The 56,550-nt window shown below is 58.6% G+C and carries 53 protein-coding genes and 4 pseudogenes (2 of these 57 running past the window's edge); 24 read left to right on the forward strand and 33 right to left on the reverse strand.

All coding sequences use genetic code 11. From position 1 onward, the window contains the following. Window positions 1-507 carry the 3' portion of an ABC transporter permease gene (locus tag C8J33_RS12670; RefSeq protein WP_132664578.1) on the forward strand. The gene continues 294 nt to the left of window position 1, outside the view, so 507 of the gene's 801 nt are visible here — the last part of the coding sequence; its start codon lies off the left edge, out of view; the stop codon is at window positions 505-507. Here the strand turns inward: C8J33_RS12670 and C8J33_RS12675 are convergent. Then, window positions 414-746, reverse strand: a complete 333-nt coding sequence (locus C8J33_RS12675) for a GNAT family N-acetyltransferase (protein WP_132664579.1) — start codon at window positions 744-746, stop codon at window positions 414-416. The genes C8J33_RS12670 and C8J33_RS12675 overlap by 94 nt on opposite strands. Before the next feature lie 91 nt (window positions 747-837). Here C8J33_RS12675 and C8J33_RS12680 point away from each other — a divergent pair, with 91 nt between their 5' ends. The 5 genes from C8J33_RS12680 (at window position 838) to C8J33_RS12700 (ending at window position 5,887) form a co-directional block, all read left to right on the forward strand. Further along, complete coding sequence (locus C8J33_RS12680) at window positions 838-1,854, forward strand: MFS transporter (protein ID WP_422038151.1); 1,017 nt, start codon at window positions 838-840, stop codon at window positions 1,852-1,854. Window positions 1,855-2,166: 312 nt separating this feature from the next. Further along, the gene (locus C8J33_RS12685; RefSeq protein ID WP_132664580.1) at window positions 2,167-3,087 is read left to right on the forward strand and encodes an iron-siderophore ABC transporter substrate-binding protein; all 921 of its coding nucleotides are present in this window, start codon (window positions 2,167-2,169) and stop codon (window positions 3,085-3,087) included. Window position 3,088: 1 nt separating this feature from the next. After that, window positions 3,089-4,111: a FecCD family ABC transporter permease gene (locus tag C8J33_RS12690; RefSeq protein WP_132664581.1), complete on the forward strand. Its 1,023-nt coding sequence runs from the start codon at window positions 3,089-3,091 to the stop codon at window positions 4,109-4,111. Further along, window positions 4,111-5,088: a FecCD family ABC transporter permease gene (locus C8J33_RS12695; RefSeq protein ID WP_132664582.1), complete on the forward strand. Its 978-nt coding sequence runs from the start codon at window positions 4,111-4,113 to the stop codon at window positions 5,086-5,088. Before C8J33_RS12690 ends, C8J33_RS12695 begins: the two co-directional genes overlap by 1 nt. Continuing rightward, on the forward strand, window positions 5,081-5,887 hold the full coding sequence (locus C8J33_RS12700) for an ABC transporter ATP-binding protein (RefSeq protein WP_132664583.1): 807 nt from the start codon (window positions 5,081-5,083) through the stop codon (window positions 5,885-5,887). Before C8J33_RS12695 ends, C8J33_RS12700 begins: the two co-directional genes overlap by 8 nt. A 66-nt stretch (window positions 5,888-5,953) precedes the next feature. On the opposite strand, the gene C8J33_RS12705 is transcribed toward C8J33_RS12700, so the two are convergent. Together C8J33_RS12705 and C8J33_RS12710 are read right to left on the reverse strand one after the other, a co-directional pair. Continuing rightward, window positions 5,954-8,092, reverse strand: a complete 2,139-nt coding sequence (locus tag C8J33_RS12705; protein ID WP_132664584.1) for a TonB-dependent receptor — start codon at window positions 8,090-8,092, stop codon at window positions 5,954-5,956. Between the two features lie 131 nt (window positions 8,093-8,223). Continuing rightward, complete coding sequence (locus C8J33_RS12710) at window positions 8,224-9,234, reverse strand: siderophore-interacting protein (protein ID WP_132664585.1); 1,011 nt, start codon at window positions 9,232-9,234, stop codon at window positions 8,224-8,226. A gap of 797 nt (window positions 9,235-10,031) precedes the next feature. Between C8J33_RS12710 and C8J33_RS12715 the strand changes: the two genes are divergently transcribed. Next, window positions 10,032-11,015: an ATP-binding protein gene (locus C8J33_RS12715; RefSeq protein WP_110802819.1), complete on the forward strand. Its 984-nt coding sequence runs from the start codon at window positions 10,032-10,034 to the stop codon at window positions 11,013-11,015. A 20-nt stretch (window positions 11,016-11,035) separates the two neighbouring features. Next, a complete protein-coding gene (locus C8J33_RS12720) occupies window positions 11,036-13,501 on the forward strand; it encodes a S8 family peptidase (protein WP_132664586.1) in 2,466 nt (821 codons plus the stop codon). Between the two features lie 150 nt (window positions 13,502-13,651). On the opposite strand, the gene C8J33_RS12725 is transcribed toward C8J33_RS12720, so the two are convergent. Continuing rightward, window positions 13,652-14,410, reverse strand: coding sequence for a response regulator (locus tag C8J33_RS12725; RefSeq protein WP_110802760.1), 759 nt, complete (start codon window positions 14,408-14,410; stop codon window positions 13,652-13,654). Between the two features lie 26 nt (window positions 14,411-14,436). Continuing rightward, the gene (locus tag C8J33_RS12730; RefSeq protein WP_132664587.1) at window positions 14,437-15,921 is read right to left on the reverse strand and encodes a sensor histidine kinase; all 1,485 of its coding nucleotides are present in this window, start codon (window positions 15,919-15,921) and stop codon (window positions 14,437-14,439) included. Here C8J33_RS12730 and C8J33_RS12735 point away from each other — a divergent pair. Beyond that, entirely contained in the window at window positions 15,899-16,384 is a 486-nt protein-coding gene (locus C8J33_RS12735) for a hypothetical protein (RefSeq protein ID WP_132664588.1), read from the forward strand. The genes C8J33_RS12730 and C8J33_RS12735 overlap by 23 nt on opposite strands. Window positions 16,385-17,202: 818 nt before the next feature. Here C8J33_RS12735 and C8J33_RS12740 read toward each other — a convergent pair. Together C8J33_RS12740 and C8J33_RS27050 are read right to left on the reverse strand one after the other, a co-directional pair. After that, the gene (locus C8J33_RS12740) at window positions 17,203-17,820 is read right to left on the reverse strand and encodes an outer membrane protein (protein ID WP_110808028.1); all 618 of its coding nucleotides are present in this window, start codon (window positions 17,818-17,820) and stop codon (window positions 17,203-17,205) included. 64 nt (window positions 17,821-17,884) lie between these two features. Continuing rightward, the gene (locus tag C8J33_RS27050; protein WP_165910809.1) at window positions 17,885-18,037 is read right to left on the reverse strand and encodes a hypothetical protein; all 153 of its coding nucleotides are present in this window, start codon (window positions 18,035-18,037) and stop codon (window positions 17,885-17,887) included. A 521-nt stretch (window positions 18,038-18,558) separates the two neighbouring features. Here C8J33_RS27050 and C8J33_RS27915 point away from each other — a divergent pair. Then, the gene (locus tag C8J33_RS27915; RefSeq protein ID WP_165929804.1) at window positions 18,559-18,768 is read left to right on the forward strand and encodes a siderophore-interacting protein; all 210 of its coding nucleotides are present in this window, start codon (window positions 18,559-18,561) and stop codon (window positions 18,766-18,768) included. A 300-nt stretch (window positions 18,769-19,068) separates the two neighbouring features. Here C8J33_RS27915 and C8J33_RS12750 read toward each other — a convergent pair whose 3' ends face one another. The 7 genes and pseudogenes from C8J33_RS12750 to C8J33_RS12780 form a co-directional block, all read right to left on the reverse strand. Further along, window positions 19,069-20,880: a glycoside hydrolase family 15 protein gene (locus C8J33_RS12750; protein ID WP_110802754.1), complete on the reverse strand. Its 1,812-nt coding sequence runs from the start codon at window positions 20,878-20,880 to the stop codon at window positions 19,069-19,071. Beyond that, on the reverse strand, window positions 20,873-21,685 hold the full coding sequence (locus tag C8J33_RS12755; RefSeq protein WP_245420212.1) for an SDR family oxidoreductase: 813 nt from the start codon (window positions 21,683-21,685) through the stop codon (window positions 20,873-20,875). Before C8J33_RS12755 ends, C8J33_RS12750 begins: the two co-directional genes overlap by 8 nt. 220 nt (window positions 21,686-21,905) lie before the next feature. After that, window positions 21,906-22,034, reverse strand: a pseudogene (locus tag C8J33_RS27520) (oxidoreductase); the annotation flags it as partial. A gap of 212 nt (window positions 22,035-22,246) precedes the next feature. Next, window positions 22,247-22,864, reverse strand: coding sequence for a hypothetical protein (locus C8J33_RS12765; protein ID WP_132664589.1), 618 nt, complete (start codon window positions 22,862-22,864; stop codon window positions 22,247-22,249). A 99-nt stretch (window positions 22,865-22,963) separates the two neighbouring features. Next, entirely contained in the window at window positions 22,964-23,740 is a 777-nt protein-coding gene (locus C8J33_RS12770; RefSeq protein ID WP_132664590.1) for a molybdopterin-binding protein, read from the reverse strand. Next, entirely contained in the window at window positions 23,737-24,600 is an 864-nt protein-coding gene (locus C8J33_RS12775) for a cytochrome b/b6 domain-containing protein (protein ID WP_110802751.1), read from the reverse strand. The genes C8J33_RS12770 and C8J33_RS12775 overlap by 4 nt, the downstream gene beginning before the upstream one ends. A gap of 146 nt (window positions 24,601-24,746) precedes the next feature. Beyond that, a complete protein-coding gene (locus C8J33_RS12780) occupies window positions 24,747-24,998 on the reverse strand; it encodes a pentapeptide MXKDX repeat protein (RefSeq protein ID WP_110729561.1) in 252 nt (83 codons plus the stop codon). 182 nt (window positions 24,999-25,180) lie between these two features. On the opposite strand from C8J33_RS12780, the gene C8J33_RS12785 reads away from it, so the two are divergent. Both C8J33_RS12785 and C8J33_RS12790 read left to right on the forward strand, forming a co-directional pair. Continuing rightward, complete coding sequence (locus C8J33_RS12785; protein ID WP_110802750.1) at window positions 25,181-25,738, forward strand: sigma-70 family RNA polymerase sigma factor; 558 nt, start codon at window positions 25,181-25,183, stop codon at window positions 25,736-25,738. Continuing rightward, window positions 25,722-26,369 carry a DUF1109 domain-containing protein gene (locus C8J33_RS12790; RefSeq protein ID WP_132664591.1) on the forward strand — a complete coding sequence of 216 codons (648 nt, stop codon included), beginning with the start codon at window positions 25,722-25,724 and terminating at the stop codon, window positions 26,367-26,369. Before C8J33_RS12785 ends, C8J33_RS12790 begins: the two co-directional genes overlap by 17 nt. 113 nt (window positions 26,370-26,482) lie before the next feature. On the opposite strand, the gene C8J33_RS12795 is transcribed toward C8J33_RS12790, so the two are convergent. The 5 genes from C8J33_RS12795 to C8J33_RS12815 form a co-directional block, all read right to left on the reverse strand. Further along, window positions 26,483-27,127: a phosphoribosyltransferase family protein gene (locus C8J33_RS12795; protein WP_110802748.1), complete on the reverse strand. Its 645-nt coding sequence runs from the start codon at window positions 27,125-27,127 to the stop codon at window positions 26,483-26,485. Further along, window positions 27,117-27,797: an energy-coupling factor transporter transmembrane component T family protein gene (locus C8J33_RS12800; RefSeq protein ID WP_110802747.1), complete on the reverse strand. Its 681-nt coding sequence runs from the start codon at window positions 27,795-27,797 to the stop codon at window positions 27,117-27,119. The genes C8J33_RS12795 and C8J33_RS12800 overlap by 11 nt, the downstream gene beginning before the upstream one ends. Then, a complete protein-coding gene (locus C8J33_RS12805) occupies window positions 27,794-29,317 on the reverse strand; it encodes an ATP-binding cassette domain-containing protein (RefSeq protein WP_110808036.1) in 1,524 nt (507 codons plus the stop codon). Before C8J33_RS12805 ends, C8J33_RS12800 begins: the two co-directional genes overlap by 4 nt. Window positions 29,318-29,336: 19 nt before the next feature. Then, window positions 29,337-29,909: an aminotriazole resistance protein gene (locus tag C8J33_RS12810; RefSeq protein WP_132664592.1), complete on the reverse strand. Its 573-nt coding sequence runs from the start codon at window positions 29,907-29,909 to the stop codon at window positions 29,337-29,339. Between the two features lie 229 nt (window positions 29,910-30,138). Continuing rightward, window positions 30,139-30,828 carry a phosphoribosyltransferase family protein gene (locus tag C8J33_RS12815; protein ID WP_132664593.1) on the reverse strand — a complete coding sequence of 230 codons (690 nt, stop codon included), beginning with the start codon at window positions 30,826-30,828 and terminating at the stop codon, window positions 30,139-30,141. Between the two features lie 111 nt (window positions 30,829-30,939). Here C8J33_RS12815 and C8J33_RS12820 point away from each other — a divergent pair, with 111 nt between their 5' ends. Beyond that, complete coding sequence (locus C8J33_RS12820; protein WP_132664594.1) at window positions 30,940-31,860, forward strand: LysR family transcriptional regulator; 921 nt, start codon at window positions 30,940-30,942, stop codon at window positions 31,858-31,860. A 306-nt stretch (window positions 31,861-32,166) separates the two neighbouring features. Here C8J33_RS12820 and C8J33_RS12825 read toward each other — a convergent pair whose 3' ends face one another. Both C8J33_RS12825 and C8J33_RS12830 read right to left on the reverse strand, forming a co-directional pair. Further along, complete coding sequence (locus tag C8J33_RS12825) at window positions 32,167-33,420, reverse strand: hypothetical protein (protein WP_245507168.1); 1,254 nt, start codon at window positions 33,418-33,420, stop codon at window positions 32,167-32,169. 183 nt (window positions 33,421-33,603) lie between these two features. After that, window positions 33,604-35,142 (reverse strand): hypothetical protein, encoded by a 1,539-nt coding sequence (locus tag C8J33_RS12830; protein WP_207904034.1) that lies wholly within the window; start codon window positions 35,140-35,142, stop codon window positions 33,604-33,606. Window positions 35,143-35,344: 202 nt separating this feature from the next. Between C8J33_RS12830 and C8J33_RS12835 the strand changes: the two genes are divergently transcribed. Continuing rightward, window positions 35,345-36,658 (forward strand): hypothetical protein, encoded by a 1,314-nt coding sequence (locus C8J33_RS12835; protein WP_110802741.1) that lies wholly within the window; start codon window positions 35,345-35,347, stop codon window positions 36,656-36,658. A 170-nt stretch (window positions 36,659-36,828) separates the two neighbouring features. Here C8J33_RS12835 and C8J33_RS27800 read toward each other — a convergent pair whose 3' ends face one another. From C8J33_RS27800 to C8J33_RS12850, 3 genes are read right to left on the reverse strand one after another with little or no spacing between them, the layout of a single operon-like run. Further along, on the reverse strand, window positions 36,829-37,065 hold the full coding sequence (locus C8J33_RS27800; protein ID WP_110802740.1) for an RES domain-containing protein: 237 nt from the start codon (window positions 37,063-37,065) through the stop codon (window positions 36,829-36,831). Continuing rightward, complete coding sequence (locus tag C8J33_RS27525; RefSeq protein ID WP_281015778.1) at window positions 36,966-37,445, reverse strand: RES domain-containing protein; 480 nt, start codon at window positions 37,443-37,445, stop codon at window positions 36,966-36,968. Before C8J33_RS27525 ends, C8J33_RS27800 begins: the two co-directional genes overlap by 100 nt. Next, on the reverse strand, window positions 37,446-38,108 hold the full coding sequence (locus C8J33_RS12850; RefSeq protein WP_132664595.1) for an XRE family transcriptional regulator: 663 nt from the start codon (window positions 38,106-38,108) through the stop codon (window positions 37,446-37,448). 483 nt (window positions 38,109-38,591) lie between these two features. On the opposite strand from C8J33_RS12850, the gene C8J33_RS12855 reads away from it, so the two are divergent. The 3 genes and pseudogenes from C8J33_RS12855 to C8J33_RS27530 form a co-directional block, all read left to right on the forward strand. Then, a complete protein-coding gene (locus tag C8J33_RS12855) occupies window positions 38,592-39,503 on the forward strand; it encodes a PhnA-like protein (protein ID WP_132664596.1) in 912 nt (303 codons plus the stop codon). Between the two features lie 51 nt (window positions 39,504-39,554). After that, on the forward strand, window positions 39,555-40,049 hold the full coding sequence (locus C8J33_RS12860; protein ID WP_110802815.1) for a ferritin-like domain-containing protein: 495 nt from the start codon (window positions 39,555-39,557) through the stop codon (window positions 40,047-40,049). Between the two features lie 263 nt (window positions 40,050-40,312). Further along, window positions 40,313-40,853: pseudogene (locus C8J33_RS27530) on the forward strand (mechanosensitive ion channel family protein); the annotation flags it as partial. A 201-nt stretch (window positions 40,854-41,054) separates the two neighbouring features. Here the strand turns inward: C8J33_RS27530 and C8J33_RS12870 are convergent. Next, window positions 41,055-42,434, reverse strand: coding sequence for a PLP-dependent aminotransferase family protein (locus C8J33_RS12870; RefSeq protein WP_110802735.1), 1,380 nt, complete (start codon window positions 42,432-42,434; stop codon window positions 41,055-41,057). Window positions 42,435-42,732: 298 nt separating this feature from the next. Here C8J33_RS12870 and C8J33_RS12875 point away from each other — a divergent pair, with 298 nt between their 5' ends. The 3 genes from C8J33_RS12875 (at window position 42,733) to C8J33_RS12885 (ending at window position 44,029) form a co-directional block, all read left to right on the forward strand. Continuing rightward, a complete protein-coding gene (locus tag C8J33_RS12875) occupies window positions 42,733-43,152 on the forward strand; it encodes a DUF983 domain-containing protein (RefSeq protein ID WP_110802734.1) in 420 nt (139 codons plus the stop codon). A gap of 58 nt (window positions 43,153-43,210) precedes the next feature. Next, entirely contained in the window at window positions 43,211-43,627 is a 417-nt protein-coding gene (locus tag C8J33_RS12880; protein ID WP_110802733.1) for a DUF983 domain-containing protein, read from the forward strand. Window positions 43,628-43,798: 171 nt separating this feature from the next. Then, window positions 43,799-44,029 carry a hypothetical protein gene (locus tag C8J33_RS12885; RefSeq protein WP_110802732.1) on the forward strand — a complete coding sequence of 77 codons (231 nt, stop codon included), beginning with the start codon at window positions 43,799-43,801 and terminating at the stop codon, window positions 44,027-44,029. Between the two features lie 28 nt (window positions 44,030-44,057). On the opposite strand, the gene C8J33_RS27920 is transcribed toward C8J33_RS12885, so the two are convergent. The 4 genes from C8J33_RS27920 to C8J33_RS12905 form a co-directional block, all read right to left on the reverse strand. Beyond that, on the reverse strand, window positions 44,058-44,435 hold the full coding sequence (locus C8J33_RS27920; RefSeq protein ID WP_132664665.1) for a LysR substrate-binding domain-containing protein: 378 nt from the start codon (window positions 44,433-44,435) through the stop codon (window positions 44,058-44,060). Between the two features lie 245 nt (window positions 44,436-44,680). Next, the gene (locus C8J33_RS12895) at window positions 44,681-45,367 is read right to left on the reverse strand and encodes a D-lyxose/D-mannose family sugar isomerase (RefSeq protein WP_132664666.1); all 687 of its coding nucleotides are present in this window, start codon (window positions 45,365-45,367) and stop codon (window positions 44,681-44,683) included. 35 nt (window positions 45,368-45,402) lie between these two features. Beyond that, window positions 45,403-46,188, reverse strand: coding sequence for an SDR family NAD(P)-dependent oxidoreductase (locus C8J33_RS12900; protein WP_110808055.1), 786 nt, complete (start codon window positions 46,186-46,188; stop codon window positions 45,403-45,405). A gap of 13 nt (window positions 46,189-46,201) precedes the next feature. Next, window positions 46,202-46,912 carry a FadR/GntR family transcriptional regulator gene (locus C8J33_RS12905; RefSeq protein ID WP_132664598.1) on the reverse strand — a complete coding sequence of 237 codons (711 nt, stop codon included), beginning with the start codon at window positions 46,910-46,912 and terminating at the stop codon, window positions 46,202-46,204. Between the two features lie 127 nt (window positions 46,913-47,039). On the opposite strand from C8J33_RS12905, the gene uxuA reads away from it, so the two are divergent. After that, complete coding sequence (uxuA, locus tag C8J33_RS12910; protein ID WP_132664599.1) at window positions 47,040-48,230, forward strand: mannonate dehydratase; 1,191 nt, start codon at window positions 47,040-47,042, stop codon at window positions 48,228-48,230. Window positions 48,231-48,318: 88 nt separating this feature from the next. Continuing rightward, a pseudogene (locus C8J33_RS12915) lies at window positions 48,319-49,074 on the forward strand (IS5 family transposase). 162 nt (window positions 49,075-49,236) lie between these two features. Here C8J33_RS12915 and C8J33_RS12920 read toward each other — a convergent pair. After that, window positions 49,237-49,571: pseudogene (locus C8J33_RS12920) on the reverse strand (transposase); the annotation flags it as partial. Between the two features lie 124 nt (window positions 49,572-49,695). After that, window positions 49,696-50,448, reverse strand: a complete 753-nt coding sequence (locus C8J33_RS12925; protein ID WP_132664600.1) for a Crp/Fnr family transcriptional regulator — start codon at window positions 50,446-50,448, stop codon at window positions 49,696-49,698. A gap of 287 nt (window positions 50,449-50,735) precedes the next feature. Between C8J33_RS12925 and C8J33_RS12930 the strand changes: the two genes are divergently transcribed. Next, window positions 50,736-53,156 carry a methyl-accepting chemotaxis protein gene (locus tag C8J33_RS12930; protein ID WP_132664601.1) on the forward strand — a complete coding sequence of 807 codons (2,421 nt, stop codon included), beginning with the start codon at window positions 50,736-50,738 and terminating at the stop codon, window positions 53,154-53,156. A gap of 129 nt (window positions 53,157-53,285) precedes the next feature. Further along, window positions 53,286-54,239 carry an HD-GYP domain-containing protein gene (locus tag C8J33_RS12935; protein ID WP_132664602.1) on the forward strand — a complete coding sequence of 318 codons (954 nt, stop codon included), beginning with the start codon at window positions 53,286-53,288 and terminating at the stop codon, window positions 54,237-54,239. A 159-nt stretch (window positions 54,240-54,398) separates the two neighbouring features. On the opposite strand, the gene C8J33_RS12940 is transcribed toward C8J33_RS12935, so the two are convergent. Beyond that, window positions 54,399-55,889 (reverse strand): acetyl-CoA hydrolase/transferase family protein, encoded by a 1,491-nt coding sequence (locus tag C8J33_RS12940; protein ID WP_132664603.1) that lies wholly within the window; start codon window positions 55,887-55,889, stop codon window positions 54,399-54,401. A gap of 148 nt (window positions 55,890-56,037) precedes the next feature. Further along, a protein-coding gene (locus C8J33_RS12945; protein WP_132664604.1) for an NAD-dependent succinate-semialdehyde dehydrogenase crosses the window boundary here: on the reverse strand, window positions 56,038-56,550 show its 3' end. It continues 879 nt past the right edge of the window; the window shows 513 of its 1,392 coding nt (coding positions 880-1,392); the start codon falls outside the window, past its right edge; the stop codon is at window positions 56,038-56,040.

Below are 56,550 nucleotides of genomic sequence, written 5' to 3' on the forward strand. Positions count from 1 at the left end.
GGGCGAACCACGTGGATTCTCGCGGTCCTCCTGCCCATGTTCGTGCCCGGCGTGGTCCAGGGGCTGGCGCTCTCCGCCGTTTTTACCCGGATCGGCGTGAAGGCTTCGATGATGACGGTCATTTCAGGCCACCTGCTCTGGGCGATGCCGTTCGCCTTCATCGTCATTCTCACAAGCTTTGCGGCCGTGCGGCAGAACGTTCTGCTGGCGGCAGCCGATCTCGGCGCCGGCCGGTGGCGGCAGTTCGTCGATATCACGCTGCCGCTCATCCGCCCGGGCCTTGTCAGCGCCTTCATCTTCTCGTTCCTGCTGTCGCTGAACGAGTTCACGCGCGCCTTCTATCTCGCCGGACGTCAGAATACCCTTCCCGTCGTTCTCTTCAGCAAGATGAACTCCGGCGCCTCCCCCGTGATCTACGCCATGTCCGGCGCCATCTTCATCATCTCTGTTCTGATGGTCGCCGCACTGGCAATGTATAATCTTGTGAGAGAAAAGCGTATGAACTGACCTAGACGAAGCCGATGCATGTGGTGTTCCCGGCCAGTTGATGATGTCCGAAGAACGTCCTGCCATTCCGGATGATGTTCAATCCGAGCTTTGGAAAACGGGCAGAGGGAAATGACCGTGCCCTCACGCCGGGCATCATCGACCGCCTGGCCCACGAGGCGCTCACCGATCTTTCGGCCCCCACCCTCCCGGATCTGCGGCGGGTCGCCGTGGTTTGCCAGTCGCGTGGCGTTCCGCATATCAGTATTTCGCCGGGCATCAACGAGATGGGTCCTGAAGTCGCTGCCTATATCCACGGCCCGAATACCGCGTCGGTCGTGCTGGGCACAGATGGCTTGTCGGGGCAACGACGGTCCCGACTGCTGGTTCTCTTCATCGCCGGCAACATCATCACGGCGGTGGGGCCATCCTATCCGATCGCTCTCGTCGGTCGCGTTATCACCTCACACACATGGGCGCTTTTTTGGCATAGGTTCGATCATGGCGGCCGATCTGTTCGCCCCCAATCGTCGCACGAGTGCCATAGCCTTCATGTTCACGGGACTGACCCTTGCCACGCTGATCGGAGCACCGGCAGGGACCTGGCTGGCACAGACCGTATCGTGGCGTGCGACATTTTTCGCGATAACGGTGATCGGTATTATCGCCATCGCAGGGGTGCTGCTGCTGGTGCCTCGCGGCGAGCGCCACGAACCGCCGCGCTTGCGCAGAGAGCTGGCGGCTTTCACCGATATTCGTGTCTACTTGCCATGGGATCACGATCCTCGGTCCCGCGGCATTTTTCACCTCCATCACCTATTTAGCCCGTATGATGACAGAGGTCGCCGGCTATACCGAGGGCGCAATCACATGGCTTTTGTCGCTGTTCGGACTAGGGCTGTTCGTCGGCGATATTCTCGGGGACGCTTCGCAGACCGGGCGCTGATGCTGCTGCTCTATGTAACGCTCGCCACGCAGGCCATCGTTCTGCTGACCTTCTCTTATATCGCCGACAGCCAGATCGCCTCGGCCATCTGTATCTTCCTGATGGCGACCTTCGGCTTCGCCACCGTCGCGCCGATCCAGAAGCTGGTCACGGACAATGCACGGGCAGCCGGCGCACCGAATCTTGCTTCGGCGGTCAACATCGGTCTGCTCAACCTCGGCAACGCCATAGGCGCGTGGGCTGGTGGTGCCGTGATAGCCGGCGGCTTTGGATACGCCACGCCCGACTGGGCTGGCGCCTTCCTGTCGGCAGCGGCACTGGTGCTCGCACTCGTGTCTGGCGTTATCGGCCGAAACGACAAGCAATTGCCCGTACCGGCATCCGCAGCGGCGACATACTCCGAGATCCGGCGGCAGTGTTAAATGGGCACTTCCTTGCTGGATAGGCTGATCAGCCTTTCGCCACATCATTTGTAGCGCAATGTATCGACGCCGCGGCGCTGGCCGGCTGACGCGCCTACGGGCGCAACAGTGTTGCCCTGCCTTTCCGATGACTATGAGGATAGAACTTCAGCACCTTGGATTCCTTCGCCTCTCCTGAGGACGATGACGGATCTTAACCTCCAAGGTAGCAAAAGCTGGGATAAGCGAAAGGCCGCAAACGTCTCTCAGCATTGCGCGGATCGGCTCGCCAAGCTAGTTTAACATGAACAAGAATGTCATCTTTGGATTTTCATGCGCGTTGTTGTGTTGGTTTTCATAAGCATGCTGCTGTCTTCTCCCGTCTTCGCTCAATGTGACGGTCGGCTCATCGAGGACGGCGCGTTTCTTCACCCGCCGCTCTGCGCTCCCAAGGAGCCGAAGAGGATCGTCGCCCTCGTCCCGACGTTCAGCCTTGGCATAGCGCTGGAGCTTGGCCTGCCTGTCGTCGGCGCTCCGCTTTTCGGGATGAGTGATGAGGATCTGAAATCCAGAGCTGAGGCTGCTGGTGTCGTGGATCTCGGTTCCTTCATGGAGCCCAGCATCGAGAAGATTGTCGCGCTTCAGCCCGATCTCATCATCGGCAGCGACTTTCTGGGCGAGGAAGCGTACCAGATGGCATCGCGATTGGCTCCCACCGCACTGCTCACCGGAGCGAACTGGAAAGAATTTTATCGCACGCTGGCAAATATCACTGGCGTCGCGGATGGAATGGAAGGTCGCTTCACCGAATACGAAAAGCGGGTTGCATCCGTTCGCGAGCGGGTTCCCAAGGATGTGCGCGTGTCCGTCGTCCGAATCACGCCTTGGGAGTTCCAGGTTTACCTTGATGAACCCGATGCATGGGCGCCGTTCGATGTGCTGCGTAAGGCGGGTGTCAGTCGTACGGATTTCGAAACATCCGAAACGAAGGTCGGCACGAAACGGCTCGATTTCGAGGGGCTGGCCGGCCTGGATGGGGATATCCTGCTCTACATCGTCGGCGGATCCAACGATTCAGCCACCAGCGGCAGGCATGAGGCGGTGCTGGCGAACCCATTGTGGAAAATGCTGCCGGCCGTGAAAGCAGGCCGCGCTTATCGAGTGGACGCAGCCACCTGGATGGAGTTCAGCGGTCTAGCGTCCGCCAATAAGGTTCTCGATGACATCGAGACCTACATCATTTCGAGGCCGTGAAATGGCGATCGTCACGTCGACGAGGCGCAACAGCCCTGCGATGCGGATCTTTGCTTTTGGCCTGCTTGCACTTCTCCTTGCTTTTCTGAGCCTGTGGTCGCTGACAATCGGTACGACAGCGATACCGCTGGGTGACGCGCTGCATGCCATCATATCGGAGGGAACCACACATCAAGACCTAGTGATTTCCACGATCAGGCTGCCGCGCATTCTCACGGCCATCATCGTAGGCTCCACATTAGGCGTTGCCGGAGCCTTGATGCAGGCGGTCACAAACAATCCGCTGGCTTCACCCGATCTGCTGGGCATCAGCGCCGGGGCGGCTTTTGCGGTCGTCATATCCATCGTCTTCTTCGACGCGCAATCTCCGCTGGTGTTCCTATGGTTCGCCTTCGGTGGTGCTTCAGTAGCAGGAGTCATCGTCTATCTGATCGCGTCAGCCGGCATATCCGGTGTGACACCTGTTAAGCTCGCTCTGTCAGGCGCGGTGCTGAGCGTTTTCCTCGGTTCGGTGTCCGCTTCGCTTCTGATCTTCGACATGAAAGCCATCGACACGATCAGAATGTGGTCGGTTGGTTCATTGACGGGAAAAGAAATGGCTGCCGTCGCAGCCGTGGTACCCTTTGCCCTGGCTGGAGTTGCTGCCACTCTGTTGCTTGCAAGAGAGGTGACGACGCTCAGTCTGGGGGCGGATGTCGCGCAGGCTGTCGGTCAGAATGTCCTGTTATGGAGACTTCTTTCGGGAGCCCTGGTGGTCCTGATGGCTGGAAGTTCGGTTGCGCTCGCAGGCCCTATCGGATTTATTGGACTGGTGGTGCCACACATCGTCCGCTTGAGCCTCGGCGTCGACTACCGCTGGATTTTACCTTTCTGCGCGTTATCGGGAGCTTTACTGGTCGTCACGGCAGACGGGCTGCAAAGAAGCCTGACAGGGATCGACATTCCGGTCGGCGTGACGCTTGCCTTGGTTGGCGCGCCTTTCTTCATCTGGCTGGCGCGATCGCGCGCTGGCGGGATTGGTTGATGCGGAGTGTTCTTGTTCTATTGGGCATGACGGCCGTCATGCTGTTCGTGGCACTGGCGATCGGCGACCACCCAGTCGCGTTGGCGCAAATTATTGCGGTGCTCACCGACAGCCCGGTGGCGGACTTGCAGTCCATACAGATTGTCCGCGATATTCGCCTTCCAAGGGTTATCATGGGTTTCCTGGTCGGTGCATCGCTTGCAATTGCCGGCATGATCGCACAGTCGGTGCTTCGCAATCCGCTGGCAGAGCCGGGCCTGATCGGTGTCAATGCCGGCGCGGCACTCGCTGCGGTTATCGTCATCGTCAAATTCGAGGTGCCTCCCACACACCTCCTTTCGTGGCTGGCATTCGCCGGAGCGCTCACAATGTCCCTTGCGATCTATGCGTTGTCATGGAACAGCGGCAGCTCGTCGCTGCGCATCATTCTCATTGGCATCGGCCTCAGTTCGCTGGCCTGGGCCGGAGCCAATTTCATTTCTGCCTTCGGAGACCCCCAAGCCGTGCAGCGAGCGATGATCTGGCTCTCCGGCAGCGTCTACAACAGCACTTGGGAGAAAATCCGTACACTTGTCATATGGCTGGCGATAGGAATGGCCGGTAGTGGACTGATTGCGCGGGAAATGGACCTTCTTGCCCTTGGGGACGAGACGGCAAGAGCACGGGGGCAACCGGTAGAACTGCTCCGTGCCGTCATGTTCGTCCTTTGCGCGGTTCTGTCTGGCGCCGCCGTCGCTGCGGCAGGTCTGGTCGCATTCGTCGGACTGATTGCGCCGCACGTCGCTCGCTTGCTCGTGGGTCATTCTCACGGTCTCATGCTGCCGGTCACGGCGCTTGCCGGCGGACTTCTGGTGGTTGCTGCCGACCTTGCAGCCCGCACCCTGTTTATGCCGGCACAGCTACCGGTCGGATTGATGACGGCTATTCTGGGCGCGCCTTTCTTTGCTTACCTGATGTGGCGGAAGAGAAATGTCTGATCAGTCTGCCCTCCCTATCCTGGAAACCCGCGCCGCCTCCATAGGATACGGCACCAGGCTTATCCTGCGCGACCTCGACTTTTCCATTCCCGAAGCTTCCTTCACGGTGCTCCTTGGTCCGAATGGCTGCGGAAAATCGACTCTCCTCCGCGCACTTGCTGGCCTGATCCGGCCGCAGCAGGGCACCGTGTTGATCAACGGACGCTCGATCTCAACATTTCCACGAAAGGAACTGGCGGAACGGATCGGGCTTCTCTCGCAAAACCAGTCGGCGCCGGAAGGCATGACGGTCAGGGATCTGGTCCGGCAGGGCCGTTACCCATACCGTACCCTGTTTGGCCGATGGACGAAGGAGGACGACGAAGCCTGCGAAGAGGCGCTCGCAGTCACCGACACGGCACATCTCGCGGGCGAGAAATTCGATACGCTTTCCGGCGGACAGCGACAGCGCGCCTGGATTGCGATGACGCTCGCGCAACGAACCAGCGTTCTCCTACTCGACGAGCCGACGACCTTTCTCGACCTTTCGCATCAGATCGATACCCTGCGTCTTGCGCGAAAGCTTGTTCGCGAACGCGGCGTGACAGTGGTCGCCGTCTTGCACGACCTCAATCAGGCCGCACGCTACGCTGACAATCTGGTTCTTTTAAAACATGGCGCGATCATCTCCGAAGGTCACCCGGCGGATGTCCTGACACCCGAGACCGTCAAGCGTGTCTTCGATGTCGATGTGACAATCCTCATCGAGCCTCAGACCAAGGCTCCGATCTGCGTTCCGGTGGAAGACGCTGACCTGTAAAATGAAAAACCCGCCGGGCTGCAACGCCTGGCGGGTTTGAAGAAGCCTGAAACGCTTGTCAGACAATCAGAAAGTCGCGTTGACGCGTACGCCGAAGGAGCGCCCGTCGCCGACAGTGGCGCTCGTTCCATCGGTAGAAATCGAGGTCAGATATTCTTCATCGAACAAATTCTTGGCAAAGGCAGTGATCTTGAAGTTGTCTTTTTCGTAGCCGGCATTGACGTTTACGACAGTAAACGAATCCAGAGAACGGACATTATTCACGTCCCCCTTGCTGTAGAAGCCGTCTGTGAAGGACACGTCGCCGCCTCCGAAGAAACCGCTTTCATGTTTGTAGACGCCACCGAAGGAGGCGGTAACCGATGGTGCTTCGGGAAACTCATTACCCTTGAAGTCGCCCTTGTCGAACTCCGATTTCATAAGGCCCAACCCGCTAAAGAGCTCCAGGCCATTGTCGAAGCCGTAGCGAACTTCCAGTTCGGCGCCGTAAGAATGCGATTCGGCTGCATTGAGACTGATCGTCTGGGCTGGGAAGCGAGGATCGAACTCGATTGGAACCTGCTGGTTCGTATAATCGTAGTAGAAGACGTTTCCGTTCACCTGCAGACGGTCCTCCAGCCACTTGGAACGATAGGCAAGTTCATAGGCCCAGAGAGATTCCGGGTCGACTTTGTTGATGTCGGTGGTGCCGATAATCAGCTCCGAATAGCCTGGGCGATAACCCTTGCTGATCGTGGCTGCGAGGTTCTGGTTTTCGGTAAGTTCGAACGCCAGGCCGATCTTCGGCAAGAACTCGGTGTTGGAAACGGAGTTGTTCTCTGTAAGTGGAACATATCCGAAGGTGGAAGCGTCCAGCAGGCTGCCCGTGTAGTTGGCCGAGACCTTGTCATGGACCAGCCGACCGCCGGCCAGCAGCGTCCAGCGATCGACAAACTCGTAGCGGGTGTCTGCGTACAAAGCGATTGTCTCGCTCTTGTTCTTCGCCTGTAGCAGCTGGAACGGCACGATGATCGGGGTGAATGGATCTGCGACGATCTGGATGTTCGAGTCGAGATCGAAGGTGGAACGGCCCGCGAATAGACCGAAGACGCCCGAAAATTGCGAGTCCTCCGATCCGTAAGTGAGACGGGTATCCTGGGAAAAATCTCCGCCCTCGCGTGTGTCGCCACGGATGAACTGGAACGGTTGAAGCGTCGACGTCTGAGGAGAATTGATGTCCACATCAGTGTCTACGAACGACGTGATCGACTGAATCTTCCAGTCCTCGTTGAACTCATATGTCAGATCGGCGATGTAGCGGTTGACATAAGTATCGCGTCGTTCTGCCGTCGTATCATCAAATCGTCTGGCGAAAAAATCGGGACCGTCCACCGCACCCCATGCCGGTTTGTCATGCGTGCGGCTGACGGTAAACAGCGCCCGGAGGCCCGGTATTTCCGCTGGCTCCCAGAGCAGCTTGCCACGAATTTCCTCGAACTCCTCTTTGCCCACGTCCGAAATCGACGGATCGACATAGTCGATATCGTTTTCCTTGCGGAAGATTTGCCCGGAGAGACGAAATGCCAGCTCGTCATCGACGATCGGCGCCGAAACGGCAAAGGCACCGGATTTGTAGTCCTCGGTTCCGATCAGGCCTTCAACACTGGCTTCGGGGGTATACGTCGGATCTTTCGTCTTGATGATGACGGACCCTGCAAGCGCGTTGCGTCCCTGAAGCGTCGATTGCGGACCACGCAATACCTCGACCTGCTCGACGTCCCAGATGCCTCGCGTCCCGCGCCGGGTCGCCTCGACACCCTGTTCTGCGCCGTCCACGACCACCGAAATAACCGGGTTCGAGCGGCTCGGAGCCGTTACCCCCTCGGAGCTCAAACCGCGGATGACAATGTCGGAATTCCCTGTGCCACCCATGAAGGCACGGATGTTGGGTGAGCTGTTCAGCGCATCATTGAGTGTGGGTCGAACGAGATCGTGAAGTTCTCCGCCCGTGAAAACCTCCACGCTCGTGAAGGTGGTGAACTGATCACGGCCGAATTTTTCGCCAGTGACGATGATTGGCGCCAAGGTCGTCACGGCGTCTTCGTCGTTCGGCGTCGCGTCCTGGGCCATCGAGATACGAGTGCCCGGCCCGATCAATACTACCGCTGTAACAGTCGCGATTGCTAAGCAGCCACGGAGCGGCTGCAATGTCTTATTCAACGTCATTATCCCCTCGCACCATTAAACCCTAGCGAAAGGAAAATTAGAGAATAAAGGTGAGTGAATCAATCAACTTATTAGGGACTGAAAAAACCACACGCACGCATTGCAAAAATACACCACATGGGACTGTCTTCTCAAGACTGTTGACGAGACCAGTAGGATGCGGCGCGCATCTCTGACTTTTGGAGGCCGCGATCGGCCAACATATCACGAGCCTGATTGACCTCCGATCGCTCGCTTGCAATCCAGACGAAGCGATTATCATCCGGAATTTCAAGCTGTTTCAATTCGTCAAGCAGCGATATGCCGTCGCCGCGTACCAGCCAGCGAACGGCCATGCCGCTTGGCGTCTTGAGGTGCTGCTTATCATGCGCGTCTGATACGAGGATAGTGGCGACCCCACTGGTCTCCGTGGGAAGGCTTTCCAGTATCCGGGCGATTGCCGGCAGTGCCGTCTCATCGCCGAACAAGGCAATCCATGCCGCGTCTGGCAGCCACTCTCCTCCCGGCCCCATGATGGCCACGTCCATTCCTGGCTGCAACGTCTTGCACCAATCGGTCACGCGCCCACCCTCATGCGCAAAAACATCAAAGTCGAGGGTGCCGTTCTCCGGATCGACGCTGCGAGTCGTATAGACCGGCCGGTGCCATTGACTGATGCCGCCGGGCCATTCCACGCGCCCGCTTCCCGAAACGAAGGGCCATTGACCGATATGGCTCTCTGGCGGGAACAACAGCCGGAAATGCAGGCCATCACGAGAAAAACGTTCAAGGGAAGCTCCGGAAAGACGCACGCGATAATAGGACGGATAGACGTGCTCGCACGAAGCCACCGTCGCAAAGGTCAAATTGGGCGGAACCAAGCCTGGATTGGTCAGCGACCATCGGCGGTCGAGAGCGACAGCCGCTTCGTCGAGACGGTGATCGACCACTTCTTGGAGAAGGTGCAACTTCACGTCGTCGCTCGCGTTCAAGGTCAGTCGCAGGCCGCCATTTTCACCACAAGCGTGAATTTGACCCAGTGGCAAATGTAGGGTCACCCCATCGGGCGGCTCATCGAAGGGCAACGACCGTTCCATGGCCTGGGCCTTTATCATCTGCAGGCCAAACTCAGGCGGAATATCGAGAAATGTGGTTGTTTGCATGTTCGAACTCTGTCTTGGTGGCGTTCGCAAAGCTTGGTGCTGGATAAATGCTATCGTGCCGAGCTACCGCGCGGTAGCGCGGCCGCGGAAGAGACGCAAGCGCCGTTGATGGCAAACGGGCGAATTTGCAAAGCGCGATGCTTGCTTATACTGCGGGAGGCCGACTTACACGGCACCTGATACTATCCACAGACTCATCGCAACAGTCCTATGTTTTACGGCACATCTCAGGCGTTGAATTTTTCACGAATTGTGGGTGTATAACGCAGCAGAAAAAGGCTCCCGACCGATTTCTGCAACCGCCATGACCGCAATGCACAAAGCTGACATGTCGCACGAAGGTCTTGAATGGTTCCGAACCGCTACCCTTCACTTTCATCGCTGAAATAGCAAACATTTAGGAAACTCGGCCCCGGTTCCTGTGCCAGCCGTAGGTACGTGTAGTCCATTGCTTGGAAGCGGAGTCTGCGGGGACCCCGAGGCGTAAAGTCTTTGAAAAGCGCTCGGCGTTGTCGAACGCCATGCCCAATGATGACGCCCAATAAGAGGACCGCCTGCCACACAGGTATTAGTATACGCAGTATCATCGGGCTCAAGCATCGTTTCTACTGGAAAACGTTAACTGGTTCGCGCTATGTTCACATGACCATCGCAGCACCTAAATCCTGACGTGTAAACCTTGTGGACATGTCAGATCTTTGAAGCCTGTAAGCCACACGAACGATACACCGGCCGGCTTTGACGCTAACGTGCGTTTTGCGGACATGACGGCCGAACGGATGAAGATTGCAAAACTGATGACGACGGCACAACATATCGTTGCCCTGCTGCGGAGCCATATCGACGGGGATGACGCACGTTTCATCTCCGTCGCGACGCAGCTTGCCGCCCATGAAGCCCGCCAGGGACATGGCAAACTCGCGCAGGAACTGACGGAGCTGATCGATGCCGCCAAGGGCAAGGGTCAGAATGTTGGACGCCGTGGTTCCGGACCGGTCGCAATTGCCCAGCCAAGGGGTGAACTGACCAACCTCCTCAATGCCCGCTTCTCCGATACCCGCCTGGCCGACATGGTGTTGTCCGGTGAGCTCAAGGAACGTCTCGCACGCGTCCTGACCGAGCAACGGCAACAGGAAAGGCTGAAATCACGCGGGCTATCGCCAAGACGTAAGCTTCTCCTGGTTGGGCCCCCGGGTTCGGGCAAGACGATGACAGCGGCAGCGCTTGCCGGCGAACTGAAGCTTCCGATATTCACCGTGCTTTATGATGGCCTGATCGGAAAGATGATGGGCGAAACCGCAAGCCGGCTGCGTCTTGTGTTTGACGCCATGGCCGTTCAGCGTGGCGTTTATTTCTTCGACGAATTCGACGCGATCGGCTCGCAGCGATCGGGACCAAACGACGTCGGCGAAATCCGCCGCGTGCTCAATTCTTTTCTGCAGTTCATCGAGAACGACAACGGCCCGAGCTTGATCATTGCCGCAACGAACCACCCGGAGCTTCTGGACAAGGCCATATTCAGACGTTTCGACGACGTCATCAACTACGCTCCGCCCGATGCTTCGGTCGCGCGCGGCATTATCGAAAACCATCTCGCGACATTCGACCTGAAGACGGTGGATTGGGCACAGATCCAGGACGCCGGCCACGGACTTAGTCAGGCTGAGGTCGCTCGTGCCGCAGACGAAGCCGCAAAGACCGCCGTCCTTTCCGATCGCAACGATATCACCACCGCAACGCTGCTCTCCACGCTGGCCGAGCGGAAGGCATCCACCAGCTAAAGCGTGAAACAGCGAGTATCATGGCGCGTCCTCCCCGCAATCGTCCCCATTTCCATCTCGAAGGCGGCGGCGAGGCCGAAGCCTATACCTCGCCTCGCACGCCGCGCGATGGGCTGCCTCCTGTTCGCGCTCGAGCCGCCCACGCTCAGAAACTCAAACAGTCGCTCGACACCGCGGTTGCCGCAGCGCGTGACAAGCTGGCGCAACGCAACCCGGAGATCGCCGAAGGAGAAAAGGGCTTTTACCTTGAGTTCAATCTGGACGCCGGAGACCGCGGTTTTGTCGACGCATTGGAAAACAAGCCCGGCAATATCGAGCTTGTAGCGGTTCGCCCGCAACCTGACGCGGACGGGATGATTTCGGCAACGGTCTTTGTACCAGAGAACTCGGCGGAGTTTTACGGAAACCGGGTGGAAGCCTACCGCACGCAAGAGAGCCCGAAAAGTGGAAGACCGAAGAACGAACGCCTGGTGGCGCGGATCGAGGACGTTCGCATTGCGGCCGCGAAATCGCTGTTCACAGACGATCCGGCTACCTTCCCCGACGCTGGACAAATTGTCTGGTGGGAGGTCTGGATCCGCGACGAACGGCTCATCCAGTTCCGTCATGTGGCGCAGCGCCTTAACATCACCGTCAAGGATCACACCATCAGATTTCCGGAACGCGTGGTCGTGCTTGCGCTCGGCGATGTGGCGGCAGTCACCAACCTGATCGACAACAGCGATGCAATCGCCGAGCTCAGGCTGGCAAAGGACACGCCAACACTGTTTTTGGAAATGCCTGCAGCCGAGCAGGTCGATTGGGTCGGCGATCTGGCAGGCAGGGTCGAGCCACCAAACGCCCTGGATCCCGCGATCTGCATTCTCGACAGCGGAACGACGCGAGAACATCCGTTGATCGAGCCGGCGCTTGCGGCTGACGATATGTACACGGCCGTTGATGCCTGGGGTACAGCAGATACAAGCTATTGGAACGGCCACGGCACCTCAATGGCGGGCGTTGCGCTTTACGGGGACCTCGAAGCAGCACTATCGACCGGAGAAAAGATCCACCTCGGACACGGACTGGAGAGCGTCAAGGTGCTGCCGCCGGCTGGAGAAAACGATCCTCTCCTGTATGGGGCGATAACAGCGAGCGGTATTACAAAGGCCGAAGAACTCGCGCCGGGGCGACCGCGTGTCTTTTGCATGGCCGTGACAAGCGATGTCGGGCTAGGACGAGGCCGACCCTCCTCATGGTCGGCAGCGGTCGATCAGATCTGCTACGGTCAAGGCGATCGCAGGCGCCTGATGGTTCTTGCAGCCGGCAATCTGCGCGACGAGATCGACGCCGGAACATATCTCGATGCCAATGATCTGGCAGAGGCCGAAAGCCCGGCCCAGGCGTGGAACGCTTTGGTCGCGGGCGCCTACACCGACAGAATCACCATCAATCATCCCGATTACGCGGGCTGGGCGGCGGTCGCGCCCGCCGGCGATCTCTCTCCCGCAAGTCGCACGTCCGGTATCTGGGACCGGCAATGGCCAATCCGGCCTGACGTGGTCTTTGAGGGCGGCAACTATGCCCATGACGGGGTGAATGCAGCGTCAGCGATCGACGACCTCCAGATGCTGACCACGCACTACCGGCCGCATATGCGGATGTTCGAATCCTTCGGTGCGACGAGCGCTGCAGCGGCGCTCGCGTCCAACCTGTGCGCCGGGATAATGGTGGGCCGGCCTGGACTTTGGCCTGAGACCGTGCGCGGACTTGCCGTTCACTCGGCAGAATGGACGCCCGCCATGCGCGCCCGGTTTGACGCCGCAGGCACGCAGACACAGAAGATGGCGATGCTCCGCCGGTACGGCTGGGGTGTTCCTGCTCTCGGTCGGGCGCTGATGAGCGCCAACGACGATGCGACCTTGATGGTGGAGGATGCTTTGCTGCCGTTCAAGAAGGGTAAGAGCGGAATCAAAACGCGCGACATGAACCTACATGCGCTGCCTTGGCCCAAGGACGAACTCCTCGCGCTTGGAGCACTGGATGTCGAGTTGCGTATCACGCTGTCCTATTTCGTCGAACCCAACCCGGGGGAACGAGGTTGGACCAGACGTCATCGCTATGCGTCGCATGCCCTGCGCTTCGCGGTGAAGCGGTCGCTTGAGAGTCTTCCTCAGTTCAGGCAGCGCATCAACAGGGCGGCGGACGCCGAAGAGGGCGGCATCCTCGGCGCGGCGGCGGGTGGTGATGACTGGGTGCTGGGTCAGACCAGGGATCGTGGTTCGGTTCACTCAGATATTTGGCGCGGCAGTGCCGCAGCACTGGCCGACCGCGACGCGATCGGTATCTTTCCAGTCAGCGGCTGGTGGAAGGAAAAGCCAGGGCTTCAAAGGTGGGACCGATCGGCAAGATATGCGCTGATCGTCTCCGTCAGGGCGCCGGATGCAGATGTCGAAATCTATACGGCCATCGCCAATAAGATTGGAATCGAACTACCCGCGGCGTAACCGGATGATCCAAGGGGATGGATATTCCGTGCGCCTTTATCGGATTCGAACCATCGATACCCCTTTCTAGGCGCGAACTTGCGTTTTATCTATGCCTCCTTTCAGACATGAACTTCGTCGGTGGTCGATGTGTTTTAATGTCGCCGAATGTCAGTGCGTGGTGACCTTAGGGGTGAACATGTATCCACCAAGCCTGACCGTCTTGATGAAGGTCGGGTCTTTTGGATGAAGCTCGATCTTCTGGCGAACTCGGCTGATATGAGCATCGACGCTTCGCTCGACCGGCCCTGCACTTCCCGCATGCGTCATGGCGAGCAGCTGCTCGCGCGTCAGCACCTGGTTCGGATTGCGACAAAAAGCGAGTAGAATTTCGAACTCGGCCGTGGTCATGGAGATCTGGACATTTTCCGGATCGACGAGGGAGCGAGCAGCTGGATCGAGCGTCCATCCTGCGAAGGAAAGTGGCGCGTTGTTGGCGGCAGGCCTTGGAGTTGCAGTCGAAGCCGAACGTCGGAGCAGCGCTTTGATCCGCGCGACGAGTTCGCGGGAATTGAAAGGCTTGGTGACGTAATCGTCGGCCCCGAGCTCCAGCCCGACGACCCTGTCGATGTCGTCGCCCAGCGCGGTCAGCATCAGGATCGGCATATCGCTCGCTGCCCTCAGTCGCCGGCAGATGCTGAACCCGTCTTCGCCTGGCAACATTGCGTCGAGAAGGATCAGGTCGAAAGGCTGTTTGTCCAGCAATCGATCCATCTCCCGGCCCGAGCCGGCCGAAACGGCGGAATATCCGTTCATCTGCGCGAGTTCGACCAGCATTTCTGCGATATCTCGGTCGTCTTCCACGATCAGCAACCGCGCGCTTGTAGAAGACGCGTTCAACCGCAGGACCTCGTGTGCTCTCATCGCCATGCCCATCTCCTCAAGTCGTCCCGACATCATACGCCCCCCGTCAGAGGCGTGTCAGCCAGGCTGGCAAACTCAATATCGACGGTAAGCCCCGTGGGTATAGTGTCTCTGAGTGTCAGGCGACCGTTGTGCCCGACCTCGACGATGCCTTTGGCGATTGTAAGACCAAGGCCGAAGCCCGCTGCTTTCCCCAGCGGCGACTGTCGAGCCGGATCGGCCTTGAACATCGGCTCAAGAACATGTGCCTTCAGCGTGTCGGGTATACCCGGCCCGTTGTCGATGACCAGTATCCTTGCACCATCACGACCGCCTTCTTCTAAACGGAGGTCGATGCGGGTAGCATAGCGCGAAGCATTGTCGATCAGGTTGCTGATGGCGCGCGTCATTCCCTGGGGCTTGCAGATGGCCACGAGCCTTGGCGGGGCTTCGAAGTGGACGACAATGCCCGTGTCTGCAAAATCCGAGACGATCGTTTCCAAAAGGCTAGAGAGGTCGACCTTGACGGCAATTTCCGGCTTGTTGTTTAAGAACTGCAGGGTCTCATTGAGCATCGACGCCAAAAGATCGATGTCGCGCAGCATCCGTTCCTTTAATAGCACCTGCTCGCATCTCTCAGCCCGCATGCGCAGTCGCGTCAGTGGGGTGCGAAGGTCGTGGCTGACGGAGCGCAGGATCTGCGTGCGGTCGATTGCCATGCGCTGGATCCGCTCCCGCATGGCGTTCAGGGACTCGGCAAGGCTTCGTATCTCGGCAGGACCTTCGACAGCGAACGGCTCCGTCGTTGTTTCGTCCCGAATGGTCTGGCGCTTCGCTGCGGCGGCGATTCTCTCTAAGGGTTTCATGATCAGCATCGAGCTGACATATGCCATGATCCCAAGAGGAATGACGATCTTCAGAATGCCGCTGGCAAACGGAGCGAGCGTCCAGCGGCTTCCCGAAGGGGACTTATACCGGAAAGAAAGAGCCGACGTTTCCGAGACGGCGAACACGATGTCCTTCTCTGTCGAAAATGCGCTGTTCAAGCCCATGATCATTCCCAAGGGATCGAAGCGATTAAGGCGATGCGCAGCGGCAACGATGTCGGCCTCGCTGCGGATCACATACTGCAGCTTGGAATCGCCATTATCCGCTGGAGGAAGAGAGACCATCTGAACGCTCAGTCCGTCCCCGGCGACACGCGCCAGAACGTCCTTGCGCGCGTCGGAAGTGTCACTGGCTTCATACTGCTGCGTTACGGCCAAAGCTTTCCCAAGAAATATTCCCGTCCTGATGTCATTGGACTGACGGCCATAAAGGAGCGGCTCCGTCAGGGTCGCCGTTATGGACACCAGAACGATCAGCATGATGGCCAGCGTCAGGACCTGGGTTCGTATCGATGTTGCAGCAATCGCCAAGATCTTCTCCTGCACCCTCATGAACATGTCCGCAACGATGAAACAGCCGAGATGGGAGATGCGGCAGACCTGACATCGCGTTTCGGCGCAGATGCCGGTGGCGCGCCAGAACGTCTTCAAGAAGACGCGTGCCGTTCATTCGCGTTCGATGACGGTATACAGCATAATCCGGATCCTCGAAGAGGTAGGTATCGACGACAACGGATCGCGCTCGGCAGGCTTCATTCATTGCGATGAACGTCGATCGGGTCGTGACGATCACGTCCCGGGAGACCGAGCTTGCGGAAAGGGTGGCTTGCGAGATCTGCTGCATCGGTTTCGTCCAGATACCGCCCAATCCAAGGACCGCCTTGGTGGCCGATGCCATCCCGTGGTCCGCGATCAGAAGCGTGACGCACGGCTCGTTTCCGGGCGGAAGCATCCAGAGGTGAACATCCTGTTTCAAGTACCTTACTCCCCCGGCATGAAAGTGTCTGCGCAACGATCCGGCGACCTATTCCGTAACGCCGGCGACCCGGCCAATGGCATCCCGACCGAATGCAAGGACTGTCAGCGGCGCGCCTGCCACCTTGCCGAACGCTGACGCGGCCATCGCGAGCGGTCCGGGGCGGCGAGTCGTATCGTCAAAGCCCGGATTGTCGAGGGATATCTCAGACGTGGATACGGCTGGCGCAGCGTGTGTTGCGTCTCTCCTCGACATGGGTTGCCGACAAGAGGCATCGCACGCGCTGAAATCGCCATCAGGGCTTGCTGACCGTCGAACCGGCATTGCAAGGGGCGCAGGCGCAGCCTTGGCCGAGGCAAGGACGGGCGGCTTTGGTGTTGGAACGACGCGATAGGTCCGAGCGGACTCAGCCTGGAAAACGACCGGAGACGAGGCCGGCAAGCCTTCTGATCTCGGACTAAAGAGCGACACATAATTGGCAGGTATCCGTTGGGGCCGGTCTTCCTTCACGGGACCTTTGGCAAGAACGGCCATGGTCGTCAGCAGTGACAGTCCGGCCCCTCCCATCACAAGATTCCAGGTGAGATTCCGGGAGGCCTTCGCATCATGGCGGCGGTATTCGTTCGATTGCAGAGTGATTTCCATGTCTGTTGTTCCTCGTATCGCATTGCGGCAAGACGATGCCCCCGCGTTAGAATGTCAGCAGCACGCAGGCGGCAGCTAGGGCCAGATGCGTCAGGAGCACGACGAACGTCCCGATGGCTGGGGCCAGCGCACCTGCATCTTGATGGTCTTTGCCGTGCATCCCGCCCTCGCTGCTTGAGGGTTTGGATCGATCGAGAGCTTCGAGGTGAAACTCACGGCTCTTGAACGCTGAGAACGTCCGACCGCGCCGGTTCGTTCGTGGTTCAGCGGAACCCCGCTTCCTTCGCAATGGGTCCCGCTCATCCATGCCTTCAGAACTTGAAGCTTGCTCCGAGAATCACCTTGTTCTGGGTAGCGCCGAATTTACCGACCGAGTCTCCAAAGTCCTTCTCGCCGAAATCCGTATATCGATATTCGCCACGCACGAGGATGTTGTCGGTAACGGCATGCTCGATGCCACCCCCAGCCGTCCATCCGATCAGGATTTCGTCTTTCTTTCCTGCGGCAGGACGTTCAACCACTGCCCCGGCCGCAGCAACACCCGCGGTGGCGAAGATCAGCGTACGATCCAGCGCATAACCAACACGCGCCCGGCCCGATGCGTCCCACTCTGTCTTTGCGGAACCCTTGCTGTCGAAGTTGTAGTTGACGTCGTTTTCGATGCCGTAGACGATGCTTCCGGATTGAAGGTTGTAGCCGGCATGCGCGCCCGCCGCCCCGCCGTCGAGCTCGCGCTCGATGCCACGGACATCGCCCGTCATCCAGGCGTAGCCGCCTTGGCCACCGAGATAGAAGCCGGACCAGTCGTAGGTGCTCGACACCTGTTGAACAGGCTGGGGCGCGTCCTCGAGGACGTTCATGTCGGCGGAGAGAGCCGGCAGTGCCGTCGCAGATGACAGGATCGTCAAAGCCAGAATTCTGATGTTCATCGGGATACCTCGTTTTGTTCATCAAAGAGACGAGCGCCTGTCTGATGGGCTCGTTGCCGGCCCTTTATGAGCGATGCCAACGTTGCGTGTTGTCCTTTGACGTTGCGAAATGTTCGGAGCCGCCCTGAATGACGTTACCGAACGAGCCGGCATCGGCGATCATCGCGAGGATGCCGCAGGCCTTTTGCTGACGAGGTGCCTCAATCTGCCAATCCACCCATGGTTCGTCTGTCTCGGCATCGTGGTGCGGCAGGGCTTTGCTCGATCTGCGGAGGCCGGCGGTCGCACCGGGCGCTGCTCCGTGAGAAGTCGCACCCTCTCCAGAAATGCCTGTCCGTCAAAGACCTTCCGGCTCGTCTCCCGTCCATCCTCGTCGACTGTCTGGTGAAAGAAAATCTCGATGTTCACGACCGGCAGTGCCCGCAAGCCGAGGACCGCATCAATGTCCGGGCGGGCGGTTATCGCCAGCGCCCAAACGCGTGTCTCAAGCGCTTCGGAAAGCTCCTGCATCGTGGAAACACATGCCGCGGCACGGCCGGTCGCGATCAGTCTCGAGACGACGAACTCTCCCGATGGCCGTGGAAGAAACACGAGGATCGGCCGGATTGACGTGCTTTGATTGGCATGATGCATGTTCGCTCTTCCTTGGTGGGTTGAGCGAGCTTAGGAGGTCCGCGTGCTTGTTTTCGTGCAAACATATTTTTTTATGTTGCGGACAGCACATCGGCAGGTCTGATCGTGTCTACACCATTCGGCATATCAACGCCGCGGAGAGACATCGCCATCGAGTTTGCCCGACACGATAATCCCGGCCCTGCGACGTGCTGGGCGATGAATGCCAGAATTGACGATGTTGTCGAAATACTCGGGCCCACTGCACACGCTCCCCGACCAGCCGCAGATGTCAGTTTCGATCGTCCAATTCCTTTTCGCCTTGATGGGGTTTGAACTGACGAACTGTTATGATCAACGCGTTCCCTTTGAAGTTGCTTGGTCGGGGACGGTTGCCTGTGACTATGGGTCTGGTAATGGAAATACAGGCTTGAGGTTCGTGCCCGAGGACGCGGTATAGCTCGGACAACCACGGTTCATCCTAAAAGACCGGATAATTGTCAGCGTGCCACCGCCGGCAAACTGATGAAAGGGTTATTGCTTATTTGCCCGATATTTCCAGCGTCATGTCTCAGGCGCGTTGAAAGGTGGTGACCGAAATTTGTTTTGAACGCGACGACAATGGCATAAACTCCATCAGGGTTGCCAATTCGGGCGATGCGACGGATCTAGGCGACGATCTGTGAAGAAGGCAGCGCTGATGAATGCAAGGTGCGTCAGCGCCTGCGGAAAGTTGCCGAGTTGCCTGCCTCGGACATCTTGCTCTTCGGCAAAGAGGCCAAGTGTATTGGAATAGCGCATGCCCTTGGCCAGCGTTAGCTGAGCCGCGTCAAGACGTCCGGCACGGGCGAGGCACTCGGCATACCAGAACGTACAGGTGGTGAAAGCACCCTCGTCGCCCTCAAGGCCGTCCGTGACGCGATAGCGATAGACGAGACCATCGTCGCTGAGCTGCTCACCGATGGCGTCAAGCGTTTTTAGCCAGACCGGATCGGTAGACGAGACGAAGCGCACGAGCGGCATCATGAGAAGGGCTGCGTCGAGCTCCTTCCCACCGCGCTCCTGTACGAAATAGCCGTCCTCGGGATGACGAAAGTTCTCCCACACATCAGCATTGATGGCGTCGCGGCACTCCGCCCAGCGCACGATCGGTGCCGGCAGGGAGCGTTTTTTCGCAAGCCGGATCGCGCGGTCGAGCGCCACCCAGCACATGAGGCGTGAATGCAGGAAGTGGCGCGGTTCCGACCGCATCTCCCAGATCCCGGCATCGGGCTTCTGCCAGTGCTCGATGACATACTCAACGAGGTTTCGAACGTGTTCCCAGCCATTATGGCTGATGGCCTCGCCATATTTGTTGGAGAGATAGACGCTGTCCATCAGTTCGCCGAAGATATCCAGCTGAGTTTGAACACTCGCACCATTCCCAATACGGACGGGCCGGCTGCCGGCATAGCCGGAAAGATGCGGTAATTCCTCCTCGTCCTTTGCCTCCGATCCGTCGATCGCGTACATGATACGCAGCGGATGGTCGGCATCCGACGCCATGACGCGCTGGCCCGCCCATCGGCCGAAATGCTGCGCCTCCTCTAGAAAGCCGAGCCGCATGAAGGCATACACCGTGAACGAGGCATCGCGGATCCACGTCGCGCGATAGTCCCAGTTTCGACCGCCACCGATCGCTTCGGGAAGCGAGAATGTCGCGGCCGCAGCAATCGAGCCGTGCTGGCGCGAGCTCAAAAGCTTCAAGGCAAGGGCCGAGCGCAGCACCTGCTCGCGCCAGCGGCCCCGGTAGGTCGCTTTTCCAGCCCAGCTTCGCCAGGCAGCCGTCGTTTCAACAATCTCGGCGGAAAGCATCGCGTCGTCGGGAATGGTGAGATCTTCGCCACCAAGCGTAAACCAAGCCGTTTTACCAACCGAAAGCTCGAACGTCGCCTCGGCTGCGCCATCGTTCGCAGTCAAGGGGATCGATGCGAAGAGATGCATCGTCAAGTCTTTGCCCGTAAACTTTACCCCACCATCGATGGTGGAAATGTTCGGGATCTCGCGGGCATAGTCGAAACAGGGTGCGCAGCGGATTTTGAACAAGATTGTTCCCCGAGTCACCGAGATCCGGCGAAGGATGCAGCGGGCAGTATTTCCAGGGTGAACCCGGGCATCCGGATGCGGCATGAGGTCCAAGACCTCCGCGCTCCCGCCATCCGCCATCCAGCGAGTGATCAGAACGTTCGTCTCAGGCACATATAGTTGAAGACGGCGCGGTTCGACAAGTTGCGGCGCAATCGAGAATGCACCACCCCTCTTTTCATCGAGGAGCTCCGCAAAGACGGTAGGACTGTCGAGTGCCGGCCAGCAGAGGTAGTCGAGCGTTCCGTCTTGCGCGACCAGCGCCGCCGTCTCCATGTCTCCGACAATCCCATGCTCACTGATGGCGCGGTCTGGCTTAACCATTGTCACGGAACTCCGGATAGAGCGACATGCCGCCATCGACGAAGAGCGTCGTGCCTGTCACATAGTCAGCCTCGTCAGAGGCGAGCCAGACAGCGGCGCGGGAGACGTCTTCCGGCTCGCCGATGCGACCATAGGGGATCAGCCGGAGAAGCTTGGTCAGGGCCTCGTCGGTCTCCCAGGCATCCTTATTGATCGGTGTGCGGATGGCGCCCGGCGCAATCGCATTGACCCGGATGCCCTCGGCGGCCACTTCCTGAGCGAGAGATCGCGTCAGCATTCGCACGCCGCCTTTGGCCGAAGCATAATTGACGTGCCCGGCCCAAGGGATAATCTCGTGCACGGAACTCATGGCGATAATGCTCCCGGCACTGCGCGCGGGCCGGCCCTCCCTGGGTTGCGATCTGAAGCGACGCACGGCCTCGCGGGCGCAGAGGAACTGGCCAGTCAGGTTGACGTCGATAACGGTATTCCAGTCTTTGAGCGAAAGATCGGCAATAGCCGCATCCTTTTGGACACCGGAGTTGGAAACGAGCACATCGACGCGTCCAAACGCTTCGACGGTCTCATCGAAGAGCTTGGCGACGTCGTCTTCCTGCGAGACGTCAGCCTTCAGGGCAAGAGCCTTCCCACCTTTGCTTTTGATCCTGGTAACCAGCTCTTCGGCGGGCTGCTGATGAGAGCGGTAGTTGACGATCATGGCTGCACCGGCCTCCGCCATCGCCTCGGCAACGGAGATACCGATCCCGGAGCTGGCACCGGTGACGATGACTACATGGTTCTGGAGCATCTGGTCATTGGCTGTCATCACATGCCTTCTGTTCGTTTGCGCTTATATGATCTGTCTCCGGGAGGTGCTGCCGGATGCATCCAATGCGTTATCGTGCGATACGACGAGATAGAGCTCGCTCTCTTGGAAAGAAGGATGGGGCAAAATATGTTCTGCAACATTGGCTCGGTAAAACCGCTATCTCCGTCTCAGAACGCCTTCGACAGCCTCCTTCACCGGCTGGTTTCTGGGTGACTGGTCAGAAATCCACCATGGTCGTATGCACGACGGTCTCGTTGACGTCAGCATCGTCGGGCTTTTCAATTGCGAAGCGGACGGCGCGGCCGATAGCATCCGGAGTCAGCGCGATGGCGCGGTATGTCTTCAGCTACTATTTTTCCGATTGGATGGACGGCAAGACACGTGCACCTCCAAAAGAGTCGAACCTCGTCCCCGCAAACTGTTTTTGTTAAGCGTTTAACGTCGTCTCGTTCCCATTCAACGAGCCTCTGACATAGATTTTGCGGGTATCACTTAGACTACCGAACTTGGTTACCCCGCCGCAAGCAAATGAAGCTCGCGGCGAGATATGCTTACGCCTTACATCGGCGGCTGAACGCCGTTGGTGCCAACCACGACGCGGCTGCTTGAGATCGAGCCGTCGGCGGCCTTCTCGGACGGCACGAATACCGTGGCGCCGCTTTTCAGATCTGCTTCAACAGCCCGTGCGAATGTCACGACCGGCGTGCCCGCGAGGATGGATATCTTCTTTTCCTTGCCCTTGTAGGTCACCGTCACTGTCTGGCCATCGACGGATTTGACGGCGTTGGCAACGGTCGCGTTCGTCATCGAGCTGTTCGGCTTCAGGTCCCAGGCATAGCTCCCTTCGCCCGTGCCCTTCATGGCTGCGGGGAAAATCAGCACTTCGAGCGCACCATCGCCGCCTTCGGCCGTCGGCAACGATGCAATGCCGACAAAGTCGCCGGTCTTGATGTCGTCGATGGAGGCCTTGGCGACGCTGGAGACCTTCCAACCGTCGGTCAGCATGATCTTCGCATCGGTACCCTCGCGGGTTTTTACCGACAGCATATTGCCTTCGAGGCTTTCCACGACGCCGCGCACCTGGATCTGGTCGGCCGCCTGAACGGCTGTGCTGAGCGTTGCGCCCATCAAGACACCCGTCAGCGCCGCGATGCTGGTTTTTGAGAGATAGGACATGTGTCATTCCTTGTTTATCCCCTGTCGTCACGTCCGGCGAATGCGGGGTGTTATTCGCCGGTTTCGCAAGGCTGGTCGGTTTCGACCGCCTGCAGAACCTCAGATCCCGGCGTACCATTCGTAGCCGCGATCCTCCCAGAAGCCGCCATTGCCGCCATAGAGGTTCTTGAGATCGGCAACGGCCTCGATGCGCATGACATATTTCGCCTGCTTATAGCCGAGCTGCCGCTCGACCCTTAGCCGCAAAGGTGCGCCGTGCGGCACCTCCAGGTCGCGGCCGTTCATGGCATAGGCAAGGATGGTCTGGGGGTGGAAGGCATCGACGAGGTCGATGCTCTCATAATACCAGCCGCTGCCGTCGAGGGTCTTTTCGTATTCGTCGGCACAGTGGAATGCGATGTAGCGAGCGTCCTTCTTCAGGCCTGCGGCGCGCAGCACGTCACCAAGAGGCACACCCGTCCACTGGCCGATCGCACTCCAACCTTCGACGCAGTCGTGCCGGGTGATCTGCGTGCGCGCCGGCATCGCCTTCAATGCGGCGAGCGAGATGCTTGCCGGGCGCTCGACGAGCCCTCCGACGTGCAGTTGCCACTGCGCGAAGTGGCTTGCGAGAAGCGACTGGTATCCTGCGCCGTCCGGCATGGAGGTTCCGTTGGCACGAAACGTCGGCGAGATCTCGATCACGCCGAACTCACGTGCCAGCGCCGTGTCGCCAATCAAAAACCGCTGCGTCCGCATGGTCAGGCTTTCCGCCATCTTGATCACAGATTGGACATTACCGTTTTCGACCAGCGCGTCGCAGCCGGCGAGACCGAGCGTCGAGGCGGTCAACGTGGAGCCGATGAGAAACCGGCGGCGGGTGAGAAAATTGTTCATGGCGCGGTCTTTGATGCCTTGAGGGATGGTTCCGTACGGATCGCGTAGCGGCCCGTGATCATGGAGCGCATGTTGTTGAAGACGCCGGATGCCAGCACCATGGCGATATGAACGACGACGAAGGCAACGAGCGATGTCGCGAAGATGAAGTGGAGCGTGCGGGCGGACTGCCGACCACCGAAGAGATCGAGCAGGAAGGGCGCGAACGCGTTGAAGCCCGGCGACATGGTGAGGCCGGTCAGGATCATGCCCGGAAGCATTAGGAAGATGACGACGAGATACGTTATCTTCTGGAGGGCGTTGTAGTGGCGCGCCTCCTCACCCTTGGGAAACCGCAGCCGGGAATGGTCGGCGATCTCATGGCCGAGATGGGCGAGCGTCAGCTCGGCTTTCGTCGGCACGAGATCGCGCCGGAAATGCCGCGATACAAAGCCATAGGCGAGATAAACAAGACCGTTGATGACGAAGGCCCAGGCGAAAAAGAAGTGCCAGCGACGCCCCGTGGCGAGATCCTGATAGCTGGGAAGCGTGATCCAGGCTGGGAAGCCACGCGCCGTGGGTTCGCCATCGACCTCGGACACACCGAGCACGCCCGTGGTGTCGAGCGAGAGAGGGCCGACGCGCGTGACGCCCTTCAAACCGCCATCGTTCTCGAAGGCTTGCAGAGACAGGACAGACGGATCGTCATCGGCGCCATACTGACCCCAGTATAGGCTCGGATGCGCATTGAAGATCTGCAATCCGCTAGCGAGAAGGACTGTCATTGCAAGCACGTTCAGCCAGTGCGACAGCCGCACGGTCAGGCTGTGACGGCGGATCAGCGTTTGCTGACCGGATGTCGTGGAAGATGAGCCGAACATGACGTTCCCTCCGAGGTCGGTGATATCGTGACAGTGACCAAGACCTACCTTGCGTGTCCGAAGGCTGATCCGGAAACGTCGTTCCCCGGCTCTTGCAGAACGTTCTACGAACCGGGAAACGACGAAGATCACTGCAGCGAGAGTACTTACATGGCGTCGCAGCCCTTCATCATGTCGGCTTTCTTCATGCTGTCCTTTTCCATGTCGGCCTTGTTGGTGCAGTCGGCCTTGGTGCCTTTCATGGCGTCGTGTTTCATGGCATCAGGCTTCATGGCCTCGGTCTTCATCGCGTCCGGCTTCTTCATGGCGTCCGTGCTGGTCTGGGCCTGTGTCGCACCGAACGAGAGGGTGAGGCCCAGAATGATAGCGGCGGTGGCGGTCATGAGGCGATAGGTCATGATGGATCTCCTGGTGATGTGCAGGACGCGGACTGCGTCGACGGTCACGGGAAACTCATTCGGACCAGACGCTGATCCGGTTACAGGCATCACGCCGATGTGATCGTACCGGGAATTCGCTCGCTTTTTTCAAGATGCACTGTAACCGTTTCTGCACTGCACCGTATGAGCCTCCCAGAGACATGACAGATGTAACCGAGTCCGAGCTGAAGGTGCTGATGCTCTTGTCCCTTGATGGGGACGAGAAGGCCTATCGGTGCCTACTTGATGTGCTCCGGCACCTGCTGGAACACTACTACGGGCGACGCCTTGCCCGGGCGGACAAAACGGATGTGGACGACCTAGTGCAGGAGACGCTGCTCGCGCTGCACCAGCGGCGGATAACGTATGATCGGGAGCGACCTTTCACGGCATGGTTTTTTACCATCGCCCGGCACAAGCTAGTGGATCATCACCGCAGGACGGGTGGACGTGGTCACGTCGGGCTGGATGCTGTGGAAGCCATCCCGGACGGCTACCGCGAGGATGCGGTGGCCGCACAGATAGACATTCAAAGGCTGCTGGCCGTCCTTCCCGCGTGGCAGGCGGAGGCGATCCGGCAGGTACGGCTCGACGGTCGGTCCATCGCCGAGGCCGCCCTGCATTCGGGACGGTCGGAGGCGACGGTCAAGGTCAGCATCCACAGAGGTATCAAGGCACTGGCAGCAAGATTGAGAGGCGATCATGGCAAAGGTGAATGAGCTGATCGACGATCTCGTGCGGGATCTCCGGCCGGTGCGCAAGGATGCGCTCGGGAGGCTTCTCGTCGGAGCGCTGATGCCGGGCATGCTGCTCTCGGCAGCGCTGATCCTTCTCGGCCACGGGCTGCGCCCGGATCTTAGCGCCGCCTTGTCCCTACCCGCCTTCTGGATAAAATCCGCCTATCCGCTGCTGCTCGCCATCATCGGGCTCAGCACCCTGATGGCTGTCGCGCGCCCCGGCGGACGGCCAATCGGAGCAGCCGTTCCCCTCTCGATTGTCTACGCGCTTCTGGTCGTCATGGCAGTGGTGCAGATACGCCAGTCATCCTCTCCAGAAGAAAGCCGGAGGCTCGTCATGGGCATCTCCGCCTGGTTCTGCCCACTGATCATCCTTGCGACAGGAGCACCAATGATGGCCGCGGTATTCTGGTTCCTGCGCAAAAGCGCCCCGACATCGCCGACCTTAGGTGGAACCATTGCAGGCATGACCGCCGGCGCGCTTGGGGCGTGGGTCTACAGCTGGGGCTGCATCGAGAACGGCTTGGCCTTCGTTGCCCTTTGGTACACGCTCGGCATCGTGCTGTGCGCAGCAATCGGCGGCTTGATGGGACGGCTTTGGCTACGGTGGTGAGGTTTGAGAAAAAACGTCAAAGTCATCCCCGCAGCAGCACATCACGGCGCACCTTTTAGTGCTGGGACCAGCGCTTTTTATTGGCTCTTACCACGGATCACAGCCCCCAGACGTCAGGTGCCGGCAATCGGTTCCCAGTTGCCGTCGTGGCCGGGTGAAAACTGGGGAATGTGTGCAAGGCTACGGACGAGGGGTTCGTCGGCACCCAGTATCTGCTTCCAGTCGGTCGCCTCCGTCAGAATAACGCCAATGCCGACCACCTCGGCGCCTGCCTTGCGCACGAGATCCAGCGAGCCTTTCATGCTGGAGCCGGATGCGACGACGTCGTCGACGACGACGACGCGCTTGCCCTTCAACAGCGGAACCGCCGCACGGTCGAGGAGAAGGCGCTGCTCGCCCTTGGAGGTGATCGATGAAATCCGCTGTTCCAGCGCGTTTGCGAGATGGAGTTTCGGCGATTTCTGCAGAATGACATAGGCGTCGAGGCCGAGGGCACGGGTGACGTCGATGGCAACCGGAATCCCGAGCGTCGCCGCGCCGACGATGATGTCGGGCTCGAGCGGCTTGAGTTTGGCCGCCAGTGCCTGTCCGATATGCTCGCCGAATTTGACACCGAGATCGATCACCATCATCAGCGAAATGGCAAAGTCCGGCTTGATCGCCACGATTGGCAGATCGATGGGCCAGCCGGCGACGTCCACCCGCCAGCTTTGTCCGGTTGCCGGGTCCGTTTTTGCGTCTGCGGGGTCAGTTGTCATCGGCTTTGTCCTTCATGTTCATGCGAGGCTCGACCATCGGGCCGACAATGCGCCATGTGGTTCGCTTTTGTTTGAGGTCGAACCCGTAAATGGAAAGAGAAAAGGAAATGGCGTGCGCCATGCGAATGGCCTGGACGAGAAGCGGAATGCCGCGCGCAAGCGCAAACCGCAGTTTCGTCGGCAGGCTCACGTCGTCGATCTCCATGCCGCGTGCGCGCTGGGCATCGGCGATGCGCTCGAAATCGTCGCGCAGCATGGGGATGATGCCGAAGGTCAGCGACAGGACAAGCGTAACGACCGGCGGCAGCCGCGCAGCGCTTGACGCTGCAAGGATCGAGCCGGGCGTGCTGGTTTCCATGACGAAGAAGAAGGCGGCCGTGGTCGTCACGAGGCGCGCAGCCATGCCGGCGGCAATCGGCAGGGCTTCAGCTGTCGTTGCGCCCTGCAGCCACAGGTTCACCAACCAACTGACAACGACCATGCCCGACAGCAGCAGCGCGCCCTTGATGTAGCCGCGCAGGCCAGGCACGCCGGCAAGCCACAGGAAGGCGACGGTGAGAACGGCAAACGGCAGGCCAAAGCGCCAGCCAGGCACCAGCCAGGCGACCAGCATCACCGAAAAGGCAAAGGCCAGCTTGATGAAGAAATTGATCTCGTGCAGCCGGTTCATCCGATCTCTCCGGCCATCTGGCGATAGGGCGGCGGCCAACCGAGCTGGCGGAAGGTTGCGCTCTCCCAGCCTTCGTTGAGCGTGCCATCAAACGCGATCGCGCCGTCGTCGAGGATCATCATGCGGGTCGCCACATCGTCCACCAGTTCGAGATCGTGCGAGATCAGCATGACGGATCGACCACTTTCCTGCAGGGTGGCAATGAAGAGATCGAGCATGCGCCGCCCCTTGAGGTCGCGGGCCAGCAGGGGTTCGTCGACGATGGTGATCAGCGCGCCGGCCGCATCCGCGCAGGCGAGGCCGAGCAGCGCCTGCTGGCGGGCCGACAGAACGAACGGGTTGGCCTCGGCAAAGCCCGACAGGCCGTAACGATCGAGCGCCGCTGCGGCCCGCGCGAGAATGTTGGGATCCGTCGAGGTGGCGCTTGCGGCGGTGATGGCGAAGATCACCTCGCCGGTCACCGTCATGTTGAACAGGATGTGCCGCATGTTCTGCGGTATATAGGCAATCTTGCGCGCCCTGGCGGCGACCGTCCACGAGTTGGCGGCCTCCCTGTCGAGGACGAGCGCACCGGATGCGATCTTCTCAAGGCCGAGGATTGCCTTGAAGAGCGTCGTCTTGCCCGCGCCGTTGCGCCCGATCAGGGCCAGAACCTCGCTGGCGCGGATCTCGACATCCACCCCCTTGAGAACCGGCTGGCCGTCAGGACGTGCCAGCCGCGTGGTGAGGCCGCGTACCTCCAGCAGAGGCCGCCCGAGGATAGCGGGTGGACGCTCGGAGCGTTGCCGTAGCGGCGGCAACAGGCCCGCGTTGCGCCAGGGGTTATCGAGCGGCACGATGTTGGCAGGGGGAACGGGCTGCGAAAGGTGGCGATCGGACAGGAGCGCAATCCGGTCGATCACCGACAGGAGTGCCAGCGGATCCTGCTCGGCAACCAGGAGGGCCGAGACGGAACTCGCCACCGTTTGCAGAAGTGCTGCAAGCCGCGCCCGGGCCGCCGGGTCGAGGCCGGTTGTGGGCTCGTCCATTACTAGGATCAAGGGGCTTGCCGCAAGGGCCGCGGCGATCGCCACCATGCGCCGCTCGCCGCCGGACAGCGTCAGCACCCGGCGCCCGCATAGGGCTTCGATCCCGAAGGCCGCGATCAGTGTGCGCAACCGCTCGCGGATCACCTGTTTCTCGACGCCCCGGTTTTCGAGGGGAAAGGCAATGACATCCTCCACGCAGAGGTCCCAGAGCTGATCGTCGATGTTCTGAGAGACGAAGGCTATGGTGGAAAAGAGCTCGGTCTTGTCGAAAGTCGCGATCGGGCGGCCCATCAGGGTGACGTCGCCCGCATGGTCGGGGATCGGTAGGAGGCGCGGAATGAGGCCGGCAGCAGCGGCAAGAAACGTCGTCTTACCACTGCCGGCCTCGCCACAGATCAGGAGCCGCTGGCTCTCTTCGAGATGACAGTCCGTCTCGGCGATCACGGGATCGGGACCGCCGAAACCGAGACGAAGGCTGGTAATCTTGAGCACTTGATCTGTCCGGTTGGTCTCAGAAGCGCTTGAAGCCCGCCGGGTGGGCGCTTTTCAGGATCTTCATGGCCGGGACAATCAGCAGCGGCGTACCGATGACCATGGGCACAATGTCGGACAGGCCGATGTAACCGAAGGCCCACCAGAACGGGAAGATGCCAAGATATGCAAGGCTTGCGGACACGGCGGCGACCATGACGATGCCAACGGCGAGGCAGGCAAGCGCGATCTTGACGAGGACCGTGCGGTCGAAAGTGGTCTTTGCCGGATCAAACAGGAGGCCCGGAGCAAGGCCCGTCAGGCCGACCATGATGCCGTCGACGATCAGTGAATGGGCGGGAATGAACGTGCCGGCAAGAAGCGACCAGACGATCGTGCCGAGATAGCCGCAGATGAAGCCGCTACGCCAGCCGAGCAGAATGCCAATCAGCGGCGGAAGGAAGGCGAAAATCCGCCACTGGATGACGCCAGGCACGAGCTGGATCGGATTGGCATAGGTCCAGAGCACACCGGTGGCAGCGGCCGCGACAATGGACAGCACGAGCGGAAAGAGCGTGTTGCCGTCACTGTGTGAGAGAGTTGTCTGCTGCATTTTCATAGTTCCCCTTGCGTTAAGATAGACAGGTCTTCGGGCATGGCGCGCGCCCCTTGAGACCTCCCTTATGGTCTGTCGAAGGCGGTTGGGCTGATGAGCCGTCCGCTTGCTTTTCTGTTGTCCGCTGGTCCGTCCGGTCAGTTTTGGTCTTCCCTGAAAGACCCTCGCTTTTTGTTTCTGTATCTCGTTTCAGGAACGCTGGTGCCCCTTTATCCCCTGACGAACTCTAGCCTGCAGACCATCTCCCGACGTTCCGATTATCCTGACCGAACGCATGGCTTGCGCCTGTTCGCGCCGTATATTCCGTTGCTGCATCTGGTATGGCTATGCCGTCGAAGATATCGAACTGCGGGATGTGGCCGAGCGTGTTCACGAGGTCGGCATCCCGGCCCAGCGCGTGGCGCCAGGCGTGTCCCTCTGCAAGGATCGCACCGGCACCCACAACCTCGGCGCCGGCGCGGCGCACCAGACGGATCGCCGCAGCCATGCTGGAGCCCGTCGCGACTACATCGTCGATGACCAGCACGCGCTTGCCCTGCAGGAGCGCAATGGAGCGCCTGTCGAGCAGAAGCCGCTGGGAGCCGCCGGTGGTGATAGATCTGACGTCCTCGACCAGCGCTTCTGCGAGGTGGAATTTGGGCGATTTTTGCAGGATGACATACTGGTCAAGCCCGAAACGGCGTGACACCTCGATTGCCGCGGGGATGCCGAGTGTCGCGCTGCCCACCACAATATCCGGCTTCAACGCGGCAAACCGCGCCACCATCGCATCGCCGACAAGATCGCCGAAGCGCACGCCCATCTCGATGACCATGAGCAGCGCAATGGCGCGCCGATCGCTGAGGGCGATGATCGGAAGGTCGAACGTCTCGCCGGCAATATCCACACCAAAGGTCTCGGGAATGATCGGGTTCATGTGGGTCCTTCATCGGCAAGCCTCTATAGACAATCGATGGCGTGCCTTTTACAAACATCAAGATCCGTCCAGTGCGTTTCCTTTTTCTCAACACAGGGCCATCGATCTGCCATGAGCAGGCTGCTGTTCTCCCGTTTTGCCCAATATCTAGAGGCCATCGCCCGTCTCGGGTCCATCCGGAAGGCGGCGGCGGAACTGAACGTATCCGCTTCCGCCATCGACAAGCAGTTGATCCGCGCCGAGGAGGAGATGGGCGTGGCGCTGTTCGAACGGTTGCCGCGTGGCATGCGCCTGACTGCGGCAGGCGAGATCCTCATTCACGGCGTCAAGGGATGGCGCAAGGATTACGCCCGCATCACGTTCGAGATCGAACAGCTGAAAGGCCTGCGCCGCGGTGAGGTCAAAATCGCGGTTTCGCAGGAAACCGTATTCGATTTCCTTCCCGGCGCGATGGCCCGCTTCATGCGCGATCATCCCCGTATTCGCAACAATATCCTCGTTGTAGACTCCGATCAGGTTCGTAAACTTGTCCTGGACGGGTTTGCCGATTTCGGGCTGACGTTCAGCCCGCGGCCCTTGCCCGGCGTTACCGTCACCCGCTCCGCCCCTTTTCATCTGCACGCCGTCGTGCCGGCCGCCCGGCTACCCGAACCGGAGGCGACCCTCTCGCTTGAGGCGTTCTTTCAAAATCCAACAATCATTCCGGATGCCAGCACCCATCTTCGCGATGCCGTCGATGTCGCCGCCGCCCGGACGGGAACGCGGCTTCGGCCCGTGCTTACGACCAATAGTCTCGACCTCATGCGGTCGATGGTTCGAGAAGGTGCGGGATTCGGCCTGATCGCATTGTCGCAGGGCGCACAGGTCCAGCGGGACGACGGTCTCGCCTATCTACGCTTCAGCGACCGCGGTTTGCCACCCCTCACGCTCTCTCTCATCATCGATCCGCAGCGCAGCCCATCAATTACGTCGATTCTGATGCGCCAGTATTTTGAGACATACTTCGACGATCTGGAAAAAAGGCAGAAATGACATTAGGCGTTAAGCAAAGTGCGGTGATCGAAGATCAGCTTAGGAACGCCCTACCTCATCCTTCCGCAGCGGCAATTGACGATGTCAACGGCCATAGCCGAAACATGGCGTAAGCCGCTACGCCAGCAGCAGGGCCTTGAAGAGATGAAAATCGACGACCCTGACACCAGATCGCCCATGGGCATAAAATTTGTTTCGTCTAGGCGTTAACTTAGGCTTGGCAGCATAATAGATTCGGGCCGCCAGATGTCTGACCGCCTTTCGATTGGGATGCGTATCGGCATCGCGACCCCCCGCCGGTTCACACTAATTGAAATAGAAAGCGTAGGCCGCGAAATTCCCCTCAAAGATATTGGTAATCTGGTTCCACTCGCCGCTACTCATAGCTTTGCCATCCTGCAGGTAGGGTAACGCAGCCGGTCCCGTTACCCAGAGCACAAGGTCGAAAGGCTTAGGCTCTGTGAAAACTCTTGCAAGGTTGAAGCCCTTGTCGAAGCGCCAGTGCGGGACAAGGATCTTGCCATTGAGGGCGGCTTCAAACTGCGAGAGGACTGCGAGCCATGCTTGAATGCGTTCAGGCGTGACGTCAAAGGACGGCAGAACCCCGCTCTTTTGTTTTGGCCCCGGCAACCATTCATGATCGTCATCGGTTTCCTTGTCGATGAGTGCCCAGGTATCACGGTTGAGTACAATGACCTTCTTCAGGTGATCGCGCACTTCGCCCCACATTGCCGTGTCGGTAACCGGCCAGCGGATCGTATGAATAAGCGTGACGAAGTCGGCGATGTCATCAGCTTGCGCCTTATTGACGCCGAACGTCGTTATGTCATCCGCGCCTTTGCCATTGGCCACCGACAATGTCGAGACGGCCCGTGGGAAGATGACACCGAAACTCCCGTTCCAGCTTTCGGAAAAATCATGGGACAGCCACGCCTTGGCAACAGCCATCAGCAAATTGTCGTAGCCTTGCAGCCATTTGGCGTCGGCAGTGTCAAAACCGACGACGAAAGGCAGCGCCCCACCTTTCTCGTCCAGATTGGAAAAGGCCCGCCCAATGTAATCTTCCGGCCCGACCCTGCCGTCGCCATTCCAGTCAAAGCGCGCGACGGAGAGGTCGACTTTCAATTTTGCCGGCTTTTCACCGACGGCTGCAAGAGCCTTGTCGGCGGCATCCAGATCTTCAATGAAGGCAGCAAGAATGCCGCGAAACTGGTCGTATGTGATTGCCTCGGGATTTTCGTTTCGGGCAATTTCGCCGGAGCCCCGGCCTAGAAACATCTCATAACCGTCGGACTTGGAGCCAAAGCCATAGCGGTACAGCGACTGAGATAGTTTTTCGAATGCACGGGCCGATCGCACCAGACCGAGCCCCAACTGTGCGTCAGCGTTGTTAGGAGCCGCGGCAGCTGTGGACAACATCTGCTCGTCTGCCTCACCAAGGCGTCCATTGGCCAGATATTTTTGAAACAGCTCAGTTACGGCACCGTCTGCGCGCGCTGGAGAAGATTGGTATAAACACGCGAAGCTCGCCAAGATTACGATAGAAATAAGTTTTTTCACGACGATTTTCCGCTGTTATGACCTCTGAGGGCCTTGTTGTGTCAGATCGGACATTTGTTGAATTCTGCCGCCGGACGCAAACCTTCCCTAATGCCTGCGAGGCCGGTATCGCGGACTTTCCGATCGTCTGCGGCAGGGCGTGCCGCCAGTAACCGGCGCTCCGCGATTGTCACCGAATGAACTTCAGGGCTTGGTCTGGTCGGAAGGCGCTGTCTCAACCAAGGGAGCCGCCTCGTCCGAAGGCGCTGCCTCGTCAGTGGCCGGTGCGTCCGGCCCCTTGATTTGTTGGCCGTTGACGCTGACCGAGCCGTCGCCGGCGACCGCTACGTCCCAACGCTGCGCGCCATCGGGGTCGGCCTTGGCAAAACCCTTGATCATCATCAATCCGAAGGAGGCATTGTTCAGATCCGGATTGCTCTTTGCCAGTTCCTGCACAGCCGCGATCGTCTTGTCGTAGTCGCGCGCCACGATCGATGCGTTCACCCTGTAGTCTTTTTGCGTGTCGACGCGGCCTTCCATCTCCCCGGATACCTCGATGTTATAGACGCTAGACTCCGCGCTGACCTTCGGAAAATCAACCTTCAGGATGCCGCCCGGAAAAAGCTTCGCGGCGGCCTGTTGTCCCGCCTTCCTGCTGTCGCCCGTTGACGTGGTGAAATCTGTCTTCATGAACTCGTCGCCAAGGGCTGCGAAATCCATGCCCGAGACGCCGAACTGAATATCGAGTGCTTGAGGCAGGAAGGCGGTGTAACCCTCAGGAAGCAGCACGCTGTCTAGCGTCAAGTCGCCAGCATCCATCGCCACGCCAACGCGCGTCGCGTTGCTCGGCCCATCGACCGTGAAGTGATAGCCAAAGGACTTGGCGCCGCCGCTTCCGACGGCGCTGGTGACGGCGAGGTTGTTGAGTCTGATGGTTTCCTCAAGCGAGCTCAGCAGCGGAAAGGCTTTGCCGAGCATGTCCTTGAACTTGGTCTCGCTCTCCTTGGTGAGATGCTTCTGCTCGACGTGATCGAGCACGAACAGGACCATTTCCTTCAAGTCCTTGGCTGCAACGCCTTTGACCTTGGCATCGAAATCCAGGCTGTCTGCCGAGATCTGGATCGGCGGCATTTCCTTGCCGCTGACCTGCTCCACAAAGGTGCTGAGCTTGCCGTTGGCAGCAAAATCCAGGCGACCGGCAGTGGCGCTTTCGGCAGAGGTCAACTTGTAGATCATGTCGCCGAAGCTGGCCTTGACCACCTCGGTATCGGTGGATGAGATAAATTTCAGTTCCTTGGCACTGAAATCACCGGAGCGGAAGTAGCTGATTGCCGGGTCGAAGACCGAGTTAAACACCATGTTGGCAACCGAATAGGTGAAGTCCGAGCGCTTCTTGTCAGGCCCGATGAAATGCCCCGTGACATTGAGGTTGTTGTTGCCTTCCAGATCCCAGAGCCCGTTGTCCTGCGGTGTGGCGAACATTTTGAAGGGTTTTAGGCCCTTGATGTCGAAATCCGTTTTCTTGATCTGCGCCAGGAGTTTGGAGAAGTCATAGCCGATCTCGTAGCGCGATCCGGCCGGCGTGACCGTAACGGGCGCACGCTTGGCGATGTCCTTGGGCAGCAGGTGATTGAGAGTGTCACGGATGTTGTTGGCCCCGTCCTGGCTAATATCTGTCGCGGACGCCCCCGTGGCAAAAGCCATAATAATGGCGGTCGTCGCCGTGATAAGCCTATGACGCATCTCGATAAATCTCCCTTGGCCGCATAAAGGCGGGCATGTGTGATTGCCGTAGCTCCGATGTCAAGCCTGAAAACCGCCTTAAACCAATTCGAACCGGCGGCACCATGCAGGCCCAGAAGTCAAGATCTTGGGTTCGTGAACCAATCAGCGTCTTATTAGGAACAATCATATCCCTGGCGAACCGCGGCTGTGGGCGTTAAAGATGAACGATCACAACCGGATGTGGATAGACATGCGCCTTCCTCTTGCTGCTTTGATTGTCTTTTCCTTCGGAACCGGTGTTGCGCATTCGGCTGAGGCGGTTACCTACGTCGGCTCCATCGGGTCTCTGCCAGTCATCCTTGAATTGGCGTCGCCGGGTGCCGATGGTTTGCGGGCCGGACGCTATGCCTATCTTGCCAAAGGCGGTGACATCCCTTTGCATAGCATGAAGGTCAAGGATCCTGACGCCATGCTACTTTCCGAAGAAAAGCCTTGTACCGAAAAGCTCTGCAAAACCGCCGATGGTGACGTCATCGATGTTGCGCCTATCGCCGCTGAATGGAACTTGAAAACTGAAGGCAGCGGCGAGCGACTTTTGGGGACATGGCGGGACAAAGAGAGTGGCAAGACGCTGCAGGTCAAGCTCGTCAAGAAGGGCAAGCGGACGATATCCGATAGCGAACCAGACCTGCTCGCTGCTCTCGACCCAAGCTACGCGCTCACCGGGACCGACCAGCCGATGGTGCTGAGCAAAGACAGCTTGCCCTACGACTTCCTGAAAATGGATCGCCCTTTCAAACAAGGCGTCACGACCAATCTTGGCCACAGAAGCTACCGCATGGATGAAGACAGCCGAACCGGACTTTCTTATCCGGTTGTCCTTTCGATTGGAAAAGTCGATCCGGCACCGATCAACCGCTACCTGGCGCAACAGCGCCTGCAGCTTGCCTTGTCCGCCTTTTCCTGCATGGCAAGAGCCTATCTTGGCTTCGGCTGGTCGGGACAGGATGCGGAAGGTACCAGCGGATATGACGGCGGTGGATCTGTAACGGTTGAACATCTGACTTCGCGCCTAGTCGGTATTGCAGAGGGTGGCAGCTATTGGTGCGGTGGCGCTCATCCCAGTAATTTCGGGGATCATCGTCTCGCCGATGCGCGAACGGGCAAGGCACTCGTGCCGGAAACCCTGCTGCGCGGCTGGACCGCAACCAACGGAGACGGAACTGTGGTCGATCCTTCTACGGTCGCGGACCCCTCGTTGCTAAGCTTTGGCCCGAGCGAGAGCTTGATCCAGTTCATTCTTAAAAACCGCGAGAAATTCGATGACGAGACGGAGAAAGGGTGTGGGTATGAAGACCTCATCCGGAGCAGTCTCGCAGTCTACTTCACCACCAGTGACCTCGTTTTCACCCTGCAGGGCCTGCCACACGTCATATTCGCCTGCACCGACGATCTCCTGACGGTTCCCCTCAAAGATGCTCGTCCGCTCCTTACAGAGGAGGGTGCCGGATATTTCGAGGTTCTGGATCTCTGAAGTTATGTCATCTGGGGCGGCCGGATCATGTTGAGAGACAACAATATTCGGACACTGTGTGCAGAAACAAGACCTGGAAATTGCTTGGCTTTGATCTGAACCTGACGGTCGTGAAGGGAATTGAACTGTCGACCCTGTGCCGGGAACGGCCAGCACTTCCCGGCAATGCATCAAGGGAAAGAGACCGTGCTCAGCCTGAGGTCGTTGATGACAGCGGCGAGCCCTGGTGCGCCGATCAACGGCACTACGCGGGCCGGTGCCAGCTTGGGGACTGCACGCCTAAAGACAGCGATATTTGTGTGGCCGTTCAGGCGAGATGGATAAATGATGCCATCAGGAAGTGACGGGTGCTCGTGGAATGCCAGCGACCAGGAGCGCGCAAGGCTCTGAAGCGAGGATTTTGCCACGTCAGTTGGAACCCCATCCTGATCGCGTGGTCGTCGCGCAGGTCGACAAGGCTGAGGTCTGCGGTCGTCTCGACCTCAGCGTCGCGTCGCGCGTAGATCTCCTTTTCATCGATCGGAAGATCGCCGACAAGACCATCGCAGCGATCACGCAGAACCGCCTCAAGGAAGCAGACCTTGAGTGTTTCGCCCAGATAAAGAACGCCGAAGCGCTTCGTTGCATCACGTCGGCGCGGGTCGCTGAAACGACTTGGCGTTTTTCCAAATCCCAACGGGTCCGGAAAAACGCTTGCGTAAATTCGGCCAAAGCGACGCCCTGAAGGAATCGTTTCAATATCGAGCGGCTGACGCTCGAAACCGGCAGGCGGTTTGATACCAGCCATTTAGCGGAAGTCACCGTGGGCAATGCCCTCGGCTGCGGCGATCACGTCGCCATCCTGGCCCCGCTTCAGGGCGTCGAGCCCGGTGCGACCGTCAAGCGCACTGTGGGGCGAAACAAGGAAGCGGTAAACGGCCCAGGCACCCGCCAGGATCTCGTGCAATTTTGGAAGCGCTGCATAGGCTCGGCCATCCCGGTCAAGCTGCCAGGCCGGGAAACGGAACCCTCGCTTGGCGCCACCCAGGCCGAGCACCTGGCCGTTTTGACGCTTTGTATTGACCGTGACACGGGAAACGCCAAGAAGATCTGAAAAGGCGTCGGCGCTGAGCATATCGTCTTCGGATAGGATCTCTGCAACACGGCGATGGCCGCGCTCTCGTGCGGAGGACAAGGCTGCCGTCAATTCGTCGTCCGGTTCCCCAGCCTCTTCGACCGGAAACGCACTGTCGCCAACCAGCGGGTCTTCCTCAACGATCGAAATTGTCTGCGCTCCTGCGCGCGGATGCACGACGACGCGGAAACTCACCTGATGGCCAGCCTTCTGGCTCAGTTGCACTGCCTTGGTATAGTGATTGAGCAACGCTTTTTCGAAATCGGCTTTGCGGGGCAGCTTCATCGATAGCGCGATATTTGGAGTTTCGCTTGCTGAAGTTTTCGTGCCGGGCATGACAATCCACCTTTTGAAGGCAAAATAGCCAGTCGCTGTCAACTCGCCAAGCTCGTTAAGTTCGTAAAGACAATCTCCCGAGTTATCCAACCCTGTGTGTTTCACACAGAGCCTACACGCCTTGAAGGGATACAAATCAGCGACCCTCCGTTCGAGGCGATTTCAACAAGAAAGCCACGCTCTCATATTCGGCGCATCTTTAGTGCTTCTGTAATGGGCCTTTGTTCGTCAATTCCCTCTGAATGATTATCCCGTCGCCGGGATCATGCTTCTGTCCGTGGTCAGCACGAAGACCGCCACACCATGCCATCAGATCCAGAACCGGCAGATCAATCTAGGAAGCGTGGTTTGCCGAAGCATTCACAGCACTACACACGATCTTGCCAAGCAACCATCTCCGAGGCGGCGGATCACAGGGGAACATGTTCACCTACAGCGAGTTGTCCGGCATTCACGAATTCGTGAATCGCAGGAGAACCCGGCATGACGACACCTATTTCCACAAACCTAACTCATGACACTCTACAACGCGTCGATCCTGATGTGACGGCGGGCTTTCATAAGGTCTCGTGGGGATCGATCTTCGCAGGCGTGGTCATCGCCTTGGCTGTTCAATTCCTGCTGAACCTTCTCGGTGTGGGGATCGGGGCCGCGGTTCTCGATCCAGCGACGTCCGACAATCCGGCCCCCGGCACTTTTTCGATCGCTGGCGGCATCTGGTTTGTCGTCGCGGGCATCGTCTCCGCCTTTATCGGCGGTTACGTCGCCAGCCGCCTGTCTGGGCGTCCCAGCAACTCGACAGGAGGTTATCATGGTCTGACGTCCTGGGCTGTGACGACTCTTGTCGTGCTGTATCTGCTGACGACGTCCGTTGGCGCGATCATCGGCGGCGCTTTCAGCGGCCTGACGAGCGTCATCGGAGGTGTTGGCCAAACAGCTGCAACGGCCGCAGGTGTTGCAGCACCGTCAATCGCAAACTCCGCCAACCCTATGGCAGGCATCGAGCAGCAGGTTCGCAGTTCGACCGGCAACGACGCGCAGGCCCTTCAGGACGCGGCTGTTTCAGCCGTACAAGCGGTGATGACGGGCGATGAGGCGACGGCGGAAGACGCCCGGGTTCGTGCGGCAGAAGCGGTTGCCCGCGCACAGAATATCCCCGTCGAGCAGGCCCGAACAGAGGTCGATCGGTATGAAAAATCCTACCGTGAGAATGTGGCGGCAGCCAAGCAGCAGGCCATTGACGCGGCACAGGCTGCCACGGCTGCCGTATCCGTTGGCGCTATTCTAGCATTCGTAGCGCTGGTTCTTGGCGCAATCGCTTCCTGGTTCGGCGGCATAACAGGTACGAAACGTAGCGGCTTCGTAGAAACGCAAACCACGCGCCGAACCATCTAACATCAGACCGGAATTGTCCGCGTCGATAATTATCTAATGGAGATTTCCAACATGGCTTCTACCAAAACACTCGACGAGCTCTTCCACGACACTCTCAAGGACGTCTACTTCGCCGAGCGTAAAATCGTAGAGACGCTTCCGAAGATGCACGAGGCCGCCACGAACGGTCAGCTGAAGGCAGCATTCGAGAAACACTTGTCTGAGACGCAGGTCCATGTCGAACGCCTGGAACAGGTATTCAAGATCATCGGCAAGGCTCCGGAACCCAAAACCTGCGACGCCATCCTCGGCATTACAAAGGAAGGCGCCGAGATCATGGAGGAATATGAGGGTTCGCCTGCTCTTGACGCTGGACTGCTTGCAGCCGCACAAGCCGTCGAACATTACGAGATGTCGCGCTATGGCACGCTTCGCACCTGGGCACTGGAGCTCGGGCTCAACGACGCCGCCGGGCTTCTTCAGACGACGCTCGATGAAGAACAGGCCACCGACCTGACCCTTACGTCCATTGCTACCTCGGTCGTCAACCAGAACGCTGAACGCTAAACGTCGCCAGGCGAAATTGAAAAGGGCCGCCCACAGCGGCCCTTTTCCCATTTACTGTCAGATGAGAAACCACCTTGGCCGACTTGAAGACGCCAAGCCCGAAGCTGGAGAATGACTATCTTTTGCCCGTTGGAAAGAGGCTGTCTTAGCTCGATGAAAACATCGTAAGCAACACGGCATGGGATGACGAGCCGGCTGAAGCCGCTGGTTTTTTTTAGGAAGAACGTGCCAAGATGCTCATCAATCACGAACGTACGGAGGTGGAGACCCTCGTCAAGGATGTCATCGGCACGGTTTTCTAGTTGCTCGACGACGCTTTTCGGATTGGAGAAGACATCCAGGCGAAGGACTACATGGGCACCGTCGAAGGCTTCAGCCTCCGATCGATGAAGCTCTTTGGCTATCGGTGACCCGTCTATACACTTCCGTTCGGAGAACTCAGGGCTGTCCAGAACATGAGCCGCGACTGGGTCATCGACAAGTTCCGGACCACCGTCGGCGTCGACACCAATTTGGAGTAGGCCCGCAAGATTACCAAGCGGATCGGGGCGGAGCTGCAAGACGGCCCGGAGCTGGGAAGCCAGTTCATCCAGCCGCTGAGAATAAAGGGTATCGAGGCGTTCGGGGGACTACGGCATCGTGCTGATTTTCCCGATGACGACCGTTCCCGGACCGAAGAACTTCATGCGCAGAAAGAGGTACGCGATGATAAGCGAGGTGTTCCGGACCGAGGGGATCGCGTTCGCGCAACCTACGGTCCAGGTCGGGGATGACGGCCGGCATTCGGGAGCTGTCGCGGCGGCTGCAAGGTACCCCTCGTCCATCCTGATGGGACGCGACGGTTCCGTTATGCATCAACAGTCCGGGGTTGAGGACGACCTCGCGGTGGGAGCGCGGATCGCTATGGCGCTATCCGTCAGGATGCCCGGTCCTGCTTCTCGGTCGACTGTGCAGGATGACGGCGGATGTGCCGCCGGCCTTTGCGAAGTCCTGCGGGAGCGACACTCAAACCACCATCGTAGAAGTGGCTGGCGCTTGAGACAGCAGGTCACCAAGGATAGCCAAGCTCCGCTTCAGTTCCTCGACGGAACCCGCAGCACCTAGACCGATCCTGACCGCCTCGGGAGCGCTCGATATCGCGAAGGCATCGCTGGCAACAACGCCAACCCCGACTGAACGCAGCCTCGACACCAATTCCCCTCGTGTCCAAGGTTTCTGTACGGGAAGCCATGCATGGAAACCTCCAGTAGACGCGGCGGCATTGTGAGGCAGTGTCGCCCGCAACACCTGCAGCCTTGTTGCACTCTCTCTCATTATCTCGTCTCGCACTTCATCAGCCATTCCTGTCTCGATCCACCGCGAAGCGATCGCGCTGGTGAGTGGCGAGACGAGGGATGCCGAGGCCCTGATAGCGTTGGCGACCCTGAGGGACCGACCTTCCGGCACAGCGACGTAGGCGACGCGCAGCGCCGGCGACAGGCATTTCGACAGACTGGCGACATGAAAGACAGTCTCCGGTGCTATCGCTGCAAGGGGTGTGGGCGCATCGGGAACCAGTGCGCCGTAAGCATCGTCCTCGATTACTGGAATATCATACGCGCGCGCTACGTTAATCAGTTCACGGCGACGGTGGAGGGGCATGGTCCTTGTCGTTGGGTTGTGAAGCGTCGGCATACAGTAAAGCGCCTTTGGCCGTGCGGCTTTACAGGCCTCTTCGAACGCTGTCGGGAGCAGGCCGTGATTGTCCATCTCCAAGGGCGCGAGCTTTAGGCGCAGATGCGACGCGACGGATCGGAAACCTGGATAGGTCAGTTGCTCCACGCACACCGTATCGCCAGGCTCGGTAAGTACGCCAAGCACCGCATGAAGCGCCCCTTGAGCGCCGGCGGCTACGAGGACGCGTTCCGATGTGACACCCGGAAGCCTCCGAGACAGCCAACCCGTCGCAACGACGCGATCGCTCATGATGCCTCCCGGCTCCTGATAGCGCATCAGCAGATCGAGGCCCTGATCCTCCAGATCTCTCGCCGCCTCCCACATTCTGCGTGTGAGAGAGCTGTTCTGAAAACGCGGCGGCAAGTTCATGCTCATATCGACCAAGCCAGAAGGCTGTACAACGCGCGAGAGCGTGCTTCGCCGTGCCTTCACATACGTCCCCTGACCGACCTTCCCTTCAATCAAGCCGCGGCTCTGAGCTTCCGCATAACCGCGGCTCACCGTTGTGAAATCGATATCCAGGTCTTCCGCCAGTCTTCGCTGCGTTGGAAGGCGCGTACCTTCGGCAAGTTGTCCGCTGGCGATATCGGCGGCCAGTGCGTCGGCAATCGCTAGATAGATCGGGCCATCCTTTGTGCTCAGCTTCGGTGACCATGTTTTCGCAGTCATAAACGCCCCCTACATCCAATCAATAGAAAACTATATGGATATTATATGCTCGCCGCAACGGCCGTTATGAATAACGTTATAGCCCTGACAAAGTTGGAAAGTGTTTTAGCGGCCGGCCAACAGAAGCATAGGGGGTCATTTTAACACATGTATAGCGTCGTTCTGGCTCATTTAATCCCCTGCAGTACCAAAGAGCGGGCGCGCGGATCGAGTGCGACAATTCGCGCGTCGCCATATTGATAGGATTATTGTATGTAGATTCAATACATATAATCTCCGACATTGAAAGGCTTGAGAGATGACAACCCAGCCGCAGCCACTCTCACCAATGAAGACGGGTGTCCGGGGACTTTGCCCCCGATGTGGTCAGGGACACCTCTTTGAGGGGTTTATGAAGCTGAAGCTGAAATGTGAGGCCTGTGGTCTGGACAACGGATTTGCTGATCCTGCCACTGGCACGGCATTCTTCGTGAACTGCTTCACGTTCATTCTGGTCGCCGTTGTCGTCTCCGCCTGGATCGAGATCGCCATGAGCCCTTCATTGTGGGTGCACATCCTTGTTTCTCTACCCATCGTTCTGATGGCTTGCGTACTGCCGTTGCGTCCGTTGAAGGGGTGGCTCGTAAACAGCCAGTTCTTCTACAAAACCAGGAGAGGCAAGATTCCGTCGGGATATGCAGCGCCTGAGACGGCAACTCCAGGCGCAGACAAGGTTTGAACGGACATGGTTTGCCGTATCCATCCGGTCGATCACTAGATGCAGAAAGGATTGATCGATGACCAGCCAATGGCCTCCACTTCGTCCCCTCAAGACAGGTATCCGAGGGCTTTGCCCCCGGTGCGGGCGAGGACACCTCTTCGAAGGCTTCCTGACATTGAAACCGGCATGCGAAGTCTGCGGTCTCGACTACAGTTTCGCTGATCCGGCTGACGGGCCAGCGTTCTTCGTCATCTGCTTTACATGTGTGCCAGCGGTCGCAGTCGCCTGCTGGATCGAGGTCACTTTCAATCCTTCACCCTTGTTGCATCTCTTCACCTCATTGCCCCTGACACTTCTTGCCTGCCTTCTGCCGCTCCGCCCGCTGAAGGGATGGCTCGTCAACAGCCAGTTCTTCTACAAGGCCGAGGAAGGAAAGATTGATAGGGACTACGTCAGGCCGAAGACCGTGCCCCCAGACGCTGATCGGGAGTGAGGCATCCTGACTTTGAACATCGGAGAGATGTAGCGGTATGAGTGGACGGGACGACGCGCTGCCCCCTCCGGCCGCCTTGGAAGAACGCTTCAGCATGATCGAAGTGCCCTAAGATCGTCAGATACACTGGGCCTCGCAACAGACACCTGCTAACGACCGCTTGGAAAAAAAATGTGGGATTGGGTCCCGATAGTTTTCGTCACGTTCAAGGTCCTCGCACTAGGCTTGGCCATGTTCTTCGCCATCAAGTGGCACTACGACCAGAGCAAGAAAGGGGAGAGGCGCGCGGCTCTACGCACCGGAGCGATAATGGCCGCGGCCTTCCTGCTGGCGCTCGTAGCCGTGATGCTCTTAGCTATCGGCCTCAGCCGGACGCTGGGTTTGGACCTGAGTCTTCCGTGACGAACGACACGCTTCGCATGTGGATGTCCTAAACCTTCGACGGAGTGGTCCCTACTTCAGCGATCAACCAATCGACCAGAGCGGCGATCGCAGGGCTTTTCCGGTAACTCTGCCATACGAGGTAGAAATTGGCAGGCCCCTGCAACGAGCCGTCAAGAACACGGTCCAACCTTCCCTCATCGAGGTCCCTCTCGACGAATTCCTTGTTGGTCAGGGCTATGGCCCCGCCTCGCAATGGCAGCTTCGATCGCGTGCGAGGTCTGCGAAAAGCTGATCCCTTAGAACGTAGTATCCGTCGAACCACCCAGACGTTCGATGAACTCGGGGCAAAATTATGGGCGTCGTGGAGTAGCGTGTGTTCGGCGAGTTCTTCGGCGGACCGAAGCGGCTTCCGCTTTGTCAGCAGCGCACATGCCCCTGCCCATAACGATAGCCGCGTGTGAAACGGCGCATTGCCGCCTCCCTTGCAAGAGCATGACTCGCTCCGACCACTTTGCGCAGCGCATCGAGGACCGTCCTTGCGTCGTTCGACGCTGCGAACTGGGCAAGACGGGGACTCATCGGTCTAAGCTCACTTTCGGAATAGGCGCGCGATGCTCAACGGATGGCGGTCATTCCGTAATGTAGCACGATTGCCCTCTGCACCGGTGGTCACGCCAGCCACGTGGCATAGTCGGAAACCAGCAGCCGGAACGGCTGTTCGTCCTCCTCAATGCCGGAAAACCGCGTCACCCGCGGGTCTTCGAAGATATTGTCGGTCGCATCATCGTTGACAGTGGACACTTCGGCGACGAAGACATCGCTCTCTTCCGCCCAGAACGCGTGCCAGTCGCCGGGAGACAACGTCACGCTTTCTCCTGGCTGCAGCCGCAGTCTGGCACCCGGCGGCAAGACGGCCTCGATGCCGTCACATCGCACCGAAGTGCCCTCAGAACGATCACACGATCCATTCCTGCCACCGAACAGTTCGACCACCAGTGTCCCGCCGCCGCGATTGATGATGTCTTCGGTTTTCAGGATATGCGTGTGGCTCGGCGTCACCTGGTCAAGACGCGAGATCATCGCCTTTTCAGCATAGAGCATTCCGCCGCCACGCTTCAGGTCGGCCAAACAACCGTTGCGGGTCGTGAACAGCAGCAAACCTGTCTTCGCGAAGTCTCCCATGCCGAAATCGGTGATGTCCCAACCGAGTCCAGATCGGGTGATATTGGTGATCTCATCCTTACGGGCTTGCATTTCGCCAGGCGTCCAGTTCGAAAAAGGCGGCAGAATATAGCCGAAGGAAGCCATGAAAGCCTGCGCCTCTCGCAGAATACGATTGATGTCGCTTCTCAGCAATTCGTTGGTCATGATAAAGGTCCTTCTGCCTTGTCTCAGCGCACGCCGATGCCGGCCGTCAGGCCGCCGTCGATCCGGTGATCCGTTCCGGTGATGAAGCCGGCCTTGTCGGAGGCAAGAAATGCGACCAGATCGGCAATTTCCCCTGGCTCACCGATGCGGCCGAGGGGGTGGGCGGTGCCAAAGCGCTGGAACACGGCCTCGATATCCGCATCCGGACCTTCGAAGGTGCGCGCCGCCAGTTCGAGGATCGGCGTGCGCACGGAACCCGGGCTGACGGAGACCACCCGGATCTGATCGGCCGCAAAGTCCAGCGCCATGGCGCGGGTCATCGAATGGATCGCGCCTTTTGAGGCGACATAGGCCGAAACGCCGCTCTGGCAGGCGTGTCCCTGGACGCTCGACATGTTGACGATCACGCCGCTGCCGCGCTTGCGCATCTCCGGAACGCCGAATTGTGCCGTTAGATGGATCGAACCGACATTGACGGCCATGCAGCGCATGAAGATGTCGAACGGAGTCTCCGTTGCGTTGCCATAGGGGTGCACTGCCGCCGAATTGACGATCACATCAATGCCTCCGCCCAATGCGGCGACCTTTTCGAAAGCGACACGCACGGCTTGAGGATCGGACACATCCGTGTCCAGCACCAGAACGTCGAGCCTCTCGGCAGCCGCAAGCCCGGACAGGTCCTTGTTGGCTGCAACGTCGATCCCAAGCGCAAAGACGCGTGCGCCGCTGCGCGCTAGATTAAGTGCCACGGCGCGGCCGATGCCGGTCGTGCCGGTTACGACAGCAATCTTGTCAGTAAATTCACCCACAATCTCGGCCCCCTTATTTTCTCTTCGGATCTCGTGACACGACGGCGTTCGGAATGAATACCAGACCTGCACTCAAATGCCGGTCCATATGGTAGGAAAAGCCGATCCGATCCTTGTTGCGCAGAGCCTCGATGATTGCCTGATGCTCACCGAACACGCTCTTCAGGGTCGAGCGCCTCGACTTGCCTGCCATCATCAACCTCTGGATCACCGGCTTGAGCATGCCATAGGTTTCTGTCAGCGTCCGATTTCCGGCAGCCGTCACCAGCAGCATGTGGAACTTGAAATCGATTTCGGAGGCAGCCTCGGCATTGCTGGCCGTCAGGATCGCAGAATTGACCGTCTCGATCTCGCCCAGCTTCTCAGGTGTCAGATGCACGGCCAGAAGATCGAAAAGGTTCAATTCCGTCAGCCGACGGTATCCTTGAATATCCTGAAATGCGTCGGTCGACACATCCATTGCGAAGGCGAAGAGGTCGCGCATCGCATTGTGATGCTGGTCGGTCAGGACTGCCCCGAGCTTCTGGCGTGACTCGGCGATGCCGTAAGCCTTCAGCGTACGAAAGGCTTCACGCACGGTGTTGCGACTGGAGGCGAACATCTCCGCAAGCTCGACCTCGCTCGGCAGAACATCGCCCACACCCAAGCCGCGCTCGCGGATCAAGCCCCTGATCTGACCGACGACCTCATCGACGGCTGACGCCTTGCTGTCCTGATCCGGCATTTTCACCACACTCCTCGTCCAATTTCAAAGGCATAATATGTTGGCCTTATTTTTGCAAATCCATTTATATCTTGCCAGTTTCGAAGCAGAATGCATTTATTGTCCAACATTAAGGATGGAGACGTTGATGCTAGAGAGCTGGCGGTGGTTCGGAAGCAGCGATCCGGTCACTTTGTCACATGCGCGCCAAGCGGGTGCCCACGGCGTCGTGACCGCGCTGCACCATATCTATGACGGCCGCGCGTGGAGCGTCGATGACATCCTCGACCACAAGGCAACGATCGAACGCGCCGGCATGGCCTGGTCCGTCTGCGAATCCATTCCGGTGAACTCGGCGATCAAACTGCGCAACGAGAAGTGGCGGCAGTATGTCGATAGCTGGAAGGACAGCTTGGCCAATCTCGGTCATGCCGGTATTCCTGTCGTCTGCTATAACTTCATGCCGGTGGTCGACTGGACGCGCACGAACCTGCGCTACCCAACAGCGGCCGGCGGTCTTGCGCTGCGCTTCGACATGGCCGATTTTGCCGCCTATGACCTTTTCGTGCTGAAACGCCGCGCCGCCGAAGAGAACTACCAGCCCGCGTTGATCGAAACGGCGCGCCAGCGGTTCGAGGCCATGTCGGATGAGAAGATCCAGACACTCGAGACCAACATCATCGCCGGGCTTCCCGGCAAGGAAGGCACCCATACGCGCGAAGGCATCCGCGCACAGATCGCCAGCTTCGATGATCTGTCATCGGACGATATGCGCGCCAATCTCCTTGAGTTCCTCACGGAAATCGTTCCGGTAGCGGCGGAGTACGGCGTCCGTCTCGGCATTCACCCCGACGACCCGCCTTTCTCGCTGTTCGGCCTGCCGCGCATCGTCTCAGATGCGGATGATATCGCGACCATCCTCGGTGCTGTCAATCATGACGCCAACGGCATCACGCTCTGCGCCGGCTCTTACGGGTCGCGCGCCGGCAATGATCTGACGGAGATGGCGACGCGGTTCGCCAGCCGGGTCCATTTTGCCCATCTTCGCAACGTCAGGAAGGAAGCCGACGGCTCCTTCATCGAATCCGACCATCTCGATGGCGACGTCAACATGGTGTCGCTGGTCGCGGCACTTCGCCACGAAGAAAGGCGTCGTGAGGCGGAAGGGCGCGCGGACAGCGTCATTCCATTCCGGCCAGATCACGGACACCTCCTGATCGACGACCAGAACCGGACAGTGAATCCGGGCTATTCCTGCATTGGCAGACTGAAGGGTCTGGCTGAACTTCGCGGCGTTATCGCCGCCGTCGATCAACTCGAACACGGAATTGGCGCCTGAAGCGGCGCTAAACGGCGGAGATAACTAGGCTCAGGACCTATTAATCTGATTTGAGATGTGATTCACAGTCTCCATTGAGGAGGCCGTGATAAGTGATTTGTTTTTGCTGAGCGAGCGTCAGATGTCTCGGATCTCGCCGTTCTTTCCCTTGGCGCATGGTGTGCCGCGGGTCGATGACCGGCGGGTGGTGAGCGGGATCGTCTATGTGATCCGCAACGGGCTGCAGTTGAAGGATGCGCCGAAGGACTACGGCCCGCACAAGACGCTCTACAATCGCTTCATCCGTTGGAGTCGGCTCAGCGTGTTCAACCGGATCTTTGCGGCTCTGGCGGGCGAAGGTCCCAAGCCCGAGCGCATCATGATCGACGCGACACACCTGAAGGCCCACCGCACGGCGGCGAGCCTGCTTAAAAAGGGGATGTTCCCCGACGTAGCGGACGCACCAAGGGCGGCCTGAACTCCAAGCTCCACACCGTCTGCGACGACAAAGGCCGTCCCGTCGTCATGCTGCTATCGGAACGTCAGATGAGTGACCACAAAGGCGCCCGGCTCGTGCTTAACGCCCTCCCGCCAGCCAACGTTCCTTATCGCCGATCGCCGCTACGACAGCATCTGGTTCCCGCAGGCGCTCGTAACCAAGGGCATCGAACCCTGCATTCCGTCGAGCCGAAGCCGGAAAATTCCTTATCCCTACGACAAGGCACTCTATCGCCAGCGCCACAAGGTCGAGAACCTCTTCGCCAAGCTCAAGGACTGGCGACGCATCGCTACACGATACGACCGATGCGCCCACACTTTCTTCTCAGCCATCTGCATCGCTGCAACCGTCATCTTCTGGATTTGAAACAACGAGACCTGAGCCTAGCATTCTATCGCTTCTGCCACAAGTATATCCAGCATACCAACGCCTAAATGCACTATGAACCATCGACTTAAACTGCTCGCAAGGACTGAATTCATCTTTATCCGCTTTGATTAATCTGAAGCGCACCTTAGCATTCATCAGTCAGTCTGCGTGTCTCCGGTGGCAATTGGAACTAGTTTTCCGCTGGCAGGCTGATGAGTGGCTTATCGTGGCGATTGTCTCAATGGTCATGTAGCAGGATTGCCGGACGGCCCGTTCATCGTTCTGTTCGAGCAGCAGCGCGCTACCAGTCAGACGATGGCGTCCTCGTTGGGAAAGATGCCGACGATCTCTGTCCGTCGCTTGATCTCGCCGTTCAATCGCTCAATGGGGTTGGGCGAGTGCAGCTTGTTCCAGTGATGCGTGGGAAAGGTCATGTAGGCGAGTATGTCTCGTTTGGCGCCATCCAGAAGCGGCGCCACCGCCGCAAAAACTGGTAAATAGTAGAAAGGCACCGTCATCGCTGGCCGAGAACAGCGGGCAACAGTGAAATTGTTTGCTTGCGGACAAAGCCGGAATATCTCGTTTGCATAAAGATAATGATGCCGATCGATTACGGGTTCAGACTGCCGCTGGCGACCTACCTATAACTGGACTATAGGTCGACGTCTGAATGAGGCGATTGTATTCGACCTCTGCGGGGCCGTACCCCCCTTTCGTCAAATCGATGAGGCCTTGCCAATCCAGCACAAATATTTCACGGCGTTGTATCTTAATAAGAAGGCGCATTTCCAGAAGTTTAAGCGCCACGGTAATACCGGCGCGGCGAACCCCCAGTATCATCGCAATAAACTCATGCGTGACACGGAAATGATGATCATCAATGCGATCGTTGACCATCAAAATCCAGCGCGCTAGGCGTTGCTCAAGCGTGATCTCAGCATTTGCCCAAGCGGTGTAGGTCGTCTGTATACCAAGAGCATGCGCGTAACGAGCCATCAGATTTTTCAACGAAGCACTTTGGCGCATGGCATTCTCGAAATCTTCCGTTGAAATACGTATGGCATCTCCTTCCAGCTCTATGATGCAGTCAAATGGACTTTCAGTATCACCCTGTACTAGGGAGGTTCCGGACATGCCGTCGCGGCCGAACATGCCGACCTCGATAGCAGAACCTGATTCCTTGCCTGCCATGACTGAACCCAATCCAGATTCTAGAAAGTAGACATATTCGATTTTTTGATGGGCGGTCTCCAGCACTTGTCGGACGTGCAGTGGTACGCGATCAGCGTGCGGCATAATGAGTGCGAGATCGGAATCCGACAGGGTGCGCAGCAATCGGTTTTGAAACAGAAATGCCTTGGGCAAATCCATTGAAGTCTCCTTTTTTGAGGCGAGCACTCGCAAGCGACAAGCCCTTTCATTACCGTCTACACGAGGACAAGGGTGATCAATATTGACTTAAATCAAATACATTCGTGCGATTTCGTACATTTAAACAGTTCAATATTTATGCTTTAGTTCAATAATTCGAGTTTATGTCGCAAATCTGCGACAGTATCCAAATACAATTCTATTCAATTCTGAGATAATTAATGTTAGCGGATCACGTTCAAACTCCTCGGGCCGCATCATGCGCCGAGAAACAGGAGTGAGAGACGGTGCGCATTCGATCCATTCAGCTGAAAATTGCCCTGCTCGCGGGCGTCTGTGTCGTTGCGGCAAGCAGCGCACTGGTGGGGTATAGCATTATATCCGCCTCCAACAGCAAAGCGTTCGTCGGCGAACATGTCGATGCGCTGACGGAAGACAGCACCAGAAACCATCTCAAGACTTTGGCTCTCGCGCAGGCAGCCTTGATCAAGGCACCTCTCGACACGGCTTTCGACTCGGCGCGCAGCATGGCGCGCATGTTCGAAATATCGGCGATGAATGACAATGAAATGGCAACACCGGCTGGCAAACGCCGAACCGAGTTCAATGCCGTCCTCCTCAACGTTCTGAAGGACAATCCACGCTTCAACGGAACCTATAGCGCCTGGGAGCCCAATGCGCTCGATGGGCAGGACCAGCTCTTTCGCGGCAAGCAGGATGTCGGTTCGGATGCAAGCGGGCGTTTCCTGCCTTACTGGACACGGAGCACCGATGGAAATCTGGCTGTCCAACCCCTTGTCGAATATGACAGTGCAGAGCTGCACCCGAACGGTGTCGTGAAGGGCGGATGGTATCTTGACCCGAAAAGTGGCGCAGGGGAGAGCATCCTGGACCCATTGCCCTATGTCGTTCAGGGTAAAAACGTCTACCTCGCGACCATGTCTGTTCCCATCACCATCGATGGCAAGTTCGTCGGCGTTGCCGGGGCCGATTTCGATCTCACCTTCGTCCAGAAGCTTGCGCAGGACGTAAAGGCGTCGATCTACGACGGCAAGGCAGCCGTTGACATCGTCAGCTACAAAGGTCTTGTCGTCGCATCCAGTGACCATCCGGATGCGATCGGCCGTCCGTTCGACCAGATAAACCCCGCGGCCACATCGCAACTTCCATTGATCCAGGCCGGCCGCGATACCGTCGAGGGAAATGCAGAGACCTTTACGGCCCTATCGCCCATCATGATCGGCCGGACGAGTACGCCCTGGTCGGTCATCATAGAAGTCCCGAGATCGGTGGCGTTGGCGCAAGCCACAGCCCTCACATCGTCGCTGGCCGAGCGTAACATTGCCGACACTCTTTTCCAGATTGTCGTCGGCATCGCGATTGCCGCGGGCGGCATCGCCGCGATGTGGTTCGTGGCCCGCAGCATTGCGTCACCCATCAAACAGATGACGACCGCCATGGGCCGGTTGGCACAGAGCGACGTCTCCATAGACGTCCCTGGCCTCGACCGCGTTGACGAAATCGGGGCGATGGCGGCCGCGGTCGCCGTCTTCCGTGAAAATGCGATCCAGAAAACAGCGATGGAAAAGGAAGCGCAGGCCAATCGTTCCTTGAGCGAACGCGAGCGCCTGGAACGGGAAGCGGAAAAGGGACGCCAAGCTGCAGAATCCCAGTTTGTCGTCGATTCCCTGGCGACAGGGCTTCAACGACTGGCGGACGGCGACGTTGCTTACCGGATCGTCACACCCTTCGCCACACATCTCGATACGCTGCGTCTCGACTTCAACAACTCGCTGACCAAACTGCATGAAGCGCTACAGGCGGTCATGGTGAATGCCCGCGGCATCGACGGTGGCGCGAATGAAATTCGATCCGCGGCAGATGACCTGGCAAAGCGGACCGAGCAACAGGCAGCCTCCGTCGAAGAAACAGCCGCCGCCCTGGAACAGATCACCACGACGATGCGTGACTCCACAAAGAGGGCGGAAGAGGCCGGCGTTCTCGTCTCACGCACCAGAATAGGTGCAGAAAAGGCCGGCGAGGTCGTGCGCAGCGCTGTGCACGCCATGCAGCAGATCGAGAAATCCTCCGGCGAGATCAGCAATATCATCGGCGTTATCGATGAAATCGCTTTTCAGACCAATCTGCTGGCTCTGAATGCCGGCGTGGAAGCAGCCCGTGCGGGAGATGCGGGCAAGGGCTTTGCGGTCGTCGCCCAGGAAGTGCGCGAACTGGCACAGCGCTCCGCAGGCGCCGCCAAGGAAATCAAAGCGCTCATCATTACATCCGGAGAGCAGGTGCGCACCGGCGTCGCTCTGGTTGGCGAAACGGGTAAATCGTTGGAAGTGATGGTCGGAGAGGTCCAGCAGATCAACAGCCACGTCAGCGCCATCGTGGAATCGGCGCGCGAGCAGTCGGTCGGCATTCAGGAGATCAACACGGCCGTCAACACGATCGACCAGGGCACGCAGCAGAACGCCGCGATGGTCGAGCAGTCCACTGCGGCCAGCCACACTCTGGCGGGCGAGGCAGACGCTCTGAACAAGTTGATCGCACAGTTCAACCTCGGCGGACAATCCGCCAACCATCAACCGGTACGTTTGGCGTCTAACAACCCACGCCCGGTAACGTCGCCCGTAAAAGCGCTGGGACGCAAGGTTGCCAATGCTCTCGGCGCGTCTACCGAACAGTCCTGGAAGGAGTTCTGAGCCACTGCCGCCGTGCATGCGGCGGCTCGGCGGTCTCCGCCTCATCGGGCAGCATGCCCCGCATTTTCCATCATGCGGGGCACGTCGTGCTCACTCTGAAAAGGCTGTTCTTATCCCAAGGTGAAGGAAATGCTGAAGCGTATCGGCAAGGATCAGGTGCGAATCGGAATGTTCATCGAGGCGTTGGAGGGCGAATGGCTGCTCACGCCGTCTGCCGGTCGTCGCTATACACTGGAATACGAAGATGATGCAGCACGTCTCAGGAACAGTAACGTCTGCGGTGTTTTCATCAATACATCAAAAGGGCTGGATGTTTTGCCGTCGGTCGCGAGGCGATCCGAATCCGAAGTTCCGGGCAGAGCGGCCATGACATTGTCGGCGTCGCGCGGTCGGAAGATCCGTATCCTAACCGTCGAAAAAATTAAAAGGACCTCCGTCCTGTTGAAGGGCATATTCAACGATGTCAGCGCCGGGGCTGCTGTTACATTCGAAACGGTGTCTCCCGTCATCGAGGAAATTACACAGTCGCTGGATATCGATCCTTCGATCCTCATCAGCATGACCCGGATGAAAACAAAAGACGGAGCAACATTCCTTCACTGCATCGCCGTGTCGGCTCTGATGATCCGCCTGGCGCGGCACCTGAAACTCGATGCGGCGATCGTTCCGATCCTGGGATTGGGCGGTTTACTTCACGATATCGGGAAAATCGGGATGCCGATCGAGATTTTGACGAAGGCCGGCGGCTTGACCGAAGTCGAAATGAAGCTCATCCGTCGCCATCCCACCCTCGGGCACCAGATACTTTCACGGGGCAAGGGCATGCCGAACATCGTGCTCGACATATGCCTTCATCACCATGAGCGGCTGGATGGGAAAGGATATCCCATGTGTCTTCCTGACGGGCAGATCAGCCTTTACGTACGAATGGCCACGATCTGCGATGTCTACGATGCGCTGACGTCAGCCCGACCCTACAAAAAACCCTGGACCTCCTCGGAAGCGGTGTCGTGGATGCTGTATACCGAAGGGGCGTTTGACAGGTCGCTTCTGCGTGAATTCATCGACGGAGTTGTAAAATAATAAGAACGACACAGACGAATTCCAGTGGATCGGCTCAGAAGGCGACTTTTAGACTTGAGACAACGAAGGCAGGCTACCAACCGGCCGCCAATATTTCTCGAAATCGGCAGATTTTACATAGGCTTTCTACGGTTCGGGCATCAACTTTACCTGTCCCGGTCACGGTAGCATAGTTCCTGTTGCTTCCTTTCGGATATGCCAGGACAAGGCCTCCTCAAGCAGATGCGGTGTATGGCCACCACGAGCGGTTGCGCGTGCAACGTAATCCGAAAGCAGATCACGATATGACGGATGGGCGCACTGGGCGATAATCAGGGGTGCCCGCTCGCGCGGTGCCAATTCGCGCAGATCGGCAAGGCCATTCTCGGTAACGATGATATCGACGTCGTGTTCGGTGTGATCGACATGGCTCACCATAGGAACCACAGAGGAAATTTTTCCAGCCTTGGCGAGCGACTTCGTGACGAAGATCGATAGATAGGCGTTACGCGCGAAATCGCCCGAACCACCGGTGCCGTTCATCATGTGCGTGCCGCTGACATGCGTGGAATTGATATTGCCATAAATATCGACCTCCAGCGCGGTGTTGATCCCGATCACGCCGAGGCGGCGAATGACTTCGGGATGGTTCGAGATTTCCTGTGGCCGCAGGAGAAGTCTGTCTTTGTAGGTGTGAAATGAACCGAAGACGCGCTCGGCGCATTCGGCCGACAGCGTGATCGAGGAGCCTGAAGCGAAGGAGAGCTTGCCTGCATCAAACAGATCGAAGGTGGAGTCCTGGAGAACTTCGCTATACATCGTCAGATGATGGAACGGACCCTTGGCCAAGGCTGAAAGTACGGAGTTTGCGATCGTGCCGATCCCCGCCTGCAGCGGCTGCAAACTCAGGTCGAGCCGGCCCTTAGCGACCTCGTTTTCAAGGAAACGGATCAGGTGGCCGGCAATCGCCTCGGTGTCGTCATCCGGCGCTTCCACGTTTGAGAAGCTGTCTTTCTTCTCTGTGATCACGATGGCAGCAATCTTGTCCGGATCGATGGATACGTAGGGAAAGCCAACACGGCTATCACAAGCAACGACAGGGATCGGTTCACGGGAGGGGCGTCTGGTGGGTATGTAGATGTCATGCAAACCTTCGAGTTCAAGCGATTGGCTCAGATTGAGCTCGATAATGACTCTCTTGGCAAGGATCGCAAAACTTGCAGAGTTTCCAATCGAGGTAGAGGGCACGATACCTCCGTCCTCGGTGATGGCGGTGGCTTCGATGATGGCGTAATCGATGGGGCCAAGCTGGTGCGAGCGAAGATGTTCGACAGTTTCCGACAGGTGCTGATCGATGAACATCACCTCACCGCGATTGATCGCGGCGCGCAATGTTGTATCGACCTGAAACGGCATCCGGCGTGCAAGGATCTTCGCTTCGGTCAGCATCCGGTCAATGTCGTGTCCCAGCGAAGCGCCGGTGATCAGTGTGATCTGGAATGGATCCGTCCGCGCGCGTTCGACCATCGCAACCGGAACGGCCTTGGCATCACCGGCCCGCGTAAACCCGCTCATGCCGATGATCATGCCATCTTTGATCAGGGCCGCCGCAGCCTGTGGCGTGGTGATCTTCTCAAGTAGCGACTTCCGACGGATACGTGTCTCGATCATGGCTGCACTCCGGTGGTAAGTCGCAATGGATGCCGATGCTCACAGGTCAAGCGCGTCAACCCGAAGCGGCAATGTGTTTTGCTTCAGAGAATGGCGTCCCCGTACGATGACGCTGAAAACAACGTCATCGTACGGGGAAATCTCCACCTCAGAACGGCGCGTCGATATCGACGATGTTGATCAACTTGTGGTTCACGAACTCCTTGATGCCCAGACCGAGCAACTCCCGTCCGTAACCCGAGCGGCGGACCCCACCAAAGGGCAGGTCAGCTTTGACCATCGTCGGATGGTTGACGAACACCATGCCGGTGGAAATCTTTGCCGCGACATCCGCACCATGTTTGGTGTCCGACGTGAAAACGGAGCCACCCAGACCGAAGGGAGAATCGTTGGCAATACGGATAGCATCATCCTCGTCCTTGGCTCGGAACAGCATCGAGACCGGGCCGAAGAACTCCCAATAGCGGGCGGGGTTGTCGTCGGCGAGGTCGCTCAGAATCGTCGGCTGAACGAACGCACCCTGATTGGGGACACTGGGGCCGACTTCGGTAGCCTTGGCGCCGAGTGCGATGGCCTGCGCAATCTTGTCTTTGATCTCATCGGCAGCACCTTGAGACGACAAAGGTGCCAGCGTGGTGCCGGCGTCAAACGGATCGCCTGC

This window comes from Rhizobium sp. PP-CC-3G-465 (assembly GCF_004343445.1).
Taxonomy (GTDB): domain Bacteria; phylum Pseudomonadota; class Alphaproteobacteria; order Rhizobiales; family Rhizobiaceae; genus Ferranicluibacter; species Ferranicluibacter rubi.

Excerpts from the sequence above, each read along its gene's own strand:
- C8J33_RS12675 (WP_132664579.1), bottom strand. The coding sequence starts at position 746 with ATGCGGAACGCCACGCGACTGGCAAACCACGGCGACCCGCCGCAGATC.
- C8J33_RS12680 (WP_422038151.1), top strand. The coding sequence starts at position 838 with ATGGCTTGTCGGGGCAACGACGGTCCCGACTGCTGGTTCTCTTCATCG.
- C8J33_RS12685 (WP_132664580.1), top strand. The coding sequence starts at position 2,167 with ATGCGCGTTGTTGTGTTGGTTTTCATAAGCATGCTGCTGTCTTCTCCC.
- C8J33_RS12690 (WP_132664581.1), top strand. The coding sequence starts at position 3,089 with ATGGCGATCGTCACGTCGACGAGGCGCAACAGCCCTGCGATGCGGATC.
- C8J33_RS12695 (WP_132664582.1), top strand. The coding sequence starts at position 4,111 with ATGCGGAGTGTTCTTGTTCTATTGGGCATGACGGCCGTCATGCTGTTC.
- C8J33_RS12700 (WP_132664583.1), top strand. The coding sequence starts at position 5,081 with ATGTCTGATCAGTCTGCCCTCCCTATCCTGGAAACCCGCGCCGCCTCC.
- C8J33_RS12705 (WP_132664584.1), bottom strand. The coding sequence starts at position 8,092 with ATGACGTTGAATAAGACATTGCAGCCGCTCCGTGGCTGCTTAGCAATC.
- C8J33_RS12710 (WP_132664585.1), bottom strand. The coding sequence starts at position 9,234 with ATGCAAACAACCACATTTCTCGATATTCCGCCTGAGTTTGGCCTGCAG.
- C8J33_RS12715 (WP_110802819.1), top strand. The coding sequence starts at position 10,032 with ATGACGACGGCACAACATATCGTTGCCCTGCTGCGGAGCCATATCGAC.
- C8J33_RS12720 (WP_132664586.1), top strand. The coding sequence starts at position 11,036 with ATGGCGCGTCCTCCCCGCAATCGTCCCCATTTCCATCTCGAAGGCGGC.
- C8J33_RS12725 (WP_110802760.1), bottom strand. The coding sequence starts at position 14,410 with ATGGCGATGAGAGCACACGAGGTCCTGCGGTTGAACGCGTCTTCTACA.
- C8J33_RS12740 (WP_110808028.1), bottom strand. The coding sequence starts at position 17,820 with ATGAACATCAGAATTCTGGCTTTGACGATCCTGTCATCTGCGACGGCA.
- C8J33_RS12750 (WP_110802754.1), bottom strand. The coding sequence starts at position 20,880 with ATGGTTAAGCCAGACCGCGCCATCAGTGAGCATGGGATTGTCGGAGAC.
- C8J33_RS12755 (WP_245420212.1), bottom strand. The coding sequence starts at position 21,685 with ATGACAGCCAATGACCAGATGCTCCAGAACCATGTAGTCATCGTCACC.
- C8J33_RS12765 (WP_132664589.1), bottom strand. The coding sequence starts at position 22,864 with ATGTCCTATCTCTCAAAAACCAGCATCGCGGCGCTGACGGGTGTCTTG.
- C8J33_RS12770 (WP_132664590.1), bottom strand. The coding sequence starts at position 23,740 with ATGAACAATTTTCTCACCCGCCGCCGGTTTCTCATCGGCTCCACGTTG.
- C8J33_RS12775 (WP_110802751.1), bottom strand. The coding sequence starts at position 24,600 with ATGTTCGGCTCATCTTCCACGACATCCGGTCAGCAAACGCTGATCCGC.
- C8J33_RS12780 (WP_110729561.1), bottom strand. The coding sequence starts at position 24,998 with ATGACCTATCGCCTCATGACCGCCACCGCCGCTATCATTCTGGGCCTC.
- C8J33_RS12785 (WP_110802750.1), top strand. The coding sequence starts at position 25,181 with ATGACAGATGTAACCGAGTCCGAGCTGAAGGTGCTGATGCTCTTGTCC.
- C8J33_RS12790 (WP_132664591.1), top strand. The coding sequence starts at position 25,722 with ATGGCAAAGGTGAATGAGCTGATCGACGATCTCGTGCGGGATCTCCGG.
- C8J33_RS12795 (WP_110802748.1), bottom strand. The coding sequence starts at position 27,127 with ATGACAACTGACCCCGCAGACGCAAAAACGGACCCGGCAACCGGACAA.
- C8J33_RS12800 (WP_110802747.1), bottom strand. The coding sequence starts at position 27,797 with ATGAACCGGCTGCACGAGATCAATTTCTTCATCAAGCTGGCCTTTGCC.
- C8J33_RS12810 (WP_132664592.1), bottom strand. The coding sequence starts at position 29,909 with ATGCAGCAGACAACTCTCTCACACAGTGACGGCAACACGCTCTTTCCG.
- C8J33_RS12815 (WP_132664593.1), bottom strand. The coding sequence starts at position 30,828 with ATGAACCCGATCATTCCCGAGACCTTTGGTGTGGATATTGCCGGCGAG.
- C8J33_RS12820 (WP_132664594.1), top strand. The coding sequence starts at position 30,940 with ATGAGCAGGCTGCTGTTCTCCCGTTTTGCCCAATATCTAGAGGCCATC.
- C8J33_RS12830 (WP_207904034.1), bottom strand. The coding sequence starts at position 35,142 with ATGCGTCATAGGCTTATCACGGCGACGACCGCCATTATTATGGCTTTT.
- C8J33_RS12835 (WP_110802741.1), top strand. The coding sequence starts at position 35,345 with ATGAACGATCACAACCGGATGTGGATAGACATGCGCCTTCCTCTTGCT.
- C8J33_RS27525 (WP_281015778.1), bottom strand. The coding sequence starts at position 37,445 with ATGGCTGGTATCAAACCGCCTGCCGGTTTCGAGCGTCAGCCGCTCGAT.
- C8J33_RS12850 (WP_132664595.1), bottom strand. The coding sequence starts at position 38,108 with ATGCCCGGCACGAAAACTTCAGCAAGCGAAACTCCAAATATCGCGCTA.
- C8J33_RS12855 (WP_132664596.1), top strand. The coding sequence starts at position 38,592 with ATGACGACACCTATTTCCACAAACCTAACTCATGACACTCTACAACGC.
- C8J33_RS12860 (WP_110802815.1), top strand. The coding sequence starts at position 39,555 with ATGGCTTCTACCAAAACACTCGACGAGCTCTTCCACGACACTCTCAAG.
- C8J33_RS12870 (WP_110802735.1), bottom strand. The coding sequence starts at position 42,434 with ATGACTGCGAAAACATGGTCACCGAAGCTGAGCACAAAGGATGGCCCG.
- C8J33_RS12875 (WP_110802734.1), top strand. The coding sequence starts at position 42,733 with ATGACAACCCAGCCGCAGCCACTCTCACCAATGAAGACGGGTGTCCGG.
- C8J33_RS12880 (WP_110802733.1), top strand. The coding sequence starts at position 43,211 with ATGACCAGCCAATGGCCTCCACTTCGTCCCCTCAAGACAGGTATCCGA.
- C8J33_RS12885 (WP_110802732.1), top strand. The coding sequence starts at position 43,799 with ATGTGGGATTGGGTCCCGATAGTTTTCGTCACGTTCAAGGTCCTCGCA.
- C8J33_RS12905 (WP_132664598.1), bottom strand. The coding sequence starts at position 46,912 with ATGCCGGATCAGGACAGCAAGGCGTCAGCCGTCGATGAGGTCGTCGGT.
- uxuA (WP_132664599.1), top strand. The coding sequence starts at position 47,040 with ATGCTAGAGAGCTGGCGGTGGTTCGGAAGCAGCGATCCGGTCACTTTG.
- C8J33_RS12925 (WP_132664600.1), bottom strand. The coding sequence starts at position 50,448 with ATGGATTTGCCCAAGGCATTTCTGTTTCAAAACCGATTGCTGCGCACC.
- C8J33_RS12935 (WP_132664602.1), top strand. The coding sequence starts at position 53,286 with ATGCTGAAGCGTATCGGCAAGGATCAGGTGCGAATCGGAATGTTCATC.
- C8J33_RS12940 (WP_132664603.1), bottom strand. The coding sequence starts at position 55,889 with ATGATCGAGACACGTATCCGTCGGAAGTCGCTACTTGAGAAGATCACC.